We start from the raw sequence: 55,529 nt of genomic DNA, 5'->3' as shown, positions 1-55,529 counted from the left end.
CCGAGCCAGACGAATTTCCTTTTCCTGCCGGGAAACGCGGCCGACCTGCTGTCCCGTTTGGAGGCTCGCGGCGTGCTCGCGCGGCCGTTCCCGAAGGCGGGCGGGGCGCGCGTGACGATCGGGCTGCCCGAGGAAAACGACGCGGTGCTCGCCGCCCTGATCTGATCAGCGGTTTCCTCCGACACCGTGTCGGAGGAAACCGGAAGGACTTCGGAGAGCCGCTCGATGAGCCGCCGCACCCGAGTTCTTACGCTAACCGGCAGGACGGACGGAGCGGTTCGTCCCCGCGGCGGGCAACCGGCCGCTCGCAGGAAGGAACGACTGCAGTGACGGAGCGCCTTTTCGAGCACGACCGGCGAGCGTCGATGCGCCGCTCGGTGACCGGCGGTGTGCTCAAAGCAACCCTGCTCGCCGGGCTCACGCTGATTTTCGTCTATCCGGTCGCGATGATCGTGCTCGGCGCCTTCCGCGACGGGCTGCCCTCGGACAACATGCCGTTCACCATGGGCGGCCTGCTCGCCGCGTTCGAGGCCCCGGAAACGTGGCACACGCTGTGGAACTCGATCGTGCTGGTCGTCGTGTGCGGCACCATCTCGGTGGCCGGCGGCGGGCTGTTCGCCTGGATCGCGGCCAACACGAACGTGCCCGGCCGCAAGCTGCTCACGCCGATCATGGTGATCAACCTGTTCGTCCCGCCGCTGTTTCACACCCTCGGCTGGATCATGCTCGGCAACGCGCAGAACGGCCTGCTCAACCAGTTCGGCCGGGAGCTCGGCACGCACGGCCCGCTGATCAACATCCAGGGCTGGGGCGGGCTGATCCTGCTGACGTCGCTCGGCTACATGCCGTTCGCGTACCTGCTGCTGCTCGGCGCGTTCAAGAACCGCGACCAGTCGCTCGACGAGGCCGCGGCGATCAGCGGCGCGGGCACGGTGCGGACCTTCTTCACCATCACGATCCCGTCGGTCGGCCCGGCGATCACCGGCGCGGCCCTGCTGATCGCGGTGCTGGTGTTCCAGTCGTTCGACGGACCGCAGTTGATCGGCCGCCAGGCGGGCATCTACGTCTTCTCGACGCAGATATATCACTACGTCCGGGATGAGGCGCCAGCCGAGTACACCAAGGCGTTCGCGCTGTCGCTCGTGCTGATCCTGCTGGTGCTGCTGTTGTTCCTGGCGCAGCGCTGGATGCTGCGCGGCCGCAGCTTCACCACGCTCACCGGCAAGACGTCGCGGCGCGATCCGCAGGAGCTGGGCCCGATCCGCTGGGTGCTGTCCGCGCTGATCGTCGTGGTGGTGCTGCTGAACTTCCTGCTGCCGCTGTTCGCGATGGTGCTCGGCAGCCTGCAGCCGATCTTCGGGGTGATGAGCACCGGGCTGACCCTGGACAACTACGTCACGATGCTCACCGACCCGCAGTTCAGCTCGAGCCTCGCGCTCACCGCGTGGCTCGCGGTCATCGGCGGCTTCGGCTCGATCTCGATCGCGCTGCTCACGACGTACGTCACCGCGCGGCGCCGGGGATTCCTGCGCAGCTACACCTCGTTCGCCGTCTGGATTCCGTGGGCGCTGCCCGGCGTCGTGCTCGGCCTCGCCTACATGTTCGCCGTGCTTTACCTCCCGGCGTTCCGCGGGCTCTACGGTTCGGCGTTCCTGATGACGCTCGTGCTGGTCGTCGCCACGATCCCGGTGTCCAGCCGGATCGCCGAGGGCGCGCTCGCCCAGCTGTCGCCCGAACTGGAGGAGGCCGGGCGGATGTCCGGCGCGAGCGCGGGCCGGGTGCTGGTGACCATCGTGCTGCGCCTGGTCATCCCGAGCTTCCTGGCCGGCTGGTTCCTCTCCGCGCTGTTCATCTCGGGCAACCTCGCCGTGCCGATGCTGCTGGCTCCGCCCGGGCTGGAACCCGTTTCATTGACCGCCTTCCAGCAGTTCCTCACCGGCGAGATGTCCCGCGGCGCGGCGCTGTTCATGATCATCCTGCTCGCCGCGTTCGCCGTCCTCGCGCTCGCCGCGGTGTCCGTCAAGCTCGGCGGCCGGATCCTCGGCCGCCGCACCGACCAGTTGTCCGGCTCGTTCTCCCGCATCACCCACTGACCCGAGAGGAAGAACAATGAAGTTCTCCCGCACGAAACTGCGCGCGCCAGCGCTGGCGCTCACCGCCGGGCTGCTCGTCTCGCTCACCGCCTGCGCGTCGGCGGGCGCGACCAAGTCGAGCACCCCGGTCGAGGTCCCCGGTGCGTCCGCGGCGGCCAACAAGTACATGAACGAGCTGTACGACAAGGCGTTCGCGGCCAACCACACCCAGCTCGTGCTGTACGGGCCCGGGGTGACCGCGAACCAGGCGATGAACGACGTGTTCACCAAGCGCTTCCCCGGGATCAAGCTGCTCCCGCAGGACCAGGCGGACGCGCAGATCCTCACCAAGCTCGACACCGAGGCGCAGAGCGGGAACCGGATCGCGGACATCTACGTCGGCGGCGAATCCCCGCAGGCGGCGGCGAAGCCGAACATCTGCACCACCGCGGACGTGCGCACCGCCGACCCCGGGTTCAAGATCCCGACCGACAACGACGGCCGGCTCACCTATTTCGCCTTGCGCTACTTCGGTTTCGTCTACAACACCGACCAGGTGCAGAAGCAGGACGCGCCGAAGAACTGGCACGACCTGCTCGACCCGAAGTGGAAGGGCAAGATCGCGGTCGGCGACATGACCGTGCCCGGCGGCATCCGGTACATCCTCGAATCGCTGATGCTGCCGGAAAACGAGAAGAAGTGGGGCCGCTCCTACCTGGAGAAGCTGGCCGCGCAGGACCTGCAGATATCTCAATCCGAGCCGATGGTGCCCACAGACGTCGCCAGCGGCCGGTTCCCGGTCGGCATCGCCGTGTACCAGGGCTACTTCGAGGCGCAGAAGAAGAAGGGCGCGCCGATCGACATGGTGTTCCCGCTGGAGGACGGCGGAAACTACATGGCGCGCTCGGCACTGTGCCTGATCAAGAACGCGCCGCACGCCGAGGCCGCGCAGCTGTACGTCAACTGGCTGTACTCGCCGGAAGGCCAGAAAGCGCTGGCGGAGAAGGACAATTCCTACGGCCGCACGCCGACCGCGCCCGGCCCGCCGGGACTGCCGTCGCTCGACAAGCTGCCGCGGCTGCCGTTCTCGAACCCCGACCCCGCGTTCAACAAGCCGTACTTCGACTTCATCACCCAGGCGTTCAAGAAGTAGCACCTCGCCTCCCGGCCGAAGAGAAAGCGCAGGTCACGATGACCGAGGTCCAGGTATCCGGACTCACCAAGAAGTACGGCGCGAAGGCGGCGCTGCACGAACTGGATCTGACGATCGAGTCGGGGCAGTTCGTGACGCTGCTCGGCCCCTCGGGCTGCGGCAAGACCACGACGTTGCGCTGCCTGGCCGGGCTGGAACGGCCGACCTCGGGCCGGATCGTCATGGGCGACCGGGTCGTGGTCGACACCGCGCGGCGCACGTTCGTGCCCGCGGACAAACGCCAGGTCGGCATGGTGTTCCAGAGCTATGCGCTGTGGCCGCACCTGAGCGTCACGGACAACGTCGCGTACCCGCTGAAGGTCGCGCGGATGCCCGGCCGGGAGCGTGCGCAGCGGGTGCAGGAAATGCTGGACGCGGTCGGTCTGTCCGACCTCGGGAAGCGTTCGGTCACCGCCCTGTCGGGCGGTCAGCAGCAGCGCGTGGCCCTTGCCCGTGCGCTGGCCGCCCGGCCGGGGATCATTTTCTACGACGAGCCGCTGTCCAATTTGGACAGCAAACTGCGGTACCAGATGGGCCAGCAGGTGCGCTCGCTGCACAACCGGTTCGAGACGACGTCGGTCTACGTGACGCACGACCAGGAGGAAGCGATCACGCTGTCCGACCGGATCATCGTGATGAGCGAGGGCGTGATCGTCCAGTCCGGCACGCCGAGCGACCTGTACGACCGCCCGAATTCCGCGTATGTCGCGGATTTCATGGGCTTTCAGAACATTCTGCCCGGGACGGTCACCGGCGTGCACGGGAAGACTGCCGACGTGCGGGTCGACGACACTTCGCTGGTCTTCTCCGGGATCGCGACCGGCGAGGTTTCGATCGGGGACCGGGCCGACATCGCGTTTCGCGCCGCGCATGCGCGGCTGTCCCCGCAGGGTTCCGGGCCCGGTGCGTTCGGCGGAACTGTCGAGCGCACGACCTACCTCGGCAGTGCCGTCAACCTTCTCGTCCGCGCGGAAGGGCTCCCCATGCGCGTGCGCACCGAAACGGCCGAACTGTCCGCGGAATCCGTCCCGACCGCCGGCGAGGAACACACTTTCGCGGTCAGCCCCGACCGTGCCGTCGTCATTCCGCACGAGAACGCGGCCCCCGCCGACGACGATTACCTGACCACGATGACCGATGCCGCCGTCGCGCCCCGCTGACGCCGGACGAAGGGAAGAATCCGTGCCCGATTTCTCCAGTCCTCGCTCCGACGGGCCGCGGATCCGGGAACTCGCCGAGATCGGCGGGCGCACCGACACCCGCGACGTTCTCGCCCACGCGACCAAACAGGCCGAGCGGGAGTACGACGACTACTTCATCGTCGATATCGACGCGCACGTCTCGGAAGACCATTTCTGGGGCGAGGTGCTGGAACTCATCGACAACGATGTGTGGCGCCAGATCGGCATGGACCAGTTCGGCAAGTTCGCGGGCAACAACGCGCTGCTGAACATTCAGCCGGGGATGTCGCACCAGAGTGTCGGCGGGCGGATCGGGCATCAGGGCCGCAAGGAGCCGCTCGACGGGGTGTCCGGGCATCCGTTCGTCGCCGCCGCCCGGCGCGGGATGGACGCGATGGGGCTGGATTATCAGGTGGTGTTCCCCAGCGCGATGTTGTTGCTGGGCATGCATCCGCAGGACGAGATCGAGGTCGTGCTCGGGCGCGCGTTCAACCGATGGCTGACCGAAGTCGTTCTGCCGCACGACGATCGGCTCAAGGGGATGTTGTATCTGCCGTACAACACGCCGGAGGTCTGCGAGGAACTGGTCGAGAAGTATTCCGGTGATGACGGGATCATCGGGTACACAGTGTGTTCTACGCGCAACAATCCGGTGCATTCGGATGTTTACACGCGGTTGTACAAGCTCATCGAGGACAGCGGGAAGCCGCTCGCGTTCCACTCCGGGTATCACTGGGGTGATCCGTCGTTCGCCCAGTTGAACCGGTTCCTGTCGATGCATGCGTTGTCGTTCACGCATTACAACCAGATTCATGTGACCAACTGGATCATCAACGCGATGCCGGAGCGGTTTCCGCGGCTGAAGATGGTGTGGGTGGAGAGCGGGCTGGCCTGGATTCCGTTCCTCATGCAGCGGCTTGACCACGAGGTGCTGATGCGGCCCAGTGAGGCTCCTGGGTTGACTCGGTTGCCCAGTGAGTACATGAAGGAGATGTGGTATACGAGTCAGCCGATGGAGCGGACCAGCATGGAGTTGCTGGAGGCGGGGATGAAGGCGTTCAACGCGGAAACTCAGTTGTTGTATTCTTCGGACTGGCCGCATTGGGATTGGGACGCGCCGTCCACGATTACGCGATTGCCGTTTTTGTCTGAACAGGCTAAGCGGAATATTCTGGGGTTGAATGCCGCTCGGGTGTTCAATCTTCCTACTGATCGGCGGAAGCCTGCTGCGAAGAGCGTGCTTCATGAGCGGCCTGGGGTTTCGTGATGACATCTGAACTTGCTTCACTGGTATCTCGGCTGGGCTCGCTGACATCTGAGATCGCCTCGGGGGACAGGGCCGCGGCGGTCGCCGACGAAGAGATCGCTGAGTTGTTGTACGCGGCGGCTCGGTTGTTCTCTGCCAAGACGGATCGGGTGGGGAAGATTTCCTGGCCGGTTCGCGAGGACGCGTTGACGGCTACTGAGACCGTGGTTTTGGTTACTGCGTTGCTGGATGCCGCGGATGTGAATATTTTCGATATGGCGATCTGGTATCGGAGGGCCGAATGAGCTCGGTGCGGCGGGACGTTGTTGTTGCTGGGTTGGCGGATCTTCGGGTCCGGGGGCGGGTCGTGGTGGACGTCGACGGCCTGGAGGTGGGGGTTTACTTTCATGCTGGGGAGGTGCGGGTTTGGCATAATGTGTGTCCGCATCAGGGCGGGCCGGTTTGCCAGGGGAAGATGATGCCGCGGACTGTTCAGCCGGTTCGGGAGGATCGGAAGAGTGCTGGGCCTGCGTTTCATCCGGCTGATCGGAATATTGTTTGTCCTTGGCATGGGTTTGAGTTTGATGTTCTTACTGGGCGGCATCCGGCGGATGGTTCTGTGCGGTTGAGGGCGGTTCCGGTTCGGGTGGTGGGGGATGAGGTTGTGGTTCGTATCTGATGTCTGCTTGGTGGGCGGCTCGTCGCCTGGGGGCGACATTGCGCCTGGCGGGGAGGCTTGGCACCCCGATTTTTTAGTGTCACTACGGCGCGGGGGTGCTTGTCAAGGCGGGAAAGATGCCTTGACAAGCACCCCCCGCGCCGTGTTTTTGGCTTCGTATCGGGGGTGGGGGAGGTGTGGCTGCCTTGCTTTGGGTGCATCGGCTGCGGGGGCGTGAGGGGGCACTGAGTGAATTTCGGGCGGCGAGGGTGCCCCCACGCGCTTCGCGTGCGTTAGATCGTGGTGGGGTCTACGTCTACTGCGGCGAAAAGGGTTCGCGCGCAAAGGTCTCGTAGCTCTTCGGTGCTGATCTTCGGTTCGTCCAGCCAGTCCAGGATTAGTGTTGCCACGAAAGAAAGCCATCCCCGCACTGCGAGTTGTGTCGTGGGGGTGACTGGGCGCAGTTGGCTCACGGCGGACAGGATGCGGTCCGCGTTCGCTGCCATTCCTGCTTCGCAGATTTCCCGGATTTCGCGGTCCGCGTCGCCTGCGCTGCGGTGCACGATGCGGTAGCCGTCGGGGTGGGTGCGGGCGAATTCCAGGTATACCTCCAGCCCGGCGCGCAGTTGTTCGGCTACCGGCAGTGCTGGGTCGGGTTCGCTCATGGCCAGGAGCTGGTCTCGCTGGCCGCGCACGATTGCGGCGAAGAAGTCCTTTTTGGTGGGGAAGTAGTGGTACAGCAAACCGCGGGAGACGCCCGCGATTTCGGCTACCTCTTCGATCCACACCTCGTCGTACGGGCGGCCCGCGAACAGGCCTGCTCCGATGGTCAGCAGCTGTTCGCGGCGCTGTTCGGTGCTCAGGCGCGTCCGCATCTCCCCAGCTTACTTGACACCGGTTCAGTAGCGGGGGATGGTGACCCTATTGGATGTGGGTTCAGTAGGGAGCGAAACTGTGGACACCACCGCGATTCCGCATCGGCCGGGCCGGTTGCCGGTGCTCGGGGACCTGCTCGGGACCAATGTGCGCACGCCGTTGCAGAGCACCATGCGGGCCGGTGCGGGGCTCGGGCCGATTTTCACCCGGAAGTTCTTCGGTCTCGAGATCGTGTTCGCCTGCGGGATCGACCTGGTCACCGAGCTGAACGACGAGACAAGGTTCGGCAAGCACGTCGGGCTTGGCGTCGAGCGGTTGCGCGGGGTCGTCGGCGACGGGCTGTTCACCGCGCACACGCGCGAGCCCAACTGGCGGCTGGCGCACGACATCCTGCAGCCCGCGTTCTCCGCCGAGGCGATGCGCCGCTACCACGCGATGATGCTCGACGTCGCCCGCGAGCTGACCGCGGCGTGGGACCGCGCGGACGGTCCGGTCGACGTCGCTGCCGACATGACCCGGCTGACGCTCGAGACGATCGGGCTCGCTGGGTTCGGGTACCGGTTCGGGTCGTTCGAGCGGGCCGAACCGCATCCGTTCGTCACCGCGATGATCCGTGCGTTGCGGTTCGCGCAGCTGGACAACGTCAAGCTTCCGTTCGTGCGGCGGGCGCTGGCCGGGTCGGCCGCGCAGAACCAGGCTGACATCGCGACCATGACGAACCTGGTCGACGAGGTCATCGAGAGCCGCCGCCGGGAAGGCGGCGAAGCACGCGACCTGCTCGGTCTGATGCTCACCGACGGGCACCCGATGACCGGGGAGCGGCTCGACCCGGTGAACATTCGCAACCAGGCCATCACTTTCGTCGTCGCGGGGCACGAGACGACGTCGGGCGCGCTGTCGTTCGCGCTCTACTACCTGACGCGTCATCCGGAACTGCTGGCGAAGGCGCGCGCTGAAGTCGACGCGGTGTGGGGTGGTCGCGAACCGGCCTTCGGGGACGTCGCGAAGCTTCGGTACGTCCGCCGCGTGCTCGACGAGGCGATGCGGCTGTGGCCGACCGCGCCCGGTTATACCCGGGAAGCCCGCGAAGATCTGGTGCTGGGCGGGAAATACCCGATGCGCAAGGGCGATTCAGTCATCGTGCCGCTGCCGATGCTCCACCGCGATCCGGCCGTGTGGGGGCCGGATCCGGAGAAGTTCGATCCGGACCGCTTCGAGCCGGCGGCGGTGCGGAAGCGTCCGGCTCAGGCGTACAAACCGTTCGGCACCGGGGAACGCGCGTGCATCGGCCGCCAGTTCGCGCTGCACGAAGCGGTGCTGGCGCTGGGGGTCATGCTGCAGCGCTACGACTTCGAGGCAGACCCGGCGTACGAGCTGAAGATCGTGGAATCGCTGACGCTGAAGCCGAGCGGATTCACCCTCCGGCCGCGGATCCGGGAGCGAGCGGTCGGGCTGACCTCAGCTGCTGCCCGCTAGTTCTCCGGACAGGGTCTCGTGCATCGCCGCGCTGTGTTTGTTCAGGCCGACGATCTCGACGGTTTTCCCGCGGGCCTCGTACTTCGTCGTGATGGCGTCGAGCGCGGCGACGGTCGAGGCGTCCCAGATGTGCGCGGCGGATAGGTCGACGACCACGCGTTCCGGGTCGTCGGCGTAGTCGAACTGGTAGACCAAGTCGTTGCTGGACGCGAAGAACAGCGCCCCGGTCACGGTGTACCGGACGCTGCCGGGCTCGCGCACCGCGGTCACCTCGACCAGGTGCGCGACCCGGCGCGCGAAGATCACCATCGCGGTGATCGACCCGACCACGACCCCGATCGCGAGGTTGCTGGTCGCCACCACGATGCCCACGGTCACCGCCATCACCGCGACCTCGCCGACCGGCATCCGCTTCAGCGTCTTGGGCGCGATCGAATGCCAGTCGAAGGTGCCGAACGCGACCAGCACCATCACCGCGACCAGCGCGGCCATCGGGATCCGCGACACGACCGGCCCGAACACCAGGCACAGCACCATCAGGAACGCCCCGGCGAGGAACGTCGACAGCCGCGTCCGGCTGCCCGCGACCTTGACGTTGATCATGGTCTGGCCGATCATCGCGCAGCCGCCCATGCCGCCGAAAATCCCGGTGACGACGTTGGCGACGCCCTGCCCGACCGCCTCGCGGGTCTTGTTCGAATGCGAGTCCGTGATGTCGTCGACCAGTTTGGCGGTCATCAGCGATTCCATCAGCCCGACCAGGGCGAACGCCAGTGCGTACGGCGCGATCAGGCCGAGCGTGCCGAAGGTGAACGGCACGTCCGGGATCCCCGGCACCGGCAGCGCCGAGGGCAGCGCGCCCTTGTCGCCGACGGTCGGCACCGCGATTCCGGCCGCGATCGTCAGCGCGGTGAGCACCGCGATCGACACCAGCGGCGCGGGCACGGCCTTGGTGAGCCGCGGGAAGAACACCATGACCGCGAGACCGCCGGCGAACAGCGGATACACCGGCCACGGCACGTCGATCAGCTCCGGAACCTGCGCCAGGAAGATCAGGATCGCCAGCGCGTTCACGAAGCCGACCATCACGCTGCGCGGAACGAAGCGCATCAGCCGCGCGACGCCGAGCGAGCCGAGCACGATCTGGAACAGCCCGCCCAGCACCACCGTCGCGACGAGGTAGCCGAACCCGTGTTCCCTCGCCAGCGGCGCGACCACCAGGGCGATCGCTCCGGTCGCCGCGGAGATCATCGCCGGACGGCCGCCGACGAACGAGATCACCACCGCCATGGTGAACGACGCGCACAGGCCCACGCGCGGATCGACCCCGGCGATCACCGAGAACGAGATCGCCTCCGGGATCAGCGCGAGCGCGACGACCAGCCCGCCGAGGATTTCGGTGCGCGCGACCCGCGGCGACAGCCATGCCGGACGTCGAATGGACACAGTGGACAGTGACGAGGGCACGGTGGATTACCTGTCGGTTTCGGGGGCGGGCAGAAAGAGCCGTTTCCGACGGTAGCGGACCGATCGGACAGCGCCGCCGTCTCCCGCCTTCAGGTGAGTTGTGGGTCACCTCGCTTTCCCGTCGCGGGAGACCGCGCTACGATCAGGGCAGTCGTACAGGACGATCGCCCTGAACGACTGCCCAGGACGACCGACCAGGAGAAAAGCGGATGACTTCACCGGCAGCGGCACGGGGGCGTGACGTGCGGCAACGGTTGCTGGCTGCGGCGACGGAGCTGGTGCCCGAACGCGGCTGGGCAGCGGTGAGCACCCGCGTGCTGGCGGACCGGGCGGGGGTGACGCCGAGCGTGGTGCACTACCACTTCCCGTCGCTGCAGGCGTTGCTCCGCGAGGCGGTCCTGGACGCGATGCGCGAGGTGCTGGAGAGCGTCGGGCCTGCGCTGGCCGCGACGCAGAACCCGGCTGACCTGGTGTCCGCGCTGTTCGGGTCGGTCGAGCCGTACAGCGGGGTGGACCCGCTGTCGGTGCTGTTCATCGAGGCGTATCTGGCGGCGCGGCGCGACGACGAACTGCGGGACCAGATCGGGGGACTGCTCCTGGCGTTCCGCGCGCAGGTCAGCAGCTGGCTGGCCGAACGCGGCGTCCCCGATCCGGAGGCGACCACGGAGGTGCTGGTGGCGACCGTCGACGGCTTGCTGCTGCACCGCGGGCTCGCCCCCGGTGGGGATCCGGCGGCGGTCACCGCCGTCCTGCGCGGGCTGGTCACGCAACCTCAGGGAGGGGAAATGCGATGAGAATCCTGGTCTGCGGCGCCGGTATCACCGGGCTGGCCGCGGCGAACCGGCTGTCGGAGCTGGGCAACGAGGTCACGCTGGTGGAGCGGGCGCCCGGGCCGCGTCCGCAGGGCTACATGATCGACTTCTTCGGTCCCGGCTACGACGCGGCCGAAGCGATGGGAGCGTTGCCCGCCATCAAGGAGGCGGCGTATCCGATTTCCGAAGCGATTCTCCTTGACGCACAAGGAAAGCGCCGGTCCGATATTCAATTCGGCCAGTTCGCGCGCACCGTCGGCGGCCGGTTGCTGAGCGTCCTGCGGCCGGATCTGGAGCAGGCCTTGCGCACGTCGCTGCCCGCGGCGGTCGAGCTTCGGTACGACAGCGGGGTGGTCGCTGTCGAGGGCGACGGCGACCGGGTCGCCGCGACGCTCTCGGATGGTTCCGTGCTCGAAGCCGACCTGCTGGTGGGCGCTGACGGGATCCATTCGACGGTCCGGCGGCTGGTGTTCGGCGAGGAATCGCGGTTCCTGCGCTACCTCGGCTTTCACACCGTGGCGTTCCTGTTCAAGTCCCCCGAGATCCACGCCGTGGCAAACGGACGGTTCTGCCTCACCGACACCGTCGGCAGGCAGATGGGTTTCTACGGCTTGCGCGCGGGAACGGTCGCCGCCTTCGCGGTCCACCGCACGCCCGATCCCGCCCTGCCCGGCGACGTCCGGGAGTCGCTGCTGGACACCTACGGCTCGCTGGGCTGGATGGTGCCGGAAGCGTTGCGGCACTGCCCGCCGTCCGAGGAAATCTATTACGACCAGGTCGCCCAAATTGAGATGCCAACGTGGCGCAAGGGCCGCGTCACGCTGGTCGGGGACGCGGCGTACGCGGTGTCGCTGCTGGCCGGACAGGGTGCGTCGCTCGGGATCGCGGGCGCGTACGTGCTGGCCGATCAGCTGCACCGGGCGTCGTCGATCGCCGAAGGGCTGGCGGAATACGAGCGGCTGTGGCGTCCCGTCGCGGCCGACAAACAGCACTTGGCCCGCAACGGCGCACGATGGTTCCTCCCGGACAGCAAACCGCAGCTCTACCTGCGTCGGCTCGCGCTCAAACTGGCCCGGTTGCCGGGAATTGACCGAGTCGTGGCCGGGAGTTTGACCGGGAAGTCCACCGCGCTCATCACGAACCTGCACCATTCGGCAAGGGAAGGAGTCCGACCGTGAAACCGATCGCGCGCACGGTCTTCAAGGCGCCGGCGAAGCTGTACGACCGCGACCTGGGATGGTTGCTGGGCAAGCGGTTCCTGTGCCTGACCCACGTCGGCCGCAAGTCCGGCCGCGAGTACCGGACGGTCCTGGAGGTGATCGGCCTCCGTCCCCGATCCGACGAGGTGCTGGCCATCGCGGGATTGGGCCCGTCCTCGGACTGGTACCGCAACATCCAGGCGGCCCCCGCGGCGGAGGTCGCGATCGGCCGCCGGAAGTTCGTCCCCGCGTACCGCGTCCTCGACGAAGCCGAAGCCGCCGACGCGATCGCCGACTACGAACGCCGAAACCTGCTGCTGCGCCCGGTTTTGCACCCCGTGCTGAGCAAACTGCTGGGCTGGCGCTACGACGGCTCCGACGCGGCGCGGCACCGGATGGTCCGGCAATTGCCGATCGTCGCCTTCCGTCCCCGGGACGGAGCTGAACCCGACCAAGAAGGTACTGACCGCTGATGAACTACATCGCCGAACTGCGCGAACTAGTCGGCACGCGCCCGCTGATCCTGCCCGGCACGTCCGTGCTGATCGCCGACGAGCGCGGCAGGCTGCTGCTGGTGTTCCGCGAGGAAAGCCAGGACTGGGGGCTGCCCGGCGGATTCCTCGACCCCGGCGAGTCCTACGAGGACGCGGGCCGCCGCGAGGTGCGCGAGGAAATCGGCCTGGCGGTGCGGGACCTCGAACTGTTCGGCGTCTACTCCGGACCGGAGTACTTCTACCGGTACCCGCACGGCGACGAGGTCCACAACGTCACCGCCGCGTTCACCGCGACCGTCGAGAACACCGAGGTCACTGTGGACGGCACGGAGATCACCGGCTACGAGTTCTTCGAGCTGGACCGGCTTCCGGACGACATCATCGCGCCGGAGAGGCCGATCGTCGAGGATTACGTGAAGCGGTTCGGCGGGTAAGGGTTCGCGGCCGTCCGGGGGCGAGGCGCGCCGCCTCCTAGCGGGTTGACGGACAGTGTCGTCTGGACTGGTCAGACGGTTTTCGTCATCCCGCCGTCGAGCACGAGATCCGCACCGCTCATGTTCGCGACCTTCCCCGAAGCCAGGAACACCACCAAGGCCGCGACCTCCTCCGGATCAGCGAACTCGCCCGTCGAAAGCCCCACCGCGGCGGGAAGCCGGTCCTTGAACTCCGCCAGCCCGCTCCCCGCGCGCCGGGCGAGCTGGTCCCCTGGGCCGCCGGGCGAGGTCCACAGGTCGGTCCACACCGGGCCGGGCGAGATCGTGTTCACGCGCAGGCCGCGTCCGCCGAACTCCTCCGCCAGCGCCTTGCCGAGGTTCGTCACCGCGGCCTTGACCGCCGACTGCGCGACCAGCCGCGGCTGCGGCACCTTGGCGTTCACCGAGCTGATGTTGACCACCGCGCCCCGGCGTTCGAGCAGGCTCGCCAAGGCGGCTCGCGTGGCGCGGACGTTCGACAGGAACGTGACGTTGAACGTGTGCAGCCACGCCTCGTCGTCGAGTTCGAGGAACCCGCCGGGCGGATTCGAGGTGCCCGCGACGTTGTTGACCAGCAGATCGATCCCGCCGTGCTGATCGAGCGCGTGCTGCACGACCCGCGCCGGCTCGTCCGGGTCGCCCAGATCGGCCCCGAGAGCGTCCGGGGTCAGCTCCTTCAGCGAGGGGGTGACTGTCCGGCTCGCCGCGACGACGGCGTACCCGTCCTCGACCAGTGCCCGGACGATCGCCAGCCCGATTCCCCGTCCGGCTCCGGTCACCACGGCAACCCGCTTCGGTTCAGTCACCAGGAAAGTCCCCTCCGTTAGGTCGAGCAGGAAACCGCACCGGAACTCGGCTGCGGGTACGAATTTCGTTGCAGCGCAGGGTATTTCGGGTCCGGGCGGCGCATTGTCCAGCCAGCGTATCCCGAAATGTCCCTGTCGTGGCGGCTCGCCGCTTACTTGCCGAGCGCGTCCACCCCGGCCTGGGCGAAGGTCTCGTCCTGCGCACCCGACGGCGCGCCTGCCACGCCGACCGCCGCGATCGGGGCGTTGTTCGCGTCCACCGGGACCGCTCCGGCGAGGAACAGGGTGCCCTTGATGTCCTTCAGGGTCGGGGCCTGCTGCAGCCGGCCGGTCAGTTCCGAGGTCTTGGCGTTCCACGCGACCGCGGTGAACGCCTTCTCCTCCGCCGACGAGTACGACTGCGGGCCGGCGCCGTCGCCGCGCAGGGTCACGATGGTGTTGCCGTCGCGGTCGACCACCGCGACCGACACCTTCTGGCCCGCCTTCTCGGCGGCGTCGAGCGCGGCCTGCGCGGCCTTCTGCGCGGCGGCGATTGAGAGGTGCGTGGTCTGGACCAGCCCCTTCGGCGCGGCCTGGGCGGGAGCGGCGGCGGCCGCGGCGGTGGCGGCCGGGGCGGCCGGGGTGGCGGCGTTGGCGGCCAGCGCGCCGGTCGTGGCGGCTCCGATCACGGCGAGCCCGCCGACGACGGTGGCGACGCGGGTCTTGGCGGTGAAGTTCTTCATCGGGTGCTCCTTGGCTTGTCCGGCTTGATGGATTCATCGTGCGTCCGGGACCGCCTTCACCGGATCGGAGTCTCGGCTCGCCTCGCGGCGCGGAACGGCCGACACTCGGGTCATCCGATCGGCTGATGCCGACCGGGTTGGCACAGGTCAGGCTCGATGTGGGACCGGAAAAACGGAGGGCGGCGATGACCGATCGGGACGCGCGGTGGCTCGCCGCGACCATGCACACGGCGTTCTTCCTGCTGCTGGTCGCGTCGATCGTGCGCTTCCTCGACCACCACCACGGCGAACCGGCCGCGCCCTGGGTGATCGCGCTGACCGGTTGCCTGGCGGCGGTCTACGCGGTCGGCCTGGTGCTGCGGGTCACCGGGCCCGAGCAGGTCACCGTGCCGTATCTCGGCTGGCTGACCGTCGTGACCGTGCTGTGGGTGGTGCTGGTGCTGCTCGCGCCGAGCTTCGCGTGGTGCGCGGTCCCGCTGTTCGTCACCGGCCTGCGCACGCTGCCGACCGGACCGGCGTTAGTACTGGTCACGCTGGTAACGGCGCTCGTGGTGATCTCGCAGAACCGGCTCTCGACCGGCTTCGACCCGAACCTGACGATCGTGCCGGTGGCCGTCGCCGCGGTGACTGCCGCGGTGATCACGTACCTGCGTCGGCAGGCGGTGCGGTTGCGGGAAACCGAGCGCCGCGCGGGGATGCTGGACGAACGCCAACGGCTGTCGCGCGAGATCCACGACGCGCTCGCGCAAGGTCTGTCCAGTCAGGCGATGCTGCTGCAGGCGGCCGACCGCGCGTGGGCCGATCCGGACCTGGCGCGCGAGCATTTGCATGCGGCACAACAGATCGGCACGCGAAACCTGGCCGAAGCCCGCGGTCTCGTCCAGGACCTGGCTCCCGCCGACCTCGACGGGCACTCGGTCGAGGAAGCCCTCCGGAACGTCGCCGAACGCGAACCGCAGCCGGTGCGCGTACAGGTCGACGGGCCCGCTCGGCCGCTGCCCAGCCGGGTGCAGTCCACTTTGGTGCGGATCGCGCAGGGCGCGCTGGCCAACGCCCGCGAACACGCCGACGCGTCGGGAGTGGCGATCACTCTCACCTACCTAGACGATGAGGTCGTGCTGGACATCACCGACGACGGCCGCGGTTTCGACCCGTCCGCCCCGAGCGCCGACGGCCGCGGTCATGGCCTGCCCGCCATGCGCGCGCGGGCAACGCAGCTCGGCGGCCGGTTGACTGTCGAATCCGCGCCCGGGCAGGGCACCGCCATCTCAGCCGCGATTCCGTTGGGACCAAGCCATGTCTGACGACCAGCTCATCCGCGTCGTGCTGTGCGACGACCACGCCATGGTCCGCGCCGGTCTGCGTGCGCTGCTGGCCGGCGCGGGCGGGATCGAGGTCATCGGCGAGGCCGCGACTGGGCAGGAGGCGATCAATCTCGCTGCTGCGTTGCGGCCGGATGTCGTGTTGATGGATTTGCAGCTGGGTGACGGAATGGACGGGGTGGAGGCTATTCGACGCATTCGTGCTGTTGCTGAGCCGCCTCGGGTTTTGGTGTTGACTACTTATGACACTGACGCTGATATCACTCGTTCTATTGCGGCCGGGGCTACGGGGTATTTGCTGAAGGCTGAGTCGGCGGATGAGCTGTATGCGGCTATTCGGGCGGCTGCGGCTGGGCGGACTGCGTTGTCGGCACCGGTGGCGGACCGGATGATGGCGCAGTTGCGGGCGCCTCGGCCTGCGTTGACTGATCGGGAGCGGGATATTCTCGAACAGTTGGCGCAGGGGGTGGGGAATCGGGAGATCGCTCGGCGGTTGTTTATCAGCGAGGCTACGGTTAAGACGCATTTGGGGCGGATTTATGAGAAGTTGGGGGTGGATACTCGGGCTGGGGCTGTTGCTGTGGCTAAGGAGCAGCGGTTGTTGCCGTGATCGCCGTTGGCTTGCGGGCCGTGGTTGCGTGGGGCACCCCGAAGCCCGATTGTGCTGACGGGCGGCGGGTGCTTGTCAAGGCGGGAAAGATGCCTTGACAAGCACCCGCCGCCCGCAGGGAGGCTTCGTATCGGGGTGCGGGGGAGGGGCTGGGTGCCTCGATGGTTGGGTGCATCGGCTGCGGGGGCGGGCTGGGTGCCTCTATCGCGGGTGCATCGGCTGCGGGGGCGGGCTGGGTGCCTCTATCGCGGGTGCATCGGCTGCGGGGGCGGGCTGGGTGCCTCTATCGCGGGTGCATCGGCTGCGGGGGCGGGCTGGGTGCCTCTATCGCGGGTGCATCGGCTGCGGGGGCGGGCTGGGTGCCTCTATCGCGGGTGCATCGGCTGCGGGGGCGGGCTGGGTGCCTCTATCGCGGGTGCATCGGCTGCGGTTTGGGTGGTGGCTAGCGCCCCAATGTGGCATTGGGTGCGTCGGATGCACCCAATGTGGCGTTCGGTGCGTGGGATGCACCCAATGCCGCATTGGGGCGGCAATCCCGATGGCGAGCCGGGCGGGGGTGGTCCGTGAAGGGCTCCTTGAGGGAATCTAAGTCCGTGAAGGAGCCCTTCACGGCGCGCGGGGAGGTGCGTGAGGGGAACCCTGAGGGAATCAGAGTCAATGAGGGTGGCCCTCACGTACTGGCTGGCTCGGGGAGTGTGACGTGGGGTGACGTGCACACCGCGCACTGCTAGCGTGGTTTCGCGCGTACCAGGAACTAGGGGTGGGGCTTGATCGACGCGGTTGCGGTGTTTTCCAGTGAGGCGGCAAAACTGCTGGCCACCGCCTTGGTCGGGCGGGTCGACAAGGGGCTGGGGCAGCTGGCGGGCATCGCCAGGGCCAAGTTCGGGGCGAAGTTCGGGTCCGGGCCGGTTTCTGTGGCGGAGCTTCGCGGGCAGGTGTTGGCTGCTTGTCAGGACGATCCTGGGTTTTGTGCGGAGCTGATGGAAGCCGTCGCGGTGTTGAATGCCGCGGGGCAGCGGCCGCCCGTCGTCGAGGGTGTTGAGCGGTTTTTCAATCATGCCGAGCATCTTCGGGAGCCGCGCCAATCCGGGGTTTGTCTTATTTACGGGGCGGTCGGGTCCGGGAAGACCGAGCTTGCCCGGCAGATCGCCGGGCTCGTGCGGGATCGGTTCCCTGGCGGCTGGATCGAGATCGACGTCGCGGAATCGCGTACTGGCGCGGTCGTCGATCTGGCGCTCGTCAAACGGCAGGCGCTGCTGAAGCTGGGCATTCCCAGCGGCGAGATCGCGGCCGACGACGCTGGTCTGGACCAGCAGTTCGGCTCCGTGCTGGCGACCCGGTTGTTCACCGTCATTCTCGACAACGTCGGTTCGGCGCGCGAGGTCGAGCTGTTCCGTCCGTTCCGGATGAACCTCGTGCTCGCGACCTCCTCCGCTCGCACCCGCGACCTCGACGCGCTCGATCCGGCGCCGATTCTGTTGGGCGGCCTCGAGAACGAGGGTGCGCGGGAAATGCTTGCCTACTTTTGCGGCGCGGTCCGGCTTGACGCGGAACCCGGCGCGACCGACGCGCTGCTGGAGATGTCCGGCCGGATGCCGTCCGCGATTCGTGAAGTGGGCTTGAGCCTTGCGCGGCACAGTGGCGAGCCGTATCCGGTCAGCGGGCTGCTCGCGCGCTACCAGGCGAACGGGATCGTGGACGCTGAGGGCGTCATCAACGACTCGCTGGAACAGGCTTTCGCGAGGCTCGCGCCGGAAACGGCCGAGGCGGTCGCGTTGTTGTCCGGGTTTCCCGGGCACTGGTTCACCCGGGAAACCGCGGTCGCCTATCTCGGGATGCCGGACGAAGTCTTCGAGGATGTTCGCAGTGCGATGCTGACCGAGCAGGTCGGTGGCTGGCATCGGCTCACCGCACTGGTATCTCAGTACGCGGCGAAGCTTCCCGCGGATCGTCACGCGGCGTTTCTCCGGCTGTTGAGCCATGTCCGGGATCGAACGGTCGCCGCGGATCTCGCGGGGGATGCCGGGCGGTTGCGCGAATACGTCGTTCCGCCCGGTCTGTCGTGGACGCTCCCCGAGGACCGGCTCGACTGGCTGCACCGGCATCTGGGGCTCATCACCGAGGTGGTGCGCGCCGCGGCCCGGCGGGGGAAGCACGTGGAGGTGTGCCAGCTCGCCGGTGCGCTGGAAGTGCTGATCACCCGGCGCTGGCTGTGGCGCGAGTACGCCGAGATCAGCGACCTCGCGGTCCGCGCGGCGGCGGCCTTGGCCGGTGGCGAGCCACAGGCGCTTTACGCGCGGACCTTGTCCATGCGGGCCAAAACCTGTTTCCTGGCAAGGGCTTTCGACACCGCAGACGCCGATCTCCGTCTGGCGTGGGAGTTGGCTGAGGCCGTCAACATCCGTCCGGCGCGGCGGGAGCGGCTGCAATCATCGGTGGCTGAGTTCCGGGCGCGGTTCTTCGAGGAACAGGCCGACGCGCGTCCGGCGGAGCGCGCCAGTTTGCTCGCTGAAGCCGAGGTCTGGCTCCGGAAGGCCATCGCGCTCGACCAGCATCTCGAACACGGCTACGCGCTCGGCATTCACCATCGGATGCTCGCTTCGGTCCTGGTCAAGGCCGGACGCCCGGCGGAAGCGATGGCCGAGATCGAGAGCGGCCGTCAGCACGCGACCGGTGCCAACCTCAGCCGGCTGGACATGGTGGCTGCGCGGGCGTTCCTCGCGCTGGGCGACCTGGTGCGCGCCCGGGAGTGCTGGAGCCGTGCCCGCGCGGAGCTGAAATCCACTGGTGCGGACCAATACCAGTGGGAAGTCCGGGAAATCGAGGCGCGCATCCTTGCCGCGGAAGGCCGGCCGGAGGCTGCGCGGACGGCGTGGGGACAGTTGATCGGCGACGCCTGGAAGCTCGGTCATCCCCGGACGAACGAGTACATCACCGAATTCGAATCGCTACGTTGACCCGGTTCCGGCCGAAGTCGAGTTCGGTCCGTCCTAAGTAGAGCATCGACACTGCCGCCAGCGGGTCGACCTGCCGGGAGTCCGGGACCAGTTCGTAACGGCGGCCGCTGCGATCCGCGGCGAGGCAACGGTCTTCGAGTCGGGCGGCAGCGAATTGTGCGTCCGGCCACTGCTTGAGGACGGCGGCAGCCCAGTCGGGGAAGTCGACTTCGGCGTCGTCGGTGAACACGATGGCGGCTGCCGACAGTTCGCGCAGCGACGCGCGGGTGTGGTGCGCGATCACGTGCAGATGGTGCAGTTGCTGCGGCACTTCGGTCGCGGGCAGCCGGACCAGCACATCTGTCGACCCGTGCTCGCGGATGCCGGCGATGAACGCGACCGGTTCCGTTCGGGTCGGTGAGGTGACCGGGTAGCTGGTGAATTCCGCGGGGCCGCTCGGCTCCGGCAGCTTCATCAAGCGGTAGCACGCGGCACGCAACAGCTCAGCCGACCGTCCGGGGACCGCGACCGCTTGCTTGGCAACAGGTTCGTAGCTGCCCGGGACATGCCGGTCGATCGCGTCGTCGATCTGCGCGGCCAGCGGACCGTCGGCGGCAAGCGGGTCCGTGCGCGCGGCCAGCATCGCGGCGGGAGAACCGGGAACTGTTGCCGGAGAAGGACTTCCGGCCATCAGCATCGGCCGATCCAGCGCGGCGGCGTAGAGCGACACAGAACTTTCGTCCCCGATCACGCACGAGGACGCGGTCACCGCGGCCTGCCAGCCGGTTTCGGACGGGATCACCAGCAGCCCAGCCTGTTTCGCCTCGGCGAGCCACGCGTCAAGCTGCCACGAGCTGTGCGCCGCCGCGATGCCGGGATGCAGGATCGCGCACACCGTGGTGGTGTCGACCGGCAGTTCGGCGACGAGCCGGAGCGGAAGGTCGGGACGCTGTCCGAGAACCGACGACGGACCCCAGGTGGACGCGATCGTCACGAGCCGCTTGCCCCGTCCGGCCAGCGCCGCGCGGTACTCGGCCGCCCGGTGCGCCCCGGCCACGAGCCGGTCGAGACACGGATCGCCGACGACCTCCGCGCGCTCGGCCGCCTCCGGGCTCGCCGCGCGGAGCTGGTCGCGCTGCTCGGCGTGCGCGACGGCGATCAGCGCCGGGACGACCCTGCCGTCGTGCACGAGCCGTTCCGGGTTGAGCCCGGCGACGACCGAACTGCCGGGGTAGTACTTCTGGTGGCCGATCCCGTGCGGCAGCAGGACGACCGGGGCGCGCAGCAGGTGAAGATCGTCGTTTTCGCTGGCCGCGATCGCGAGGTCGAACTCGGTCGTGATCGCCTGCTGCCACGGGACCACCGCGGCGCCCAGCTGTTCCAGCAGCCGGGGCACGCCTGCCCCGAGGATGGCCGGACGCTCGCGGTCGAAGGTGAAAACGGTCTGGACGCGGTGGTCGCCGCTGAAGAGCGTGAGCACGTCGAGCAACCGGTTGAGCGTCGTCACGGTCCGCACCACCACCAGGACCCGGCGCTCGAAACCGACGGTCAACCAGTGGTCAAACCCAGGATCCACGGGCACTCTCCGTGAAAAAAGTCCGGGGGGGGGGTAGGTATTTGCCATCAGACCGCGCACATCACCTGGCGAAACACTGGTGAAGCCTACCTGCCGCGCCCGGCCGCTCGCGGGAGTGCCCGCGACCACCGGCCGTGGTCGCGGGCGCCGCGCTCACTCCTTGCGGGCCACCCCGGCGAGCAGCAGCGACTCGTTCGCCGCGTCGAGCGGGATGGTCCGGTCGTCCGGGCCGGCTTCCTCCGGATGCCACAGCGGGGTCCAGGTGACGCCGGGCTCGAGCAGGGTGAAGTCCCCGAACAGCGCGGTGATCTCGGCGCGGTCGCGGTAGATGAGGTCGGTGCCCGCGGCGGCGTAACGCTGTTTGGCGTCGGCCAGCAGTTGCTCGCAGTGCGGCGGGACGCCCTCGTCGGTGACGTGCGACAGCGCCAGATACGACCCCGGGACGAGGAGTTCGCGGTACTCGGCGGCGACGCTGGGGCCGAGGTCCGCGGTGCTTTCGCTGCCGGGCACGGGTGGCTGCTCGATGTGCAGGACGCAGATGAGCAGCAGAGCGATCGGCTGGTCGAGGTCGATGACGCCCGATCCGGCGAGCAGGGACCACAGCCGTCGCGGGTCGCGCAGGTCCGCGTGCAGGGCGACGTGCCGGGCCGGGTCGCCCTTTTCGCGCAGCAGGCTGGTGGAATGCGCGACGGCGACCGGTTCGCAGTCGACGTACGCGACCTTCACCTCGCCCGGCGCGATCTGCTCGGCGATTTCGTGCGCGTGCCCCATCGTGGGGACGCCGGATCCGAGGTCGACGATCTGCCGGATTCCGGCGCGCACCAGATGCCGGACCACGCGGTGCAGAAATCGGCGGTTGGCCTGGGCGATCGGGCGCACCGTCGGATAATCGCGCAGCATCCGCCCGGCGAACTGCCGGTCGATTTCCCAATTCGCGGTTCCGCCGAGGTAATAGTCGTAGACCCGCGCCACGCTGGGACGGCTGAGATCGATCCCCGGCGGCGGAAAGGACTCGTGCTCCAGGCCAGTCACCAGTTTCTCCTCGTGGTCGACGGCGCGGGATCAGCGTAGCGTCTCTCCGGCCCGGCGGGGAGAGGGCGGCCGGACGCTGAGCAGATCCGCCTCGGCTTCTTCGAGCAGAATTGCCGATTCCTCCGCCGAAAGGGCGACACTCGAAAGGGATTCCCATGATTGCAGATCGGTGTCGTACGTTTCGGTGTCGTTGAGGAAAGACTGGACGCCGTTCGACGTTTCGGCGAAAGAACGGTCGAGTTTGCTGTTGACGAACTGCAAAATGGTGAAATCGGGGCCGACGTGCAACGGGCCTTTGTCGAACGGCACGAACCGGATGGTCGCCCAGGGGCGGGTGCGGGCGAGGGCGAGCAGATGCCGGACCTGGCCGAGCGCGACGTACGGATTGTCCGTGCGCGCCCGGGTCAGCCGGTGGACCGCGCTTTCGCTGAGGAGGAACTTGTACGTCCGGTCCGGGTGGTCGTCGAGCAGCTTGGCCCGCAGTTTGCGCTCGTGCACGGCGTCGGTGACGTCCGTGCGGCCGTAGGCCTGGAACTGCTCCATCATGTAGTCCTCGGTCTGCAGCATCCCGCTGATGCGCTCGCCGGTCCACTTCAGGATGATCGCGGCCTCCTGCTCGGCCTCGAACACCGGATGGAACCAGGCCGGGCTGGCCGCGAGGCGCCGCGCGTTCCACACCCGGTCGGCGCGGGCGGCCAGGTTGTAGTGCCGCATCCGCTCCGCCTCGGCGGAATCGATCTCCAGGACGTCGATCCATTTGTCGAGCAAATGCGGATGGATCCGCGTCTTGCCGCGCTCCATCTTGCTGATGTTCGGCTGCGTGTAGCCGAGGGCGTCGCCGAGTTCGCCCTGGGTCAGCCCGCGTTCGACGCGGGCGGCGACGAGAATTTTGCCCAGTTCGACAAGCTGGGCCTCGACGGAAAGCCGGCTCACGAGGCGCGAGCCGTCCGATCGGGGGAGAAAACCACACCTTTTCCGGGCACGAAATCATGATAGTCCCTCGCATTACCGACGGCCAGGACGGACGGGTTCGCCCGGTTGTCCGGAGGCGGCGCCGAATGGGGGACCGGGGCGGGCGATCTGTGCGCGATCAGCGGTCGAACTGCCCCTCGCGCAGCGCGCCGGCGAATGCGGCCCATTCCCGATTGTCGAAAACCAGGGCGGGAGAACGGCCGATCTTGGAATCCCGCACCGCGACGACGTCGGGATCGCTGAGATTGATCTCGACGCAGTCGCCGCCGTTGCCGCCGCACGCCGACGGCCGCTGCCAGGCCGCGTCGTCGAGCGAAGAACTCACGGTGTTCGGATCGTAGGAACTCATGGTTTCGTCCTTGTCAAGCCGATGACCTTCTTCGGAATATTCGAACCTCAGGATCGAGGAGGGAATAGGGCGAAGCAAGGCGCGGACTTGCACCGTGCCGAAATGGCCCGATAGGTTCACCTGTTTGGCGTCGGGACAGTTTTCTCGCGGTGATCGCAGTGATGGGCGATGTCCTTTTCCTGGCTGGGATCTGTCCGATGCCGCGGTGTTAGCGGCCGGTCGGGAGCTTTCCGGCGGACCGTCGCCGGGGCGCCGGAAGTCGGTGGGCAAGGCATGTCAGAATATTCTGCCTAGGCGGGGCAGGTATGCATATTCCAGTCGGCAGATGCCGTGCGGTCTGCGATAAACGGAGAACGCGGCGACGGGTTGGCTGAATGCCAATATTCTTGGCCGGTCCGGATTTTTTCGGGAAAATCACTGGTCAGAGCTCCCTGTGGCATCCGGTGGCGCTGCGGTCGCAGTTCTCGGTGATCGGTTCCCGTCGAGCACAGGTTACCACTCTTGTGAGTGATGAAAAATTGTTCTCGCTGCGCTAGGAATCGCCGCCGTCTTCCGGTCCGACGAGGGTTTCGCTCGCTGCCGGGGCTTCGCGTGCAGTGCTGTGCCGTGCCTGTTAACGCAGGTCGGACCCGGTTGGGACGGTTGCGAGCCGGAGTTCGGCCGGGGAGTTCGTTGTCGCCGAAGTTACCGGCGCCGTCCGGCAGAACCGGCGGACGATATTGCGCACGGTAGTTCGTCGTGTCTCTTTGCCGTTAACCGACAGCTGGATGCCGCTGGGCGAGACGACCGTCAGTGGGTATCGAGTTCTGTGTGCGCTCGTGGTCAAGATGAGAAGTATCGAACCGGGCCGCGCGCCCGGAGAGATGGATGTGGCCCCCTGCTGGAACAGGGGGCCACGGAGTTGTCTGAAACCAGCTTCTAGGCAAAGGAACAGACGCGATGACTGTACCGCCGGAGAACACCGATCCGCTAGACGACGACCACGCCGGAAGGGTGGAACGCGTCGAATTCGGGGCTGCCGTCGCCCCGGCCCGCGGCGGGAAACGGATCGCCACCCGCGACGAGATGCTCGCCGCCGCCACGAAAGTCTTCGCCCGCCGCGGCCCGGGGCGGCACCGCAAGCCGGTCGCCAGGGGCCGGTGGGTGTGCGCGGCGTCGGAAACGCTGTCGTGGCTGGCACCGGTGTTGTGGGGGTGCCTGCAACTGTCCTTCGCCGCGAGCGTGATCAGCGCGGTGGCGCTGCTGATCAGCCCGGTGGTCGGGGTCGCGGTCGCCGGGCTGGTGCTGATCTGCAGCGTCGTGCTGTTCAACCCGGCCCGGCCGAGTCATCGCCGGTAGGTGTCGTATTCGGCCGTTTCCGGAAGGCCCGCCGGGGCGCTGACCTGCCGAAGCAACGTCAACGCCTCCTCCGAGGCCGACCCCTGCGGAGTGGTGCACACGATCAGCACCTGCTCCGGCGACCGCGCCACCGACAGCGTCTGCTGGGTCACCGTCACCCGGCCGACCACCGGGTGTCGCAGTTCGTACGAATCGGCGTCACAGGGTCCGACCCGGTGGTCCTGCCACAGCGAGACGAACTCCGGGCTCTTCATCGTCAGCTCGCCGATCAGCTCGGCCAGCAGCGGGTCGTCCGGGTGTTTCCCGACGGTGATGCGCAGGTTGCCGACCACCGCGCGGGCCTTGCGTTTCCAATCCGCGTACAGCTCGCGGCAGTGCGGGTCCAGGAACAGCATCCGGCTCAGGTTGGGGCGTTGGCCTAGGTCCAAGTGCCCGGCCAGCAGGGCGTGCCCGAGCAGGTTCCACGCCAGGACGTCCGTCCGGCGGCCGAGCACCAGCGCCGGGACGCCGTCGAGCGCGCGGAGGAGGTCGCGGGTTTCGTCGGCCAGCTTCTCCGGGCGGGGACGGCGCGGCTGGGGCGTGCGGCGCGCCGCCTCGGCGAGGCGGTCCAGGTGGGCTCGCTCGTGGGTGTCGAGTTGCAGGGCGCGCGCGATCGCGTCGAGCACCTCGGCGGACGCGCCGCGCGAGAGGCCCTGCTCCAGCCGCGTGTAGTACGAGACGCTGACGCCGGCCAGGTGCGCCAGCTCTTCCCGGCGCAGTCCGGCGACCCGGCGGCGGGGTCCGACGTCCTGCAGTCCGACGTCGGAGGGGCGCAGCCGGGCGCGTCGTGCGTGCAGGAAGTCTCCGAGCGGGCCAGCGGTCATGGGTTCCACTATCCGCCGCGGTGAGATATCACTGCCACCCCCTGCGCGGGGTAGGAAAACGCGGGAGTGGTCCGGGCGCACCGGTCCGCGCAGGCTCGGTCGCATGGACGAGATCATGCTGGGCGACGTCACGGTCACCCGCGTCAAAGAGTTCTCCGGGTCGGTCGAGATGACCCCGGACCAGTTCTTCCCGGACAGTCCGGCGGGCTCGTGGGACGAGCATCGCGGCTGGCTGGCCCCCGATTTCTGGGATCCGGAGACCGGCGAATGCCAGTCGGCGATCCAGTCGTGGCTGCTGCGCAGCGAGGGCCGCACGATCCTCGTCGACACCGGCGTCGGCAACCACAAGGACCGGCCGTACGCGCCGGTGTGGAACCGCCTCGACACCAGCTACCTCGATCACCTCGCCGCCGCCGGTGTGTCGCCCGAGGACGTCGATGTCGTGATCAACACCCACCTGCATATCGACCACGTCGGCTGGAACACCCGGCTCGACGGCCGCGCCTGGGTGCCGACCTTCCCGAACGCCACGTACCTGATGCCGTTGCGGGACTTCGATTTCTGGGATCCGGCCAACGAAAACGAGACCGTCCTCGGGCGCGGGAACCAGAACGTCTTCGAGGACAGCGTCGCCCCGGTGCGGCAGGCGGGGCAGGTCCAGCTGTGGGACGGAACGCACCGGATCGACCGGAATCTGCGGCTCGACCTCGCGCCCGGGCACACTCCCGGCTCCTCCGTGCTGACGCTGGACTCCGGCGGCGACCGGGCGCTGTTCGTCGGCGATCTGGTGCACACCCCGCTGCAGATCGCGGAGCCGGAGACCAACTCCTGCTTCTGCGAGGACCCGGCGGAGGCGCGGGCGACCCGGCGCACCCTGCTCGGCCGCGCCGCGGACGACAACGCGCTGCTGTTCCCGGCGCACTTTGCCGGTTCCGGCGCGGCGGAGGTCGAGCGGGACGGGGCGAAGTTCGCGATCAAGAAGTGGGCCGGGTTCTCCCGGATCTCCTGAAGGGATTCTCGTGTCTCAGCAAGAACATCCGGTCGTCGAGACCGCGGCGGGCGCGGTGCGCGGCCTTCGCGACGCGGCGGGCGAGCTGTACCGGTCCATTCCCTACGCCGCGGCCCCGATCGGGCCGAGCAGGTTCGCTTCGACGGAACCGCATCCGGGCTGGTCCGGAGTCCGCGACGGTACCCAGCCGTCGCCGACCGCTCCGCAACCCACGCGCGACTTCGGGCTACTCGACATGACCCCGTACTTCGGCCCGGGCTGGGTTCCCGGCGAGGAATATCTGACGGTCGACGTGCGTACCCCAGCGGCGGACGCTGGTAACCGTCCAGTCATGGTCTTCGTGCACGGCGGCGGGTTTGTCACCGGTTCGACCCGCGCCGCACTCTACGACGGCAGCGCCTTCGCCCGCGACGGGATCGTCCTCGTGACGGTCAACTACCGGCTCGGCATCCCCGGTTTCCTTGCGCTGGAAGGAGCTCCGGACAATCGCGGGCTGCTCGACGTCCTCGCCGCACTCCGGTGGGTGCGCGATTCGATCGCCGCGTTCGGCGGGGATCCGGGGAACGTCACGGTGTTCGGGCAATCGGCGGGGGCGACGCTCACTTGCGCGCTGCTCGCTACCCCGGAGGCGGTCGGACTGTTCCGGCGCGCGATTGTCCAAAGTGGAAGCGGCACGGGTGCGTTCACTCCGGAGCAGGCGCAACGGGTTACCACGGCTGCGGCTGCCGCATTGGGCGTCGAACCGACCGCGGCGGCGTTCGGGGAGATTCCCGACGAACGGTTCCTGGAGATGTTGCCCGCGCTCGCCGGGCTGGACCTGCACACCGCGACCGCTGCGGATCCGCTCGCCGGGCTCAGTCCGTTCAGCCTGGTTCTGCCGGTGCAGCCCGCCGACAGCCTGGTCGGCGATGTCGATCTGCTGATCGGCACGAACACCGAGGAGGGACGGCTTTACCTGGTGCCGCAAGGAAAGCCGGACGCCACCGCCGACCAGCTGGGCGAGTTGCTGTTCGGGGCTGGCACCGCTCGGATGGCACAGGCGCACGCTGAGACCTCAACCGGCGGCCGCACGTATGTCTACTCGTTCGGCTACCGTTCCACAGCGCTGGATGGACGGCTCGGCGCGGCGCATACCGTCGAGCTGCCGTTTGTCTTCGATCTCGCGGATGAACCGTGGCTGCACGGCGATACCGGGCTGCTGGGCCCATCCGCTGCTCCGGCTGGTTTGGCGGCGGAGGTGCACGCGGCGTGGGTCGCGTTCGCGCGGACCGGGGAGCCGGGCTGGGCGGAGGGTGAACTGCGTCGGTTCGGCTGATTCTCACCGAGTCATGGCGGTCTGGCGTCGGAGTTCGGTTTGGTAGCTGCCTGGTGTCTGGCCGAGGATGGCGGAGAAAGTCTCGATGAAGCTGGTCGGGTTGGCCCATCCGCAGCGCAGCGCGGTGTCGGTCACCGAACGGCCCTGTCCGAGGTACACCAGCGCGTGCTGGATCCGCAGCTGCGCGCGCCACTGCGAGAAGCTCATCCCCAGTTCCGTGCGGAACAGCCGGCTGAGTGTCCGCTCGCTGGCCCCGACCGCCCGGCCGAGTTCGCCGAGCGTGGCGGTTTCGGCTGGGTTCCCGCGCAGGAGATCGGTGACCGCGCGGAGCCGGTCGTCGGCGGGTTCGGGCAGGTAGACCGCCTGCTCCGGGAGTGCGGTCAGCTCGTCGACCAGCACCCGGAGCAGCCGGTCGCCGACGTCCGGCCGCAGGGGCGCGCCGCCGGTCAGTTTCAGGACCGCGGCGCGCAGCAGCGCCGAGACGGTGAAGACGGTCGGCGTGGCGGGGAGTGCGGAACACAGTTCGGCGGGCACTTCGAGAATGCTGATCTCGGTCTCGCCGTACGCGCGGTGGCCGTGCTCGAAGGAGGGCGGCGTCCACGAGATGCGATCCGCGGGCGCGACCCACGTGCCCCGCTCGGTGGTGGTGGCCAGCAGCCCGCTCGCCGCGTACAGCAGCTGTCCCCGCGCGTGCCGATGCGCGGCGACCCCTTCCCCGTGGGCCAGCGACCAGCGGCCCTGGATGGGATCGTCGCCCGACCAGCAGAGGTGGCGGCGTTTCGGCATCGGCTCCCAGGATACCGCCGAACGGCCTGCCGGTGATCTTGGCGGGATCCCGGTATCGGCTGTCCGACGGGCGGTGGTGGCGGGTTTTCCGCCGGGCGAAGCTGGTGAGGCAGGGGTGTGTATTCCGTTCGAGATCAGGAGAATCGCTATGCCGGAAGAAGTGCCCGCCGCCGACCGGCAGGCGATCGCCGACTTGACGACCGGCTGGATCCATCGCGACCGGGAGGACTGGGACGCACTGGCGAAGCTTTTCCACGACGACGCGACCCTGACGATCCTGTGGTTTTCCGGACCGGCCAAGGATTTTGTCGAGGGATCACGGCGGATGAGCGGCGGGCCGTTGCGCAGCAAGCACTTCATCGGCACTCCGGTCATCGATGCCGCCGGCGACCGTGCCTTCGTGGAGACCAATGCGATGCTCGTCGCCGATCACCTCGAACTGGGAATCGGCGTGACCGTCCACAACAGATTCCTCGACCGGATCGACCGCCGGGACGGCGTCTGGCGCATCGCGCGCCGCGATTCCGTCTACGACATGGGCGGCTTCACCTATCCCTACGGGATTCGACCTACCGACGATCTTGATCCGCTTCGGCATCCGCGCGAGTACGCCGCGTTGGCGTATCTGCTGGAGCGCAGCGGACATCAAGTGCCCGATACCTGCCCGACTCGTTTCAGCAAGCGGGAACAAGAAATCATCGAAGAAGGCCGCACCTGGTTGCGGGGAGTCCGCGCATGACTGGCAGCCGGACCGCGTTCGGCCGCATCGGCGAGCGCGAGGCTCGACGTGTCCGGCGGCGTCGGCCGGTAGCGGTCACGAGTCCGCGGGGCTGATCTCCAACGGCGCGGCCGAACCGCCGCCGAGTTGCTGCCGCCGGGTGACCGCGTGGTCGAGCTGCCGCGCCAGATGCGGGACGTTCGCCGAGGTCAGGTAGGTCTCCGCGCCGGCGTCGAGCAGCCGCCGGACCGGTCCGTGGTAGCTGACGCCCAGTTCCGGGTCGTCGACCTCGGCGAGGACGACCCGCGCCTTCGGGAACTGCGCCCGCAGGCCGCCGATCAGCTGCGGGCTGACCGGCGGCACGAGCAGCACGTCGGCGGTCGCCGGCGCCGAGTGCAGGTCCAGCACGAGGTAGTCGGAGCCGAGTTCGGCGGACAGCGACATCCGGGCCGAGGCCGACAGCTTCATCGCGGTGGCGACCACTGTCACGTCGTCGTAGTCCGTCCGCGGCGGTTCAGGCCGGGCACCGGTGCTGGAGACCGTCGCGACTGGGTTGCCGTCCCTGGTGAGGACTAGATTCTCGCCCGGTCTGAGCGACTCGATGAGGTCTGCGACGTCCTCGGGCAGACGGCCGACGTCGATCTGCCGCGCCCGCTCGCCGGTCATGATCGGACCGGTCGGCTCGGCAACTTTCCGGAGCGCGGCGACCGCGGTGGTGTCGTCATGGAACTCGATCATCCCACAAACCGCGGCGCCTTGTCCGGTCCTTCGGGTGATGGCGGATTTTCGCCAGCGTTCGCGTCCGGTCCTTTCTACGCTCGGCCCGTGCATTCGGAGAACATTCGCGGTCCTGTCGTCTGGTTCATTTCACTCGCCGCTGCGCTGGGCACCGCGGCCGTCTACCCGCTGCAGCCCGCGATCGCCGAGGTCGGCGGAGCGCTCGGCACGTCGCTCGGCTCGGTCGGCGTCGCGCTCGCCTGCGGACCGGTCGGCTACCTGTGCGGACTGGCGCTGCTGGTGCCGCTCGTCGACCAGTTTCCGCCGCGCTACGTGCTGTCGGCGCAGTTCGGCGCGCTTGCCGTCGCGTTGGGACTGAACGCGATCGTCGGCCAGGTGTGGCTGCTCGGCCTGGTGCTCGGCGTGCTCGGCGCGTTCTCGTCGGTAGGGGCCGGGCTGAGTTCGGTGACCGCCCGCCTGGCGAGCCCGGACCGGCGCGCTACCGCGCTGGGAATCGTCACCGCCGGAATCTCAGCGGGCATTCTCGCGGGCCGCATCGTCGGCGGCTGGCTGTCCGACCTGATCGGCTGGCGCGCGATGCTGGGCGTTTTCGCCGCCGGATGCGCGGTGGTCGCGGTGGCGGTGCTGCTCGTGCTTCCTACGGTGGCCGGTACGAACAATCGCGGCTACCTTGCCACGTTGCGCTCGATTCCGGGACTATACCGGCGATATCCGGTGCTTCGGCTCGCGGCGGTACGGGGAACGCTCTGGTTCTTCGCGTTCTGCGCGGTGTGGTCTGGGATCGCGGTTGCCCTGTCGAAGCCGCCCTTTTCGTACCCTGCCGAGCGGATTGGGCTGTACGCTTTCGCTGGCATATTAGGAATTCTCGCTACCCGAATCGCGGGAGCGTGGACCGATCGCGTGGGCGCGCGCCGAGTGATCCTTTGTGGACTGAGTCTCGCCGGAGCGGCCAGTGCGGTGCTGGCTCTCGCGTTGCCGAGTACTGTTTCAACGTTACTGTGCTTGGCGCTGTTTGACGCGGGGCTTTTCGCGGCGCAGGTGGCGAATCAGAGCACTGTGCTGGCGATTGAGCCAAGTGCGCCCGCGCGGTTCAACAGTGCTTACATGGTGGTGTATTTCGCTGGGGGAAGCCTCGGCACGGGGTTCGGCGCGACTGCGGCGGAGCGGCTCGGCTGGCCGTTGACCGCGTTGGTTACTACTGCGGTGATCGTGGCCGCGGGTGCCATCACGCTGCTCGCTCAGGGCGCGGAACATCCGGCGGCGGGCGTGGAATCGGTCGCGGCGCGGAACTAGGAACGCGCGCGGCACGTCGGAGAGCCGTATCCGCAGCGCCCTTCGAGAGGACCCATCGGTGAACGACGACTGGCCGGAGCAGGCCGACGGCTGGGAACTCGCCCGGCACGACCGGGTCGAGGACTATCGCAAACGCCTCGCCAACGACGTCACGGTCACCGCGACCTGGGACGACAGTGTCGGCACCGGCCGGGTGGAGGCTTACGTCGAACCGGCCGGGATCGGGCGGACGTTGAGCCGGAGCCGCAAGGATTTTCGCGACAAGGAAGCGCTCTGGACCGCCGCGCACTCCCTCCTCGAAATGGCCGCGAACCTGCCGTCGCTGGGCCAAGGACAGGAAAGCCCGGCTGAGCTGGTGCTGTTCGGAGACGTCGCGGGGACCGTCGAGGCCGAACCGGGCAGTGCCGGGATCCCCGAGGCGGAGCTGACGTTCACGCTGACTGACGGCCGCAGCGTCGCCCTGCGCCTGTCCGACGATCAGGCATTCGACCTGTGCCGCCGCATCGATCGGCTTGACGACCACGTGTGGTCTGCGGAACGAGAGGAATCGGCGGACTCCTTCGCGGAAACCGATGCCGAAGTCCCGGATGCGCGCGGGATCCAGTCGAGCCCCGACACCGGCCACGACGTGGTCGCGCTCCTGGGCACGCAGTTCGGGGTCGGCGAGGACCATCTCCTGGCGCACGTCGACTGGTCGGCGGTGATCGTGGTCGGCGAACCCGCAGTCAGCTCGCTGATCGCGCGGGGTGACGAACTGGCCGCGGCGGTCGGTCCGCGTTGGCAGCCCGCCGTCGTCGACCGGCCGGGGGAGCGATGGGTCGTGCTGAGCTGATGTCTTTCAGCTTGGACGCAGGTAGGTCAGCGTGTGGTGGGAGACCTGCCGTCCGGCGGCGTCGGTGACCGTCGCGGTGCCGTAGATCGTGCGGCGGCCGGTCCGGGTCAGGGACGACTCGCAGGTCAGATCGGACCGCGCGGCGCCGAGGAACGCGGTGGTCATGTTCACCGTGACGGCCGGTTCCTCGGGACCGAGCGCGGAGAGGATCGCGATCCAGCAGGTGACGTCGGCGAGCATCATGGCGCAGCCGCCCTGCAGGACGTTGCCGGGGCGGAAAAATTCCGGACGGGCGGGCAGGGAAAGAGTCGCGGCGCCCGGTTCGACCGACTTCACCACCAAACCCCACCACGGCCCGAACGGGCTGCTGTCGATGATCTCCTGAGCCCGCACCGTGTCCACGCTCAGAAACATAACATGATTAGGTAGATGGATGCGGCGAACGAACGAGGAACGGTCCCGGACCACCCGCCACGACCTGGTCGAGGCCGCGCGGCTGCGCTTCGCCGAGCAGGGCTACGCGGGCACTTCGCTGGCCCAGATCGCCGCCGCGGCCGGGATCACCACCGGCGCGGTCTACCACCACTGGGAGAACAAGCAGGAGCTGTTCCACGCCGTGGTCGAGCAGGTGCACGCCGACCTGCACCGGGTGCTGCGGTCCCGCTCCGGTGGCACGGCGACGCCGTCCGACCGGCTCAAAGCATCCGGTTCGCTCTTCCTGCGCCGGTGCGCGGACCCGGCGGTCGGGCGGATCCTGCTGGTCGACGGCCCGTCCGTGCTGGGCCAGGAACGGTGGCGAAACCTGGACGAACAGTGGTGGCGGGAGCCGACTGTCGCGTTGCTGCGCGAAGCGGGCGGTTCTGGCAGCGGTCTCGAAGAACTTGCCATCGCGTTGCTGGGATCGCTTACCGCGCTGGGGCAAGAGATCGCGCACGATCCGCGTCCGGTGCGGATTCGGCGGTGTCAGCAGGTGTATCGGACGCTGGTGGATGCGGTCTCAGTTCAGGTGAACTGAGATATTACGAAGCGGCAAGAAGAATCGCGGCCTGCACCGCTTCCTCGGTGCGCACCGCATCACCATGCCGCAGTGCGTCCTCGGCTAGTTTTTCCAGTCCTCCCAACAGGATCAGCGCGCGGGCCCGCGACAGCGGAGCGCCGCCGGACGCGCGGAATTCGTTGCCTGCCGAGATGGCGCGGGCGACGTCGATGTACGCGTCGTGGTTCAGGTCCGGAGCGTCCAGCAGCGGCACGTCGTGAAGGTAGCTCAGCATGAGCGCGGGCCGGGCCTCGACGACGCCGATCCACGCCGTGACGAGCTGGCGGAGTTGCGTCTGCCAGGGCGCGGTGCGGTCGACCGCCGCGGCTACCTGCGCGGATCCGGTCGCGACGGCTTCCTTGAGCAGGGCGGCCAGGCAGGCTTCCTTGGAATCGAAGTGCTCGTAGAAACCGCGGCGGGAGGTGTGCGCGCGGCCGACGAGGTCGCCGATCGTGATCTTCGGGAAGCGTTTTTCCGCGAGCAGCGACTCCAGCGCGCCGGTGAAGCGGCTCCGGTAGGCGCCGGGGCGTTCGACGGGCGGGTGCGGCTCTGCAGCGCGTGACACCGCGCGGGTCCTTCCTGTCCGCGGTTGTCCCGCGATTCTACCAGTCCGGCACCGGCCGGTATTCCGAAACGGGAGCGCGATATCCGCGGAATAGCAAGGGAGGAAAGCACGCGGCGGCATTCGGCGGCGCTGGCTCCTCCGGCTGGCAGTAACGCCGGCGACGCTCCGAGAGCGGTTACGCCATCTCAGTGACATGACGGGAAGACGTTTGGCCGATTGCGGGTACGTTCGGTAGTGTTTTGTTCCAGCGTCAGATTGGGGAGTCGAGCGCTAGGGGGATTCAGGTGTTTTCACCGTTTTTCTTCACGCCGCGCGCTAGACGCGGCACTCTGTGACGAAATAGCTGTTACCGCAGGTCAGCGGGTCTAGTGACGGGTGCGTGCGCGCCTGTCCTGATCGACCGCGCCTGCTCGCCGGAATGCTCCGGCGCATACGTCCCGCCGGCGTTGGGGGCCGGCGGGGACGACGCGGCTGTTCTCGTCCCGGCATTACCGTGCCGAGGACAAAACCTGAATGTTTTTCGTTCAGGCTGGGGGAACATCCGCTCAGGGGAAATCAGGAAAAAGAATGGGGAAATCATGACAATGGGGTCTGCGTCTCTGAAGATCGCCAGGGTGGCTTCGGTCGCTTCGCTCGCGGTCGTCATGTCCGCGGGGATCGTTTCGGCCGCGAACGCGTCGCCGTCCCGGGCGGCTGTCCCGGCGAGCTGCGGCAGCGCCGGCGGCGGCACCTGGTGCCACGGTTCCGGCAGCGACGGCATCTGGAAGGGCTGCTTCTCGAATTACAACCACCCGAGGAACTACCACAGCTCGACGGCGGCCATCGGCGGCGCCAACGACAAGCGGTACGCGTCGGCGGGTTCCTGGTCCAACGCGCACACCAGGGCGGGCTGGGCCTACACCTGCTACACGTACTACAACCCCAACGCGTGATCGTGGCCTGACGCTCCGGGCATGATCACCACGGCGCGGTGCCGGGCCAACGGGGTCCCGGCACCGCACCTCCACCGCAGCAAGCACGCAGCAGCGACGAGAGCGAGCTTTCCGTGCGACTGATCCTCTCTCTTCTTTTCGCGGGAATACTGTTCGCTGTTCCGGCGGTCGTCCTGATGGACGTGGTTCTCGAGCAGGAAGCGCGCAGCGAGACCGCGGCGGACCGGATCGGAGTGCCGTTCGTCTGGCCGGAACGCCCGCAGACCGCCGATCCGGAGACGACGCTGCGCATTCTCGCCGAAGCGGCGGAGAAGACCGGTGCCACGGTTGTGCGCACCACCGTGAGCACTCAAGCGGACCGCAAGCACATCAAGCATTACGTCTTGCTCGGCGGCGATCGGACGGCGCTGTTCGGCGAATTCGCTCTCGCACAAGGACGCTGGCTGAGCCCGGCGGAATCGCGGAGTGGTTCGGCGACCGTTTCAACGTCCGGCAAAGCGGGAAAAGTCGGGGTGCCAGCGGTTTTCGCGGACCGGTACGAGCTGACGTTCGCGCCGTTGCGCCAGGCGTTCGATTCCTTGCCCAGTTCCGGCCAGTACGTGGTGGACGCTGGGCCCGCCACGGACCGTTTTCTCGGACTCGTCCGCGAGCGGTTGGCGGAAGCGGGCGTCCCGGACGCTGAGCTGACGCCGCCGCAGCGCGGATCGCGGCCGACGACGGAAACCGGACCAGGGCTGCGAATCCTGGCGTATCTGCTGGCCGGTGCGTCCACTGTGGTCATTGCGTTCCGGTTGCTGCGCGAGGGAAAGCGGATCGGCGTGCTTCGCCTGGTCGGGCATCCGACGGCACGGATCTGGTACGAGGTCGTCGGGAGAACGCAGATCGGCGCCACTCTCGCGGGGCTGGGTGCGTGCGCGGCAGTCGTGCTCGTCTCGCCCAGCGTGGACTCGTCGTTCCTGTTCGCGGTGGCGCCGGTGACGGCCGCCGGGTTCGCGGCGACGCTGGGCATCGGGCTGCTCGTCGTCACCCGGGTGCGCATTTCGGATCTCGTCAAAGGAAGTCTGCAGTGAATCACAGGACGCGACACCGTTCGCCCTTCGGTTTGGCGATCGCCGCACCGGCCGTGGTCAAGGCGGTCTGCGGCGCGATTCTCGCGGTGCTGGCCGTGGTGGTCTGGCAGCAGTTCTCCGAACTGGCCAAGCAGCAGGATTTGCTGGCGCCGTGGGAGAAAGTCCAGGGCTACGCGGTCTTCTACCCGCGCATGATCGGAAACGACCAGCAGGAAATGGAAACCGGGGGCAACGCGTCGTCGGTCACGGAAGCCCGCGACCTCTATCCGGTGCTCGACCGGGCGGGCGCGCTCTTCGTCGACGCCGCCAACTACGAGCCGGGCACACCGCCGGACCCGACGTCGCGCTGGCCGGTGCCGCCGATCCGGGTCAACACGCATTACCTCGAGCAGTACCCGATTCTGGACGCCGCGCGGAAGCCGATCACGGTCGCCGCCGACGATCCGGAGTGGGTCGTGGCCGTTCCCGAGCAGTTCAAGCCGCGGGAAGCGCAGATCCGCCAGCTCCTTCAGGAAACCCGCACTGGCGGCCCGGGAATCACCGGGGCGACGCAAGCGGAACAACGCATCACCGGCGATCAGCCGCGGTTCACGAGCCAGCGCGTCCGGATCGTCTGGACCGCTTCGGGGCAAGGCGTGTTCAGCTACGATCCGCAGGTCAATCCCGGGCACGGGAACCTGATCACCGACCCGATCGTCGAGATCATGACCCCGGCGAACAGCCTCGCCGTCGACCGGCTCAACGCGATCACCGGCGGTCTGGACACCGGGCTCAAGGTCCGCGTCGGCGACGATCCGGCCGGCACGCTGGCCGCGCTCGGCCCGAAGCTGAAGCAGCTCAAACTCGACGACAACCTCCAGCACCTCGTCACCGTGCACCAGGCCATGGCCGCGCAGCTCGACCAGGTGCGCGGCGGGATCACGCAGATCGCCGTGTTCGCGGGTGCGGCGCTGTTCGTCCTGGTCGCCCTGACCGCGGTGATCGTGCTCATCGGTTCCGACCGGCTGCGCCGCCGGCTCACTGTGCGCAGACTCCACGGCATCGGCTTCGCCCGGTCGTACCGGGAACTGCTGATCGCCCTCGGCACCACGTGGCTGGGCCAGACCGTGCTGGCTGGGATCGGACTGGCGGTGCTGGCGATGAACACGCTGTCTCCCGCGGATACCACGGCAGGCCCGCTGGACCGGTTACCGGAGCTGGCTGCCATATCAGTGCTCTCGCTGGCGATCGAGGCGATGTTCGTGGTCGTGACCGCTCGCATCCTGGAGCGCCGCAACACAGTCAACCGCTTGAAGGAGCTGTGACCCATGGAATTCTCGTGCGAACTCCGCGGAGTCCGGAAACAGTACGCTGCTCACCTGGACGATTTCGCCCTCCGCGTCAGGCCAGGCGAGTTCATCGCGCTGACCGGCGCGAGCGGGGCCGGGAAGTCGACCGTCCTGAACCTGCTCGGCCTGCTGGAATCGCCGGACGGCGGCGAGGTCCGCCTGTTCGGCGAACGCGCGCCCCGGCCCCGCTCGCGGGCGGCGAATCTGCTGCGCCGCAACCGGTTGGGCTATCTGTTCCAGAACTTCGCGCTCATCGACAACGAGACGGTCGAGCACAATCTGGAGGTCGCGCTCACCTACGCCCAGCGTGGGACGCCGAAGCAGGACCGGATCAAGGAGGCGCTCGCGCAGGTCGGGCTGCGCCGGTCGGAACACCGGAAGATCCACTCGCTGTCCGGCGGCGAACAGCAACGCGTCGCCGTGGCGCGGCTGCTGCTGAAACCGTGCGACCTCGTCCTGGCCGACGAACCGACCGGCTCGCTCGACGCCAAGAACCGGGATCGGGTCCTGGACCTTCTGCAGAAGCTCAACGAGGCGGGCAAGACGATCATCGTGGCGACGCACGACGAAACGGTGGCCGGGCGGTGTTCGCGGGTGGTGGATCTGTCGGCCCGCGAGGCGGAATCAGTCGCCATCGGGCACTGACGCCGCAGGAGTTTTCGCGGGTCCGGCATCCGGTCCCGGCCGGAATACCTTCCGGTACGCGCCGGGTGTCACGCCGACCGCCTGGCCGAACTGGGAACGGAAATTGCTCGTCGTGGGGAATCCGGTCTGCGCGGCGATCCGGTCGACGGTGTGGTCGGTGGTTTCGAGCAGTTCCTGGGCGTGGCGGATGCGCACTCCGGCCACCCATTGCATGGGGCTTTGACCGGTTTCGTCCTTGAACCGCCTGGTGAGCGTGCGCACGCTCATCCCGGCCGCGTCCGCGAGATCCGCGAGCGCGAGGTCCCGGTACGCGTTTTCCTCGATCCACGGCAGGACCTGGTCGAGCGTGGTCGGACGGCTGGGCGCGCGGTTGCGGACGATGTATTGCGCCTGTCCGCCGGGCCGGTGCAACGGCGCGACAGCGAGGCGGGCGGCGTCGGCGGCGACCGCGGTTCCGTAATCGTTCTGGACGATGTGCAGGCACAGATCAATTCCGGCTACCGCACCCGCGGAAGTGAGGATTTTCCCGTTGTCCGTGTAAAGCACGTCGGGATTCACCTGGACTGCCGGGTACTTCCGCTTGAATTGGTCGGCGGCGAGCCAATGCGTGGTCGCGTCCAGGCCGTCGAGCAAACCTGCTTCGGCGAGGGTGAACGCCCCGACGCAGATCGACGCGATTCGGGTACCGCGATCCGCGGCGGCCCGCAACGCGTCGAGGACGGCTGGCGGGGTCGGTGCCAGCGGGTTCTCCCGTCCGGGCACCACGATGAGGTCGGCCCGCTGGAGAGCGTCCAGGCCCTCGTCGACCGCCAGCCGCAACGGACCCGCCGCGATGTCGCGCTCCGGACCGGCGACGAGCGTCCGGTACCCCGGGCGGCCGTCCGGGAGCCGGACGCGTCCGAAGGTCTCGATCGGGGTGGCCAGATCGAAGGGGATCGCGTCGGGGAGAGCGAGCACCGCAGTGGTGTACATCCCTGGATCGTAAGGCATCTCCGTTCTGGCCAGATACCGGTGGAAGCTGTCCAGATAGCCATTGCGGAGATCATCGCGGATGGCTTTCGATGGACGAAAGCGTCCATCGAAAGGAACCACCCATGCTGCGGGCCCAGTTCGTGCTCTTCGACGGGTTCGACCCGCTCGACGTCGTCGCTCCGTTCGAAGTGCTGTCGGCGAGCAGCAAACTCGCCGTCGAACTCGTGAGCGCGGACGGCCCCGGCGTCGTGCGTTCCGGCGTCACCGGGCTCACCCTCACCGCGACCGCCGCGTTCGACCCCGACGCGTCCGGCTACGTCCTCGTCCCCGGTGCCGCCGGCCCGGTGGACGAAGATCCCGACCCGAACGTCGAGACCATCCCCGTCCTGCTGTCGCGCTTCGCTTCGGGGGACGCGAAGCCGTTGCTGCGCCGCGCGTTCGCCAACCCGGACAGCACGGTCGTGACCATCTGCGGTGGTTCGCTCGCGCTGGCGATGGCGGGTTTGCTCGAAGGCCGCACCGCGACGACGCATGTGCTCGGCGTCGACCGGCTCGCGTCCATCGGAGTGAACGCGGTCCGCGCCCGCGTGGTCGACGACGGCGACCTCATCAGCGGCGGTGGCGTCACTTCCGGTCTGGATGTGGCGCTCTACGTGCTGGAGCGCGATTTCGGTTCGCACACCGCGCATGCCGTCGAGCAGCTTTTCGAATACGAACGCCGCGGCACCACCTGGGTCAGCGCGAGCGGTGTCGGTGAAGTCGCGTGAGCGCTTTCCTGCTGTCGATTCACGTCCTGGCGGCCATTCTCGCCATCGGTCCGGTCGCCGTCGCCGCGAGTATGTTCCCGAGCGCGGCGCGGCTCGCCGCTGATGACCCGAAGAAAGCCGCGACGCTGCAGGTTCTGCACCGGACGACCCGCGTCTACGCGGCGATCGGGGTGTTAGTCCCGGTTTTCGGCCTCGCGACCGGCGCGCGGATGGGAGTGCTCGGGGATACCTGGCTGATTATCTCGCTGCTTCTGACAGTCGCCGCCGCCGGGATTCTGGTCGCGCTCATCCTGCCCGGGCAGAAACGTGTTGTCGACGCACTCGGTGCCGATCAGCCGGTGACCGTTCGCCTGGGAATGACGACCGGCATTTTCAACCTGCTCTGGGCGGCGGTCGTCGTTTTGATGATCTACCGCCCCGGCTCAACGACAGGGGTGGGATTGTGAGCCCGAGGCGGATTCTGGAAATCATCGGCGCGGTGGAATTGACGACGCTTGTGCTGATGCTGGGAAACATCGTGACTGTGCACCAGCCGGAGGTCTCGCAGGTGCTGGGTCCAGTGCATGGATTGGCTTACACGGCAACGGTGATCGCCGCGGTGCTGGTGATGCGCGGCCGGCATCGGGTGTGGCTGCTGGCGCTGGTGCCGGGAATCGGCGGGCTTTTGGCGTCCCGGGCTACGCCTAGTCCCGAAGATCAGGCATGTCCCTGAGCTGTCTCCGCGAAGTAATCCCGAGCTTCCGGAAGATGTTCCGCAGATGCGCGTCCACCGTCCGAGGGCTGAGGAACAGCCGCGTAGCCACCTCCTTCGACGTGGCTCCCGCGGCAACCTCGCGCGCGATGTGCATCTCCTGCATGGTCAACCGGTCGTAGGTATGCGAGGAACGGTTGCGCGCCACCTCCCCGGTTGCGCGCAGCTCATCGGCAGCCCGTCGGGCGAACGCCTCCAACCCGATTTTCGACAGTTGCTCATGCGCCGCACGCAATTGCTCGCGCGCATCTCGACGGCGTCCCGCGCGGCGCAGCCATTCCCCGTATCGCAGGTGCGCCCGCGCGACCTGCACGGAAAGCGGGCTGTCTGTGAGATATGACAGCGCCGCGACGTACTCGCCCTCCGCGTCGTTGACCATCCCCCGTGCGCTCGCCGCGATGCCGAGCGCGAAGTTGGTGCCCGCGGGTTCCGTGCGCTCGACCAACGCGTCCAAGGCGGACCGGGCGACGGCGTCCTCCCCGCATCGCACGGCGGCTTCGATCTGCTCGGGCAGCGCGATGCCGGTGAGGAAGAGGTCGCCGCTCGCGATCGCGTGTGTCGCGGCCTCAAGAGCAGCCGGGTACTCGCCGAGGCCGTTGTGCAGTACGGCCATCGCCCAGTGCGCGTTCGCGGTCAGCTGGCCGGTGCGTCGGCTCGTGGCCTCGGCGAACAGGTCGAGGACCTCCTGCCGGCGGCCGCGCATCGCCGCCAGGTGCATTCGCGGGTAGAGCTGCGGCGGATCGCCGAGCGCGTCGGCGATGGCTTCTTCCTCGGCGATCGCGGCCATCGCCTGCCCGAAGTTCCCCGTGAACACCGCGTAGAGCGCGGCCTGCGACAGGCCGAGCCGGACGGTCATCGGCGATCCGGTCGACTCCCCGGTCCGCGCCAGCCAGTCGACGATCGTCCGGTGCAGGTCGAGGTCCCACAGTTCGCCCGCGAGCACGGTCGCCAGTGCGGGTGTGCGGGTCCAGCCCTCGTCGTCGCCGGTGAGAGCCTGCCGGATCGCGGGCACCCCGGCGCGGTGGCCTTCGGTCGTCAGGCGCACGAGTGCGGTGAGAAGGTCCGGCGGCCCGGCCGGGGGAGCGGCGGCGAGCACCTGGTCCAGCACTCCGGCCGGCCTTCCGACGACGAGGCCCATTTCCAGGGCGGCCACCAGGAACTCGCGCGACCGTTCGGGATCGCTCGCGGCGAGCTGCTGCGCGGCCCGCAGGATGATCTCCGGACCGCGAACCGCCCCGTCCGGGCCCTGGACGAAGGCGATCTGCCCGCGCAGCAGATCGACGGAGGCGCGCTGGGGGAGAGCCAACGTCGAGGTGTCGATGCTGGTCAGAAGGTCGGCGGCGGCGTCGGTCCGGCCTGCCGCGAGCGTTGCCCGCGCGGCGGCGAGCGTGCGTTCGACCTGTTTGCCGTGGTCGAGCGACAGCGCGGCGGCCCGTTCGAGGAACGCCGCGGCGGCCGCTACGCCACCGCGGGCCTGCGCGCGCGACGCGGACACCTCCAGCTCTGCCGCGACCTCCTCGTCCGGCCCGGCGGTCGCCTGCGCGCGGTGCCACGCGCGGCGGTCGCCAGCGGTGTCCGGGTCGGTCGAGTCGGCTAGCGCCTGGTGCGCGGTTCGCCGCTGTTTTGGCTCAGCCGCGCGGTAAGCGGCCGAGCGCGCCAGCGGATGACAGAACCGTGCGCGGGTGTCGAACTGGATCAGCCCGGACGCCTCGGCCGCGGCGCTCGCGGCGGGCACGTCGAGGTCCAGCTGCCGGGCGGCCGCCCACAGCAGGCCCGGGTCGCCGGTGGGATCGGCACTGGCGAGGACCAGCAGCTCGCGCGCGTCCGGGGGAAGATCCGCCATCCGGGAGAGGAAACTCCGCTCGATCCGGCTCGCGATCGGCGACGGCGTCGGCAGCGCGAACCCGCCCGCTTTCGGCAGCTCGATCAGGGCCAGCGGGTTGCCGCGAGCCTCGGCGAGCAGGCGATCGCGCACCCGCTCGTCCAGGGTCACGGTCTTCTCCCCGGCCAGCAGCTCGCGGGCGTGCGCGTCGCTGAGCCCGCCGACGGTCAGCCCGGGAAGTTCGTCGAGCCCGGGGACCGGCTCCTGGTCGCGGGCGGCGAAAACCATCGCGATCGGCTCCGCCGAGATGCGCCTGGCCAGGAAAGTCAACGCGCGCGCCGAGGCGGGGTCCAGCCAGTGCGCGTCGTCGATCACGCACAGCAACGGACGTTCCGCCGCGGCCGTGGCCAGCAGTTCCAGGGCGGCGAGGCCGGCGCGGAATGGGTCCGGCGTGCCCTCGGCCAGGCCGAACGCGGTGAGGAGAGACTCGCGGTAAGGCGTCGAGAGGCTGTCGAGGTGGGCCAGCACCGGAACGCACAGCTGGTGCAGCGCCGCGAACGGCATCTCTCCCTCGAACTCCGACCCGGACGCGCGGATGCGCTGAAACCCTTCCGCGGCTTGCTCGACGTGGTCCAGCAGCGCGCTCTTGCCGATGCCCGCCTCGCCGCGCAGCACGAGCACCCCGCCCTCGCCCCGCTCCGCCGCGCGGACCAGCGCGAGAAGGCGGTCGATCTCGTCGTGCCGGCCGATGAGGGAGGGCGTCGTGGGCATAGGCGAAACCTTAGGGGTAGGCGAAGTAGGCGATTGTCACCGACGCGAGCGGCGGGGCGTCCGGACGAAAGTGGGGACAGGCCACCGGAGGAAAGGAAGTTCCACAATGGACACCGTGCTCGTCACCGGCGCGACCGGGACCGTCGGGTCCGCGCTGATTCCCGCTTTGCAAGCGCGCGGCAGCGCTGTCCGCGCCATGACCAGGGGACGTCCCGTCGACGGCGTCGAGACCGTCGTCGCCGACCTGCGCGACCCGGCCTCGCTTGCGGTGGCGCTGAAGGGGGTCGACGCGGTCTTCCTCAACAGCCCCTCCGCCCCCGACGCGGCTGAACTGCAGATTCAGTTCGCGAACCTGGCTCGCGACGCCGGCGTCAACCGGCTCGTGCTGCTCTCCCAGTACGCCGCCCGCCCCGATTCGCCAGTGCGTTTCCTGCGCTGGCATGCCGAGGTGGAGGCACACGTCGCGAAGCTCGGGCTCGACTACACCGTGCTCCGCCCCAACCTCTACTTGCAGGCGTTGCTCAACTTCTCCGCCACCATCGCGCAGGGCTTCATCGCCGCGCCCATCGGCGACGCGGCGGTCAGCGCGATCGACACCCGTGACATCTCAGCCGCCGCCGCTGCCGTATTGACCACTGACGGACACTCCGGCCGCACCTACACCCTCACCGGTCCGCGCGCGGTGACCCACGCCGAGATCGCCGACGCGCTCTCCGCCGTCGCCGGGCGGGACATCGCCTTCCACGACGCATCCGCCGACCAGTTCGCCGCCGCGCTCAACGGTTTGCTCCCGTCGTGGCAGATCGGCGGACTGGTCGAGGACTACGCCCACTACGCGCGCGGTGAGGCCGCCGAGGTGGACCCCGCGGTCGCCGACCTCACCGGGCGCCCCGCCCGCGATCTCACCGATTTCGCCCTCGACTACTCCGCCGCGTTCGCGGCCCGCTGAAAGGGAATTCCGATGATCTACCACAGCATTCGCTTCACCCTCAAGCCCGAGGTCACCGCGGTGGAGAAGACCGAACTCGCCGCGACGATGCGCGAACTGTTCGACCGGATCCCGGCGGTGAAGGCACGCGTCGTCGGCCCGGATTTCGGCGGGAAGTACGAACTGGGCGCCGTCCTGGTGATCGAGGACATCGCGGGATACGCGGAGTACATGAACCACCCCGCGCACCTCGAACTGGACCGGGTGGGGCTGCCGCTGGTCGAGGAGTTCATGTCGTCCGACATCACCGACGACCCGGACCCGGAGACCGGCGCGAAGATCGCCGAGGTCCACCGGAGCCGGTTCGCGAACGTGCCGGACATCGCGGAGCTCATCTCCGGGCTCGCCGAGTACACCGGCAGCGCGGCGCCGGGTAAGCACGGCCACTGACGCCACGCGGGTACGTGAGGGGAATCCGGAGGGAAGCTGATTCCCGCAGGGTTCCCTTCACACACCGCGGAGCGTGAGCCGCGTTAATTCGCTGGCGCGGGGCCCGGCCCGCTGGGTAAGCTGTCGCCAGTTGTCGCCGTTCATCGGAGAGGTGCATTGATCTTCTGAGGTGTAAAGACACCGCGATCCCGGGCTCTTCCGCCCGTCGCGCGTCTGGCCTCGGATGACGGCACCCTGAAATCGCCTCCCCTGCCCGCGCCGCGGTGTCTCCACGTTCTTGTGTCCGCTTGCGAACGGGGAGTTACGCCTATGTCTTTTTCCATCGTGTGCTCGGAGCTCAGTTTCGCCTGGCCGGACGGCGAGGTCGTCTTCGACGGCTTCTCCGTCGCCATCGCTGAGGGCCGCACCGGATTGATCGGCCTGAACGGGTCCGGGAAATCCACCCTCCTGCGGCTGGTCGCCGGCGAACTGCGGCCGACCGCAGGCTCGATCAGCGTGTCCGGCGACCTCGGCTACCTGCCGCAAAACCTGATCCTCGCCGCCGAACGCCGCGTCGACGACGTGCTCGGCGTGGCGGAGGTCCGGTCCGCACTGGCCGCGATCGAACGCGGGGACGCCGCCGAACGCCATTTCGCGACCGTCGGCGACCAGTGGGACGTCGAGGAACGCATCCGCGCGACGCTCGATCAGCTCGGCCTCTCGCACGTCGCCCTCGACGCGCGGGCGGGCGAGCTGTCCGGCGGCGAGCTGACCCTGCTCGGGCTTGCCGCGCAGTTCCTGCGCGAGCCGGACGTGCTCGTGCTCGACGAGCCGACCAACAACCTGGACCTGCGGGCCCGGCGGCTGGTCGGCGAGGCGGTCCGGGCGTGGAAAGGCGTGCTGGTGCTGGTATCTCACGATCGCGAGCTGCTGCGCCACGTCGACCGGATCGGGGATCTGCGGTCCGGGGAGGTGACCTTCTACGGCGGCAATCTGGAGGATTACGAAGCGGCGGTGGCTGTCCAGCAGGAGGCGGCTTCGCGGATGCTGCGGGCTGCGGAGTCGGACCTCAAACGGCAGCAGCGCGAGCTGATCGAGGCGCGGACGAAGCTGGACCGGCGGGCCCGGTACGGCCGGAAACAGTGGGAGAACAAGCGCGAGCCCAAAGTACGGATGCGCAAACGGCAGGAGGACGCGGAAATCGCCGCGGGCAAGCACCGCACGATGCATCTCGACAAGGTGGCGGAGGCCAAGGACCGGGTGACGGAAGCGGAGGAGGCGATCCGCGCCGACGACGAGATCCGGATCGATCTGCCGGAAACCTCGGTGCCGTCCGGGAAAGAAGTGCTCACTCTGTCCGATGTGGAGCTTCGGAACGGACTCGCGGTGAACCTCGCCGTGCGCGGGCCGGAGCGGATCGCGCTGGTCGGGCCGAACGGTTCCGGCAAGACCACGTTGCTGCAGACGATCACCGGGGCGATCGAGCCGCGGTCGGGGACTGTCAAGCTGCCGGTGCCGGTGCGCTGGCTGCCGCAACGGCTCGATCTGCTCGACGACACGCTGTCTGCCGCGCAGAACGTGGCGCGGGCGGCACCTTCCGCGTCGAACAACGAGATCCGCGCTCAGCTCGCACGGTTCCTGGTGCGCGGCAGCCGGGCGGATCAACCTGCCGGGAGCCTTTCCGGAGGGGAGCGTTTCCGGGCCACGCTGGCGACGTTGCTGCTGGCGGAACCTGCGCCGCAACTGCTGTTGCTGGACGAGCCCACGAACAATCTGGACCTGGCGAGCGTTCGGCAGCTGTCGCAGGCGCTGAAGTCGTACGCGGGCGCGTTGATCGTGGTCAGCCACGATCTCCCGTTCCTGCGCACCATCGGGGCGACGAGGTGGGTGGAGCTCGGGTCCACAGTGGAGGACACGGTGGTCAGCGGATCGCGGTGAGGAGCGTGACTGCTCCCGCCGCGATCAGCGCGGCGGCGAATCCCGTTCCGCCGCCGAGATTGGCGATGGTGCTGAACACCGCGACCCCGCCGCCCGCGCCGATGGCGAAACCCACCTCCTGCGTCGCCCCGGCCGCGCCCGCGTGCTCGGCGGTCGCGGCCTCGAACAGCGCGGTGGTCGCCAAGGTGCCGATCGCGCCATAGCCGAACCCGACCAGCGCGACCGGAAACACCGTGTGACTCAACGGGATCGCGGCGAGCCCGACAGCTTGGATCACCAGCGCAATGGACGTGGACGTCCGGCTGCGCAGCCAGTTCACACTGAACGGTGCGACCAAGCCGCCGATCGCGGTGGCCACGGCTTGCGGAGCGAGCGCGAAACCTGCCTCGATCGGCGTTTGCCCTTGCGTGTGCTGGAGTTCGAGGCTGACGAGGTAGAGACAGGCCGCGGCGGTCGCAGCGGAAACGACGATCCGCGCGAACGCCGACGCGAAACCCGGTCGCAGGAACAGCCGGACCTGCAACAACGGTTGCCGAAGCCGAAGTTGCCTGCGCACGAACACCATCCCGGCAACCACGCCAGCCGCAATGAACACCATCCCGCGCAGTGGTGCGACGGTGATTTCCTGCAGCCCGTACACAATCCCGCCGATAGCCGCCACCGACCACAGCAGGCTCGGAAGCTCCCACCCGGCAGCCGACTGTCCGACCGATTCGGGCAGCAACCACACCGCCAACGCGATCGTGAGCACCGCGAGCGGCACCAGCGCAAGGAAAACCCAGCGCCAGCCCGGCCCTTCCGTCAGCAATCCGCCGACGACCGGTCCCAGGGCGTTGCCCGCTCCCAGCACCGTGACCCACATCCCGTTGGCGAACGCGAGATCCCGCCCGGAAAAGAGCGACCCGATCGTGCCGACGACCCCGGCCAGAATCAACGCGCTGGCCACCCCGAGCAACCCGCGGCACACAATGAGCAACACCGAACTGGTGGCGGCCGCGGCCACCGCGTTCAGCACCGCCAACGCGCTCACCCCGAGCAGCAGCACGCGTTTCCGCCCGTAGCGGTCGCCTGTCCGAGCTGCCCCGACCATCGCGACTGCCAGCGCGAGCGGGTACACGTCGACGATCCACGCCCGCGCCGACGCCGACACTTGCAGTTCGTCCGCGATCCGCGGCAGCGCCGTGTTGACCATGCCGAGGGCGAGACTCCCGCCGAGAATCCCAGCCAGCAACGGAATCAGCACGAGCCCGCGCCGCGGCTCCACCCGGGTCAACGCCATGCGACGATCCTGTCCGGACACCCCCGCGATCGACAAGTACGGACTTTGCCGTCCAGTACTGACCGAATGGATAGTGAGGAGGCCGGATGCGCCCGCAAACGGAAAAGGCCGTACGAGCGTGGCGAACGAGCTGCGCCGCCGAGATCACGACGATGGTGCTGGGCGGCGCGTGGAAGCCGAGCATCCTGCACGCACTGGCCGAACACGGCGTGCTGCGCTTCGGGGAACTCTCGCGCCTGCTGTCAGATCTCACCGACCGCGTCCTGACGCGCCAACTCCGCGAACTGGAAGCCGACGGTCTGCTTCGCCGCGTCGTGTACCCGCAGGTGCCGCCGAAGGTGGAATACAGCCTGACGGACCTGGGCGAGAACGCGCAGGAGGTGCTGAACGCAATGGCGGCGTGGGGCCGTTCCTACGCCTCGTACGCGGTCGAGCAGCAGTAGTTTCTCCGTACGATCACGACCATGAGCGAGCGGAACGACCTGCCGAGCAACTGGGGCCGCTGGGGAGCCGACGACGAACTCGGCACGCTGAACCTGATCACCGACGAGGTCCGCGAACGAGCCGCGCGCGAGGTGCGCACCGGCCGCTCGGTGTCCCTGGCGGTGCCGATCCGGCCGGCCCCGGTGCTGAGCGGTCCCTTCCCGCCGCGGACCGCCGAGGAATCCCCGGTCCAGCAGATGATGCTGTACACCGGAAGCCCCGCGATCGCGTACGCGGACGCCCTGACCGTGACGAACCACCACACGCTGTCCACGCATCTGGACGCGCTGGCGCACATCCCGCAGGACGGCCAGGTGTATCCGGGCCGCCCGGCGAACGAGAGCGTCACGATGGGCGGCGTCGTGCACGGATCGACCACGGCGTTCGCCGAAGGCATCGTGACCAGGGGAATCCTGCTCGATTTCGGCGCCGACGGTCCGGTTCCCGCCGACCGCGCGCTCACCGCACAGGACCTCGAGGCCGCGGAGGAACGGTTCAACGTCCACGTCGAACCGGGTGACGCCCTCGTCGCGCGGTTCGGCTGGGTGCGGACCCGGTACCGCGGCAACCCCATGCCTGGCATGAGCCTCGACGCGGCGCGGTGGATGCACGACCGCGGGGTGTCTCTGTACGCCGGGGACCTCTCGGACGCCTACCCGCCGGTGTGCTCGCCTCCCGCGATGCACGGGGTCGCTCTCCCGCGGCTGGGGATGCCGTTGATCGACGCGGTGGACGCCGACGAACTGGCCGCGGTGTGCGCGGAGCTGGGGCGGTACAGCTTCCTGTTCGTCGCGGCTCCGCCCCGGATCCTCGGGCTGACGGGGGTGCCGGTCAATCCGGTCGCGGTGTTCTGAGCGGCTGTGCGGTGTCCTGACGGCCGGGGTTGAGTGGCTGGAAGGGCAGTCTTACGCGCACGGCCTGCTTTGCTCCGCACCTGCGGGCAGAAGGGTTTTCTCGGCCGGGGTGAAGTCCCGGTCGTTGATGCCGCACAGGTGCCGCATCCAGGCGGCGCCGTCGAGCGGGACCGACGGCCGCGGGCCCGGCCTGGTGTCGAGCACCAGGTTTCCGTTCTCGACGGCCCGGTTGAGCGATCCGTCGCCGAGTTGGATGTCGGTGACCAGCTTGTGGTCGGGCCAGTGCCACACCTGGAAGTCCAGGGTGGCTTCGCCGAAGAGGTAGTCGCCGTCGATGCCGTACAGGGTGTTCATCGACGCGGGCATCGTCGGCAGCATCCGGTTCGCGTTGAGGTCGAGCAGGACCACGCCGCTGACCACCCCGTTGACCATGGCCGCGAACGAGCCGGTGGGGTCGATGGCCGGGGCGCCCGGGAAGAAGTCCGAGCGGAACGTCTCGATCGCTTTCCGTCCCGGGAGATCCCACACCGCGGCCGTGTGCCCGCCGTAGACGAAGATCTGCCCGGGATGTCCTGGTCTCGCCTTCGCCTTGGCGACATCGGCTTGCGTGGTCAGCGGCAGCGGCGCCGCGGTCTGCTGCCCGGTGGCCGGGTCCCAGAACGTGACCGTTTTCGCGTGCAGGACGACCACGCTCTGTCCTGGGACGGCGATGATCGTGCCGTCGTCGTTCGGGTCCGGGTCGCCGGGAAGCGGCGCTTCGTGTTCGAGGACGAGGTCGTCCGCCCGGTAGGTCCGCAGCGTGCCGTCCTCGCTGACGGCAAGGACGTGTTTTCCGCTCGGGTCAAAGGAAAGCGCGGTCGGCGCGGGCACTGAGACCTGCTTCAGCACCTGCTGATGCGCGTCCAGGAGAGCGAGTTCTCCGGCCTCGGTGCGGGCTGCCCAGCGCCGGCCGTCCGGCGACCGGGCGGACGGGTTCCACGAGGTGGCGTTGGCGGGTTTGGCGTCCGTCGTGGGCACGGTGCTGAGCTGCATCGACCCGTTCCGCACGGTCAGCGCGGTCAACCGGCCGTCCGGGGCGGGGAGGAGGACCGGGGCCGGCGAGGTGTGCGCGGTTGCCCAGTTGACCGTCACCGAGGGATCGGCGAACAAGTACCGCTTTCCGTCCGCCCAGTGCACGGCCTCGAGCGGTCCTGCTCCGGATTTGTTCAGCAGAAGGAATTGTCCGGTGACGTCGAGGTCCATTCCGGAGCAGTCGACGCCGCTCGCCAGCTGTCCCGGCCGGGCGCTGGAAACGTCCAGGAGGGTGACTGTTTCGCCGTCGCAGGCGGCGAGCTTCCGGCCGTGGCCGACGAGAACGCCCTGGCCGAGCGAGCGGATCAGCGCGCCGGTCGCGGCGTCGCGCACCACTGCCTGGTTCTTGGTGCGGGGGTCGCTCGGCTGCTCGAACAGGACGACCTGGCGTCCGTCGTCGGTCGGGTACACCGTGTTCACCATGCCCGTCGCCAGGCTGGCTGGCAGCGGGGTCGAGGTCGCGTGGCGGGTCTGGAGATCCCAGACCTGGAGGAGGCGGGGCCGGGCGGTCTCGTTGGGCACTCCCACGAGGTACCGGCCGTTCGCGCTGAACGCCACGGATTCGAACGCTGTCGCGTCGCCGGCCCGGAGGACGACCGGCGGGGCGGAGCCGTCCAGGTCCCAGATCTTGACCCCGGGCTCGTTCCCGGACTCGGCGAGCAGCCTGCCGTCCGGGCTCAGTTCCAGGGAGGAGGTCGGGTTGACGGCGAGTGCGCGCGACTGGGGCGCGGGTCCGGGCAGCCCTTGCCAGAGCGTGACCGGCGTTGTGGGATCGGCGGATTTGATGATCATGCGCTGACCGTCCGCAGTGGACACGATCCGGTCCGTCGCCGCGATGTGCCGCGGCGGAAGGATCCGGTCGATCCCCCGCCAATAAAGCTCCTGCTGCAACAGCGCGCCATAAGCCTCGCTGCTGTGCGGGTTTTCCCGCCACGCCGCCTGTGCCATCTGCAATGCCGACGTGTCCTGCCCGTTCGCGTCGCGCAGGGATTCCTGAGCCAGCAGGATCGCGTTGGCGGTGTGCAGATTGTCGTTGATGGTCGCCTGATTGCGCAGTACCACGACGGTGAGCACGCTCGCGGCCAGTGCCAAGGTGAGTGCGACGGCGGTGACGATGCGCCAGCGCCGGATGCCGCGTCGTTCGGCGGCGTAGCTGCGCTCGATGTATTCCTTGTGCGGCGCGGCGATATCCGACCCGCGCTGGGCGAGCCATTGCCGGGCAGTGGCGAGCGCCGCGCCGCGCAGCAGGCCGCCGTGGTCCCGGTCGGACTGCTCCCACTGGTCGATGTCCTGCCGCAGGTCTGCTTGCCAGAACAGGAAATCCCGGTCTTCGGCGAGCCAGTCCCGCAATTGGGGCCAGTAGTCGATCAACGCCTGGTGGACGAGGTCCGCGCGCTGGTCGTCGTCGAGCACCACGAGGCGGCGGGCGGCGAGTTCGTGCGCGATGTCCCGCAGGTCCGGGCCGAGTTCGCCGAGCCGGACCGAACGCCGGGCGAATCCCGCGTCGCCGTCCGGTCTCGCGAGCTGCACGAGCAGCCTGCGCGCAGCGTCCTTTTCGGACGGACGAAGGGCTTCGAGCGCTTCGTCGGCGGCCTGGCCCAGCGCGCCGGGCACCCGGCCGAGCTTTTCGTAAGCCGCGTGGGTGAGCCAGCCGCCGTGCCGTTGCTGCCAAAGCCGTTCCAGCACCAGGGAAACCAGCGGCAGCGTGCCGGGCTGGTCCATCGCGTCGTCGAGGATGCGCGGCACCAGGCCGGATTCGAAGGCGAGGCCGCCGACCTCGGCGGCCGGTCCGGTGATCGCCTCGGACAACTCGTCGCGGGACATCGGCTGCAGGAAGCGGACAGCCTTGTTGAGCCGGTCCGCGGTTTCGCGGGTGATGAGCGAGTCGAGCGACCGGGCGCGCAAGGTGAGCACGACCCGCAGCGGGGCCGGTTCGCCCGGTTCCCGTCGTTGCGACGCGATCATCCGGGTGAGCAGTTCGAGCAACCGGCGCGCGCCCTCGCGGTCCGCGACGACGATCTCCTCGAACTGGTCCACGAAAACCACCGCGGCACCGTCGGAGACGAGCGCGTTCGCCGCTGCCGCCGGGTCTTCGACCGGCTGCCCGATCGCGGCGGCGAACATGGTGACCGGTTCGATCCCGGTGTCCGGGCGGATGTCGAGCACCCGCGCGCCCGCGGCGCGGAGGCGGGGCAGCAGACCGGCGCGGACCAGCGACGACTTGCCCGAACCGGACGGTCCGGCCACGACGACGAGGTCTTGCCGGGCGGCTTGTTCGGTCAGCTCGGCCAGTTCGGCGTCGCGGCCGTGGAACAGCGCGGCGTCTCGTTCTTCGAGGGGTTTCAGTCCGCGGTAAGGGTTTTCCGCCGCGACGGTCCAGGTGTCGCCGAGCGCGGTGGTGGGGATGAGGTGCGCGGTGGTGTCGTGGCGGTTGGCCCGGGTGACGACCATGCCGACGACGCCGTTCGCGGCGTCGTCCCACACCGGCGCACCGCTGAACCCGGGCTCGATGCGCCACTGCCGCGCGTCGGTCTCGATCTGGATCCGGCCGGTGCCCTGCGCGCCGAGCAGCCTGCCCTCGATCCAGATGCCGGCGTCCTGGTCGAACGGGAACCCGAACGTGCGGAACGAATGCCCGCGGACGTCGTCGGTGATCCGCGAAGGAGCGGGCAGCGCGCCGAGCGGGGCGGGCTCTTCCAGCTGGAGCACCGCGACGTCGCCCGCCCCGTCGCCGCTGTCCGGCTGCCAGTCGACCACGCGCGCGGGAATCGGGGAACCCGTCGCCAGCAGGGGAAACTCGACCTGAACGAGCCCGTCCGGGCGCTCGGTGTCCCCGAGTTCGCCGAGCGCCGCGGCCACCACGTGCGCACACGTGGCGACCCGGCCGGGAGCCACCAGGAACCCGGCCCCGGCGACCCCGGCCGCCCCGCTGATCCGGACGACGGCCGCGGCGAGCGGATCAGCGCTCATGACGACGGCGCGGTCCACTCCATGCTGACCGTGAAATTCGCTTCGCCCGCGGTTTTGGCGATCGCGAGGTTCGCCTCGCCGGTGACCTTGATGCCGAACTGCAGGCTGATCTTGGACGGCCGCTGCTCCATCGCCCGGAACTCGGCGAGCACGGCCTCGGCCGCGGGCCGGATCCGCTGGAGCGCTTCCTGGACCGACTCGGACGCCTGCTCGATCGACGGACCCCGGCCGACCGGCTGGTTCCCCCTGGCGGCCCGGCTCACGCCGGCATCGGCATCGGTTTCGAAAAGAATGGCGTCGCCGCCGCCGACCGGCATGCTGACCCACTGCGTCATGGCCTCGGTACCCCTTCGGACCCGCGATCGCTTCCTGCCGGTCAGTCAATCACAACGGCCGGGGCGGGGAGGGCGGAATCGCGGAATCCGGAGCAGCCGCGCGGGAATTCCGGTCGAAACGATGAAGCAGGACGCCGAATCCGAAGGTGACGACTACCGGTGTGGCGTAAAGGACGAGCGGCAGAACCGCGTAAACGTCCAGGTATCCGAGCACCCGCGCCACGACCGGTACCACGACAAGCGGCGCAAGAAGGACCAAAGCGGCACGACGCCCGCTGCGGGTGCGGAGGTGGCAAGAGGCGAAGACACCGACCACGAGCACCACTAGTTGCACCAGTTGGGCGAGCGGCAGATGCATGCCGCGAGCGGTTGTCGTGAGCGCAAGCAGCACAACGACCGTGCCGACGAGGATGGACAGTCGCAGGCGGCCCAGTAAAGCCAAGCCATGGCGCGGCCCCGGTGACGCAGTCATCGCGAGGGCTGCGAAAACGCTGAGCAGCACCCAGCCCGCAGTCACGTCCACCGACCAATGCCGGGCGGGGTCGAGGATTGTGACGGTGATCAAGGCGGCATTAGCCACCCACGCGAGGATCACCGAGGCACGACGCATTCCCCACACACCGAGCGCGACGGCGGCGAGCCAAGCCGACCACACCGGGACGTCGGCGAGCGCTCCCAGCCACATCCGCAGCGGCCACCCGTCCAGCTGGGCCACGCTCCGGATCTCGCGCACGGTGGAGGCGGCTCCGGTCAGCAACAGCACCGGTGCCAGCAGGCTGACTATCGCCAACGTGTCCCGCCGGGAGTGCCCGCGCAAAGCATGTCGCCAGTGGACCTGGACGGCGCCCCAGACGAGGTCAACCGTTTCGGCAACCCCTGGCGTGCTTCGGTTTTCGGCACCGTCGAGCAGTACTCCCAGCATTTCTTCGCCGTGCGCGGCTCGGTGCGCGCGCGGGTACAAAGCCAGCAGGCACCGGTAGCGTCGCTCCAAGTCGCTCACGCCAGTCCTCCTGCGCTGCGGAGCTGAAGCCGTTGTTCGGCAGCAGTCGTGTGACGTTGCCGTCGCTGGACTTCCGCGGCCAGCCGCGCGGCGCCCGGTTCGGTCAGGCGGTAGTAGCGGCGCAGCCTGCTGTCCACGACTTCCTCGCGATCCACTTCCACCCAGCCCTCCGCGTGAAGCCGGTCCAGTGCGGCGTACAACGTGCCAGCCCGCAGCTTGACCTGGCCGTCGGAGATCGTTTCGACATCGCGCAGCACGCCGTAGCCATGCTGCGGCTGGGCGGCTAGCGCGGTGAGGACCAGGAAGGTCGGCTCGCGCAGGGCTGAGTCGCTCATGACGCGAGCATATACCGATGATCTGCATATGGCGAGCAGGTCAGGCGAACAGTGTTCGGCGAACGAACGCTCCGGGATAAGGTGCACCCGTGGACCCCAAGGAACGGCGCGCGGCACGGCATCAGCCACCGAAACCCGGAACCAGCACGAAACCCCGGCGGCGCACGGTGCCGATCACTGTCGAGCAGGTTGTCGACGCCGCGTTGGAGATCATCGCCACCGAGGGGTACGAGGCGTTGTCCATGCGCCGCGTGGCCGACGCGCTGAACACCGGTCCCGCCTCGCTTTACGCGCACGTCGTCAACAAGACCGACCTCGACGAGCTGCTCATCGCGCGGCTGTGCACGAGAATTGTCCTGCCGGAGCCGGAAGCCGCGAACTGGCGTGAGCATATCCGCGACGTGTGCGTCCAGCTGCGCGATCTCTACCTGGCCTATCCCGGGATCTCCGGTGCTGCGTTCGCGGTGGCACCCACCGACCTCGACACCGCGCGGCTCAATGAAGGGATGCTGGCGATCCTTCTGAACGGGGGCGTCCCAGCGCAGGCCGCGGCGTGGGGCGTGGATTCCCTGCTGCTCTACGTGGCCGCCTACTGCCTCGAGACCTCGATCGTGCGCCGGCGGGTGGCGGAGAAGGACGCCGTGTGGGTCGTCGGACGGGACGAGATGCAGCGGCGGCTCGCTTCGCTGCCCGCGGAGGATTTTCCTTACACCGCAAGCCATGCCGTCGAGTTGACGGCGGGTGAGGGCCATGACCGGTTCGACTTCACGCTCGAAGTGATGATCGACGGTTTGGCGCGTCGCTAGGCGATTGGTCGCGGGCCGGGTTTGTCGTCCGTGAAGGACTCCTTGAGGGAATCAGACCTGGATCCACCGAGTCTCTGTT

The 55,529-nt window shown here is 68.6% G+C and carries 55 protein-coding genes (1 of these 55 running past the window's edge); 35 read left to right on the top strand and 20 right to left on the bottom strand.

What is annotated here, in order from left to right:
* The 7 genes from EIZ44_RS13110 to EIZ44_RS13080 all read left to right on the top strand — a co-directional run.
* A protein-coding gene (locus tag EIZ44_RS13110; protein ID WP_037817914.1) for a pyridoxal phosphate-dependent aminotransferase crosses the window boundary here: on the top strand, positions 1 to 165 show its 3' end. The gene continues 885 nt to the left of window position 1, outside the view; the window shows 165 of its 1,050 coding nt (coding positions 886-1,050); its start codon lies beyond the left edge, outside the window; the stop codon is at positions 163 to 165.
* A 161-nt stretch (positions 166 to 326) separates the two neighbouring features.
* Entirely contained in the window at positions 327 to 2,093 is a 1,767-nt protein-coding gene (locus EIZ44_RS13105) for an ABC transporter permease (protein WP_037817915.1), read from the top strand.
* A gap of 16 nt (positions 2,094 to 2,109) precedes the next feature.
* Positions 2,110 to 3,225: an ABC transporter substrate-binding protein gene (locus EIZ44_RS13100; protein ID WP_037817917.1), complete on the top strand. Its 1,116-nt coding sequence runs from the start codon at positions 2,110 to 2,112 to the stop codon at positions 3,223 to 3,225.
* Positions 3,226 to 3,263: 38 nt separating this feature from the next.
* Entirely contained in the window at positions 3,264 to 4,424 is a 1,161-nt protein-coding gene (locus EIZ44_RS13095; RefSeq protein ID WP_134728783.1) for an ABC transporter ATP-binding protein, read from the top strand.
* Between the two features lie 22 nt (positions 4,425 to 4,446).
* A complete protein-coding gene (locus tag EIZ44_RS13090) occupies positions 4,447 to 5,712 on the top strand; it encodes an amidohydrolase family protein (RefSeq protein ID WP_240691284.1) in 1,266 nt (421 codons plus the stop codon).
* Positions 5,712 to 5,996, top strand: a complete 285-nt coding sequence (locus tag EIZ44_RS13085) for a hypothetical protein (RefSeq protein WP_167754109.1) — start codon at positions 5,712 to 5,714, stop codon at positions 5,994 to 5,996. The genes EIZ44_RS13090 and EIZ44_RS13085 overlap by 1 nt, the downstream gene beginning before the upstream one ends.
* Entirely contained in the window at positions 5,993 to 6,370 is a 378-nt protein-coding gene (locus EIZ44_RS13080) for a Rieske (2Fe-2S) protein (protein WP_134728778.1), read from the top strand. Before EIZ44_RS13085 ends, EIZ44_RS13080 begins: the two co-directional genes overlap by 4 nt.
* Before the next feature lie 272 nt (positions 6,371 to 6,642).
* Here EIZ44_RS13080 and EIZ44_RS13075 read toward each other — a convergent pair whose 3' ends face one another.
* Positions 6,643 to 7,224 carry a TetR/AcrR family transcriptional regulator gene (locus tag EIZ44_RS13075; protein WP_037817921.1) on the bottom strand — a complete coding sequence of 194 codons (582 nt, stop codon included), beginning with the start codon at positions 7,222 to 7,224 and terminating at the stop codon, positions 6,643 to 6,645.
* Positions 7,225 to 7,303: 79 nt separating this feature from the next.
* Here EIZ44_RS13075 and EIZ44_RS13070 point away from each other — a divergent pair, with 79 nt between their 5' ends.
* A complete protein-coding gene (locus EIZ44_RS13070; protein WP_205673131.1) occupies positions 7,304 to 8,701 on the top strand; it encodes a cytochrome P450 in 1,398 nt (465 codons plus the stop codon).
* Here EIZ44_RS13070 and EIZ44_RS13065 read toward each other — a convergent pair.
* Positions 8,684 to 10,168, bottom strand: a complete 1,485-nt coding sequence (locus EIZ44_RS13065) for a SulP family inorganic anion transporter (RefSeq protein WP_037817924.1) — start codon at positions 10,166 to 10,168, stop codon at positions 8,684 to 8,686. The two genes, EIZ44_RS13070 and EIZ44_RS13065, sit on opposite strands and share 18 nt — an antisense overlap.
* A 209-nt stretch (positions 10,169 to 10,377) precedes the next feature.
* On the opposite strand from EIZ44_RS13065, the gene EIZ44_RS13060 reads away from it, so the two are divergent.
* The 4 genes from EIZ44_RS13060 to EIZ44_RS13045 are packed head-to-tail and all read left to right on the top strand — an operon-like array spanning position 10,378 to position 13,107.
* A complete protein-coding gene (locus EIZ44_RS13060) occupies positions 10,378 to 10,962 on the top strand; it encodes a TetR/AcrR family transcriptional regulator (RefSeq protein ID WP_037817925.1) in 585 nt (194 codons plus the stop codon).
* On the top strand, positions 10,959 to 12,158 hold the full coding sequence (locus EIZ44_RS13055) for an FAD-dependent monooxygenase (RefSeq protein ID WP_134728774.1): 1,200 nt from the start codon (positions 10,959 to 10,961) through the stop codon (positions 12,156 to 12,158). Before EIZ44_RS13060 ends, EIZ44_RS13055 begins: the two co-directional genes overlap by 4 nt.
* Positions 12,155 to 12,652: a nitroreductase family deazaflavin-dependent oxidoreductase gene (locus tag EIZ44_RS13050; protein WP_199818006.1), complete on the top strand. Its 498-nt coding sequence runs from the start codon at positions 12,155 to 12,157 to the stop codon at positions 12,650 to 12,652. Before EIZ44_RS13055 ends, EIZ44_RS13050 begins: the two co-directional genes overlap by 4 nt.
* Entirely contained in the window at positions 12,652 to 13,107 is a 456-nt protein-coding gene (locus EIZ44_RS13045; protein WP_037817932.1) for an NUDIX hydrolase, read from the top strand. The genes EIZ44_RS13050 and EIZ44_RS13045 overlap by 1 nt, the downstream gene beginning before the upstream one ends.
* Positions 13,108 to 13,178: 71 nt before the next feature.
* Here the strand turns inward: EIZ44_RS13045 and EIZ44_RS13040 are convergent, their stop codons facing one another.
* Positions 13,179 to 13,952 (bottom strand): SDR family NAD(P)-dependent oxidoreductase, encoded by a 774-nt coding sequence (locus tag EIZ44_RS13040; RefSeq protein WP_240691283.1) that lies wholly within the window; start codon positions 13,950 to 13,952, stop codon positions 13,179 to 13,181.
* A gap of 152 nt (positions 13,953 to 14,104) precedes the next feature.
* A complete protein-coding gene (locus EIZ44_RS13035) occupies positions 14,105 to 14,674 on the bottom strand; it encodes a GlcG/HbpS family heme-binding protein (RefSeq protein WP_037817934.1) in 570 nt (189 codons plus the stop codon).
* A 185-nt stretch (positions 14,675 to 14,859) separates the two neighbouring features.
* On the opposite strand from EIZ44_RS13035, the gene EIZ44_RS13030 reads away from it, so the two are divergent.
* The 3 genes from EIZ44_RS13030 to EIZ44_RS13015 all read left to right on the top strand — a co-directional run bounded on the left by EIZ44_RS13030 (position 14,860) and on the right by EIZ44_RS13015 (position 19,563).
* The gene (locus EIZ44_RS13030) at positions 14,860 to 15,978 is read left to right on the top strand and encodes a sensor histidine kinase (RefSeq protein ID WP_167754108.1); all 1,119 of its coding nucleotides are present in this window, start codon (positions 14,860 to 14,862) and stop codon (positions 15,976 to 15,978) included.
* Positions 15,971 to 16,606 (top strand): response regulator, encoded by a 636-nt coding sequence (locus EIZ44_RS13025; RefSeq protein WP_134728770.1) that lies wholly within the window; start codon positions 15,971 to 15,973, stop codon positions 16,604 to 16,606. Before EIZ44_RS13030 ends, EIZ44_RS13025 begins: the two co-directional genes overlap by 8 nt.
* 767 nt (positions 16,607 to 17,373) lie before the next feature.
* Positions 17,374 to 19,563: a hypothetical protein gene (locus EIZ44_RS13015; RefSeq protein ID WP_134728767.1), complete on the top strand. Its 2,190-nt coding sequence runs from the start codon at positions 17,374 to 17,376 to the stop codon at positions 19,561 to 19,563.
* On the opposite strand, the gene EIZ44_RS13010 is transcribed toward EIZ44_RS13015, so the two are convergent.
* The 4 genes from EIZ44_RS13010 to EIZ44_RS12995 all read right to left on the bottom strand — a co-directional run bounded on the left by EIZ44_RS13010 (position 19,538) and on the right by EIZ44_RS12995 (position 23,471).
* On the bottom strand, positions 19,538 to 21,118 hold the full coding sequence (locus EIZ44_RS13010) for a hypothetical protein (protein WP_238604732.1): 1,581 nt from the start codon (positions 21,116 to 21,118) through the stop codon (positions 19,538 to 19,540). The two genes, EIZ44_RS13015 and EIZ44_RS13010, sit on opposite strands and share 26 nt — an antisense overlap.
* 153 nt (positions 21,119 to 21,271) lie before the next feature.
* Positions 21,272 to 22,150, bottom strand: coding sequence for an SAM-dependent methyltransferase (locus EIZ44_RS13005; protein WP_336159317.1), 879 nt, complete (start codon positions 22,148 to 22,150; stop codon positions 21,272 to 21,274).
* Between the two features lie 30 nt (positions 22,151 to 22,180).
* Positions 22,181 to 23,083 carry a helix-turn-helix domain-containing protein gene (locus tag EIZ44_RS13000; RefSeq protein WP_037817938.1) on the bottom strand — a complete coding sequence of 301 codons (903 nt, stop codon included), beginning with the start codon at positions 23,081 to 23,083 and terminating at the stop codon, positions 22,181 to 22,183.
* A 157-nt stretch (positions 23,084 to 23,240) separates the two neighbouring features.
* Positions 23,241 to 23,471 (bottom strand): DUF397 domain-containing protein, encoded by a 231-nt coding sequence (locus EIZ44_RS12995; protein ID WP_009081852.1) that lies wholly within the window; start codon positions 23,469 to 23,471, stop codon positions 23,241 to 23,243.
* A gap of 939 nt (positions 23,472 to 24,410) precedes the next feature.
* Here EIZ44_RS12995 and EIZ44_RS12990 point away from each other — a divergent pair.
* Positions 24,411 to 24,809, top strand: a complete 399-nt coding sequence (locus EIZ44_RS12990) for a hypothetical protein (protein WP_134664774.1) — start codon at positions 24,411 to 24,413, stop codon at positions 24,807 to 24,809.
* On the opposite strand, the gene EIZ44_RS12985 is transcribed toward EIZ44_RS12990, so the two are convergent.
* The gene (locus tag EIZ44_RS12985; RefSeq protein WP_134664772.1) at positions 24,797 to 25,672 is read right to left on the bottom strand and encodes a helix-turn-helix domain-containing protein; all 876 of its coding nucleotides are present in this window, start codon (positions 25,670 to 25,672) and stop codon (positions 24,797 to 24,799) included. The genes EIZ44_RS12990 and EIZ44_RS12985 overlap by 13 nt on opposite strands.
* A gap of 103 nt (positions 25,673 to 25,775) precedes the next feature.
* Between EIZ44_RS12985 and EIZ44_RS12980 the strand changes: the two genes are divergently transcribed.
* Together EIZ44_RS12980 and EIZ44_RS12975 are read left to right on the top strand one after the other, a co-directional pair.
* Entirely contained in the window at positions 25,776 to 26,681 is a 906-nt protein-coding gene (locus EIZ44_RS12980) for an MBL fold metallo-hydrolase (protein ID WP_134728763.1), read from the top strand.
* Positions 26,682 to 26,691: 10 nt separating this feature from the next.
* Entirely contained in the window at positions 26,692 to 27,996 is a 1,305-nt protein-coding gene (locus EIZ44_RS12975; RefSeq protein WP_134728761.1) for a carboxylesterase/lipase family protein, read from the top strand.
* 3 nt (positions 27,997 to 27,999) lie between these two features.
* Here the strand turns inward: EIZ44_RS12975 and EIZ44_RS12970 are convergent, their stop codons facing one another.
* Positions 28,000 to 28,782 (bottom strand): AraC family transcriptional regulator, encoded by a 783-nt coding sequence (locus EIZ44_RS12970; RefSeq protein ID WP_134728759.1) that lies wholly within the window; start codon positions 28,780 to 28,782, stop codon positions 28,000 to 28,002.
* A gap of 76 nt (positions 28,783 to 28,858) precedes the next feature.
* Between EIZ44_RS12970 and EIZ44_RS12965 the strand changes: the two genes are divergently transcribed.
* The gene (locus EIZ44_RS12965; protein ID WP_205673130.1) at positions 28,859 to 29,521 is read left to right on the top strand and encodes a nuclear transport factor 2 family protein; all 663 of its coding nucleotides are present in this window, start codon (positions 28,859 to 28,861) and stop codon (positions 29,519 to 29,521) included.
* A 75-nt stretch (positions 29,522 to 29,596) separates the two neighbouring features.
* Here the strand turns inward: EIZ44_RS12965 and EIZ44_RS12960 are convergent, their stop codons facing one another.
* Positions 29,597 to 30,238, bottom strand: a complete 642-nt coding sequence (locus tag EIZ44_RS12960) for a hypothetical protein (protein WP_338081062.1) — start codon at positions 30,236 to 30,238, stop codon at positions 29,597 to 29,599.
* Between the two features lie 87 nt (positions 30,239 to 30,325).
* On the opposite strand from EIZ44_RS12960, the gene EIZ44_RS12955 reads away from it, so the two are divergent.
* Positions 30,326 to 31,531 carry an MFS transporter gene (locus EIZ44_RS12955; protein WP_240691282.1) on the top strand — a complete coding sequence of 402 codons (1,206 nt, stop codon included), beginning with the start codon at positions 30,326 to 30,328 and terminating at the stop codon, positions 31,529 to 31,531.
* A 58-nt stretch (positions 31,532 to 31,589) separates the two neighbouring features.
* Complete coding sequence (locus EIZ44_RS12950) at positions 31,590 to 32,363, top strand: hypothetical protein (protein WP_134728757.1); 774 nt, start codon at positions 31,590 to 31,592, stop codon at positions 32,361 to 32,363.
* A gap of 6 nt (positions 32,364 to 32,369) precedes the next feature.
* On the opposite strand, the gene EIZ44_RS12945 is transcribed toward EIZ44_RS12950, so the two are convergent.
* Positions 32,370 to 32,765, bottom strand: a complete 396-nt coding sequence (locus EIZ44_RS12945; protein WP_205673129.1) for a PaaI family thioesterase — start codon at positions 32,763 to 32,765, stop codon at positions 32,370 to 32,372.
* A 31-nt stretch (positions 32,766 to 32,796) separates the two neighbouring features.
* Between EIZ44_RS12945 and EIZ44_RS12940 the strand changes: the two genes are divergently transcribed.
* On the top strand, positions 32,797 to 33,378 hold the full coding sequence (locus tag EIZ44_RS12940) for a TetR/AcrR family transcriptional regulator (protein ID WP_134728755.1): 582 nt from the start codon (positions 32,797 to 32,799) through the stop codon (positions 33,376 to 33,378).
* 4 nt (positions 33,379 to 33,382) lie between these two features.
* Here the strand turns inward: EIZ44_RS12940 and EIZ44_RS12935 are convergent, their stop codons facing one another.
* Positions 33,383 to 33,964 (bottom strand): TetR/AcrR family transcriptional regulator, encoded by a 582-nt coding sequence (locus EIZ44_RS12935; RefSeq protein WP_051729444.1) that lies wholly within the window; start codon positions 33,962 to 33,964, stop codon positions 33,383 to 33,385.
* A gap of 584 nt (positions 33,965 to 34,548) precedes the next feature.
* Between EIZ44_RS12935 and EIZ44_RS12930 the strand changes: the two genes are divergently transcribed.
* The 4 genes from EIZ44_RS12930 to EIZ44_RS12915 all read left to right on the top strand — a co-directional run bounded on the left by EIZ44_RS12930 (position 34,549) and on the right by EIZ44_RS12915 (position 37,939).
* Positions 34,549 to 34,896 (top strand): lactococcin 972 family bacteriocin, encoded by a 348-nt coding sequence (locus tag EIZ44_RS12930; protein WP_167754107.1) that lies wholly within the window; start codon positions 34,549 to 34,551, stop codon positions 34,894 to 34,896.
* A 176-nt stretch (positions 34,897 to 35,072) separates the two neighbouring features.
* Positions 35,073 to 35,966: a bacteriocin-associated integral membrane family protein gene (locus EIZ44_RS12925; protein ID WP_134728749.1), complete on the top strand. Its 894-nt coding sequence runs from the start codon at positions 35,073 to 35,075 to the stop codon at positions 35,964 to 35,966.
* Positions 35,963 to 37,270: a bacteriocin-associated integral membrane family protein gene (locus tag EIZ44_RS12920; RefSeq protein ID WP_134728746.1), complete on the top strand. Its 1,308-nt coding sequence runs from the start codon at positions 35,963 to 35,965 to the stop codon at positions 37,268 to 37,270. The genes EIZ44_RS12925 and EIZ44_RS12920 overlap by 4 nt, the downstream gene beginning before the upstream one ends.
* 3 nt (positions 37,271 to 37,273) lie before the next feature.
* The gene (locus EIZ44_RS12915) at positions 37,274 to 37,939 is read left to right on the top strand and encodes an ABC transporter ATP-binding protein (protein ID WP_134728744.1); all 666 of its coding nucleotides are present in this window, start codon (positions 37,274 to 37,276) and stop codon (positions 37,937 to 37,939) included.
* Here EIZ44_RS12915 and EIZ44_RS12910 read toward each other — a convergent pair.
* Positions 37,919 to 38,911: a GlxA family transcriptional regulator gene (locus EIZ44_RS12910; protein WP_134728742.1), complete on the bottom strand. Its 993-nt coding sequence runs from the start codon at positions 38,909 to 38,911 to the stop codon at positions 37,919 to 37,921. The two genes, EIZ44_RS12915 and EIZ44_RS12910, sit on opposite strands and share 21 nt — an antisense overlap.
* Before the next feature lie 122 nt (positions 38,912 to 39,033).
* Here EIZ44_RS12910 and EIZ44_RS12905 point away from each other — a divergent pair, with 122 nt between their 5' ends.
* The 3 genes from EIZ44_RS12905 to EIZ44_RS12895 are packed head-to-tail and all read left to right on the top strand — an operon-like array spanning position 39,034 to position 40,390.
* A complete protein-coding gene (locus EIZ44_RS12905) occupies positions 39,034 to 39,678 on the top strand; it encodes a DJ-1/PfpI family protein (RefSeq protein ID WP_134728740.1) in 645 nt (214 codons plus the stop codon).
* Complete coding sequence (locus EIZ44_RS12900; RefSeq protein ID WP_134728738.1) at positions 39,675 to 40,124, top strand: hypothetical protein; 450 nt, start codon at positions 39,675 to 39,677, stop codon at positions 40,122 to 40,124. Before EIZ44_RS12905 ends, EIZ44_RS12900 begins: the two co-directional genes overlap by 4 nt.
* Positions 40,121 to 40,390 carry a hypothetical protein gene (locus EIZ44_RS12895; protein WP_134728736.1) on the top strand — a complete coding sequence of 90 codons (270 nt, stop codon included), beginning with the start codon at positions 40,121 to 40,123 and terminating at the stop codon, positions 40,388 to 40,390. The genes EIZ44_RS12900 and EIZ44_RS12895 overlap by 4 nt, the downstream gene beginning before the upstream one ends.
* On the opposite strand, the gene EIZ44_RS12890 is transcribed toward EIZ44_RS12895, so the two are convergent.
* Entirely contained in the window at positions 40,362 to 43,022 is a 2,661-nt protein-coding gene (locus EIZ44_RS12890) for an AAA family ATPase (protein WP_134728734.1), read from the bottom strand. The two genes, EIZ44_RS12895 and EIZ44_RS12890, sit on opposite strands and share 29 nt — an antisense overlap.
* Positions 43,023 to 43,128: 106 nt before the next feature.
* Here EIZ44_RS12890 and EIZ44_RS12885 point away from each other — a divergent pair, with 106 nt between their 5' ends.
* The 3 genes from EIZ44_RS12885 to EIZ44_RS12875 all read left to right on the top strand — a co-directional run bounded on the left by EIZ44_RS12885 (position 43,129) and on the right by EIZ44_RS12875 (position 46,317).
* Positions 43,129 to 43,971 carry an SDR family oxidoreductase gene (locus EIZ44_RS12885; RefSeq protein ID WP_037817959.1) on the top strand — a complete coding sequence of 281 codons (843 nt, stop codon included), beginning with the start codon at positions 43,129 to 43,131 and terminating at the stop codon, positions 43,969 to 43,971.
* 12 nt (positions 43,972 to 43,983) lie between these two features.
* The gene (locus EIZ44_RS12880) at positions 43,984 to 44,400 is read left to right on the top strand and encodes a Dabb family protein (protein ID WP_134728732.1); all 417 of its coding nucleotides are present in this window, start codon (positions 43,984 to 43,986) and stop codon (positions 44,398 to 44,400) included.
* Positions 44,401 to 44,709: 309 nt separating this feature from the next.
* Positions 44,710 to 46,317 (top strand): ABC-F family ATP-binding cassette domain-containing protein, encoded by a 1,608-nt coding sequence (locus EIZ44_RS12875; protein ID WP_134728730.1) that lies wholly within the window; start codon positions 44,710 to 44,712, stop codon positions 46,315 to 46,317.
* Here EIZ44_RS12875 and EIZ44_RS12870 read toward each other — a convergent pair.
* Positions 46,301 to 47,596, bottom strand: a complete 1,296-nt coding sequence (locus tag EIZ44_RS12870) for an MFS transporter (protein ID WP_134728728.1) — start codon at positions 47,594 to 47,596, stop codon at positions 46,301 to 46,303. The two genes, EIZ44_RS12875 and EIZ44_RS12870, sit on opposite strands and share 17 nt — an antisense overlap.
* Positions 47,597 to 47,682: 86 nt before the next feature.
* Here EIZ44_RS12870 and EIZ44_RS12865 point away from each other — a divergent pair, with 86 nt between their 5' ends.
* Positions 47,683 to 48,039, top strand: coding sequence for a winged helix-turn-helix transcriptional regulator (locus EIZ44_RS12865; protein WP_037817963.1), 357 nt, complete (start codon positions 47,683 to 47,685; stop codon positions 48,037 to 48,039).
* 21 nt (positions 48,040 to 48,060) lie between these two features.
* Positions 48,061 to 48,933 (top strand): cyclase family protein, encoded by an 873-nt coding sequence (locus EIZ44_RS12860; RefSeq protein ID WP_037817965.1) that lies wholly within the window; start codon positions 48,061 to 48,063, stop codon positions 48,931 to 48,933.
* A gap of 51 nt (positions 48,934 to 48,984) precedes the next feature.
* Here the strand turns inward: EIZ44_RS12860 and EIZ44_RS45115 are convergent, their stop codons facing one another.
* The 4 genes from EIZ44_RS45115 to EIZ44_RS12840 are packed head-to-tail and all read right to left on the bottom strand — an operon-like array spanning position 48,985 to position 54,644.
* Entirely contained in the window at positions 48,985 to 52,974 is a 3,990-nt protein-coding gene (locus EIZ44_RS45115; protein WP_134728726.1) for an nSTAND1 domain-containing NTPase, read from the bottom strand.
* Positions 52,971 to 53,309, bottom strand: a complete 339-nt coding sequence (locus EIZ44_RS12850; RefSeq protein ID WP_037817969.1) for a CU044_2847 family protein — start codon at positions 53,307 to 53,309, stop codon at positions 52,971 to 52,973. The genes EIZ44_RS45115 and EIZ44_RS12850 overlap by 4 nt, the downstream gene beginning before the upstream one ends.
* Positions 53,310 to 53,358: 49 nt before the next feature.
* Positions 53,359 to 54,309 carry a hypothetical protein gene (locus EIZ44_RS12845; protein ID WP_037817970.1) on the bottom strand — a complete coding sequence of 317 codons (951 nt, stop codon included), beginning with the start codon at positions 54,307 to 54,309 and terminating at the stop codon, positions 53,359 to 53,361.
* Complete coding sequence (locus EIZ44_RS12840; RefSeq protein ID WP_037817971.1) at positions 54,306 to 54,644, bottom strand: PadR family transcriptional regulator; 339 nt, start codon at positions 54,642 to 54,644, stop codon at positions 54,306 to 54,308. Before EIZ44_RS12840 ends, EIZ44_RS12845 begins: the two co-directional genes overlap by 4 nt.
* Positions 54,645 to 54,733: 89 nt before the next feature.
* Here EIZ44_RS12840 and EIZ44_RS12835 point away from each other — a divergent pair, with 89 nt between their 5' ends.
* Positions 54,734 to 55,450: a TetR/AcrR family transcriptional regulator gene (locus tag EIZ44_RS12835; protein WP_134728724.1), complete on the top strand. Its 717-nt coding sequence runs from the start codon at positions 54,734 to 54,736 to the stop codon at positions 55,448 to 55,450.
* Positions 55,451 to 55,529: the final 79 nt, after the last annotated feature.

The sequence above is a fragment of the Amycolatopsis nivea genome (genome assembly GCF_004522235.1).
In the GTDB taxonomy this organism is placed as follows: domain Bacteria; phylum Actinomycetota; class Actinomycetes; order Mycobacteriales; family Pseudonocardiaceae; genus Amycolatopsis; species Amycolatopsis nivea.
This window is presented reverse-complemented; position numbering and strand designations above follow the sequence as displayed.

Bases quoted from the DNA above. Each gene is read 5' to 3' on its own strand.
- EIZ44_RS13080 (WP_134728778.1), top strand. From the start codon at position 5,993: ATGAGCTCGGTGCGGCGGGACGTTGTTGTTGCTGGGTTGGCGGATCTT.
- EIZ44_RS13025 (WP_134728770.1), top strand. From the start codon at position 15,971: ATGTCTGACGACCAGCTCATCCGCGTCGTGCTGTGCGACGACCACGCC.
- EIZ44_RS12910 (WP_134728742.1), bottom strand. From the start codon at position 38,911: ATGTACACCACTGCGGTGCTCGCTCTCCCCGACGCGATCCCCTTCGAT.
- EIZ44_RS12940 (WP_134728755.1), top strand. From the start codon at position 32,797: ATGCGGCGAACGAACGAGGAACGGTCCCGGACCACCCGCCACGACCTG.
- EIZ44_RS45115 (WP_134728726.1), bottom strand. From the start codon at position 52,974: ATGAGCGCTGATCCGCTCGCCGCGGCCGTCGTCCGGATCAGCGGGGCG.
- EIZ44_RS13095 (WP_134728783.1), top strand. From the start codon at position 3,264: ATGACCGAGGTCCAGGTATCCGGACTCACCAAGAAGTACGGCGCGAAG.
- EIZ44_RS12870 (WP_134728728.1), bottom strand. From the start codon at position 47,596: ATGGCGTTGACCCGGGTGGAGCCGCGGCGCGGGCTCGTGCTGATTCCG.
- EIZ44_RS12985 (WP_134664772.1), bottom strand. From the start codon at position 25,672: ATGACCGCTGGCCCGCTCGGAGACTTCCTGCACGCACGACGCGCCCGG.
- EIZ44_RS13035 (WP_037817934.1), bottom strand. From the start codon at position 14,674: ATGAAGAACTTCACCGCCAAGACCCGCGTCGCCACCGTCGTCGGCGGG.
- EIZ44_RS12925 (WP_134728749.1), top strand. From the start codon at position 35,073: ATGGACGTGGTTCTCGAGCAGGAAGCGCGCAGCGAGACCGCGGCGGAC.
- EIZ44_RS12850 (WP_037817969.1), bottom strand. From the start codon at position 53,309: ATGACGCAGTGGGTCAGCATGCCGGTCGGCGGCGGCGACGCCATTCTT.
- EIZ44_RS12875 (WP_134728730.1), top strand. From the start codon at position 44,710: ATGTCTTTTTCCATCGTGTGCTCGGAGCTCAGTTTCGCCTGGCCGGAC.
- EIZ44_RS12930 (WP_167754107.1), top strand. From the start codon at position 34,549: ATGGGGTCTGCGTCTCTGAAGATCGCCAGGGTGGCTTCGGTCGCTTCG.
- EIZ44_RS12840 (WP_037817971.1), bottom strand. From the start codon at position 54,644: ATGAGCGACTCAGCCCTGCGCGAGCCGACCTTCCTGGTCCTCACCGCG.
- EIZ44_RS13075 (WP_037817921.1), bottom strand. From the start codon at position 7,224: ATGCGGACGCGCCTGAGCACCGAACAGCGCCGCGAACAGCTGCTGACC.
- EIZ44_RS12880 (WP_134728732.1), top strand. From the start codon at position 43,984: ATGATCTACCACAGCATTCGCTTCACCCTCAAGCCCGAGGTCACCGCG.
- EIZ44_RS12970 (WP_134728759.1), bottom strand. From the start codon at position 28,782: ATGCCGAAACGCCGCCACCTCTGCTGGTCGGGCGACGATCCCATCCAG.
- EIZ44_RS12995 (WP_009081852.1), bottom strand. From the start codon at position 23,471: ATGAGTTCCTACGATCCGAACACCGTGAGTTCTTCGCTCGACGACGCG.
- EIZ44_RS13100 (WP_037817917.1), top strand. From the start codon at position 2,110: ATGAAGTTCTCCCGCACGAAACTGCGCGCGCCAGCGCTGGCGCTCACC.
- EIZ44_RS12980 (WP_134728763.1), top strand. From the start codon at position 25,776: ATGGACGAGATCATGCTGGGCGACGTCACGGTCACCCGCGTCAAAGAG.
- EIZ44_RS12915 (WP_134728744.1), top strand. From the start codon at position 37,274: ATGGAATTCTCGTGCGAACTCCGCGGAGTCCGGAAACAGTACGCTGCT.
- EIZ44_RS12865 (WP_037817963.1), top strand. From the start codon at position 47,683: ATGCGCCCGCAAACGGAAAAGGCCGTACGAGCGTGGCGAACGAGCTGC.
- EIZ44_RS12860 (WP_037817965.1), top strand. From the start codon at position 48,061: ATGAGCGAGCGGAACGACCTGCCGAGCAACTGGGGCCGCTGGGGAGCC.
- EIZ44_RS12990 (WP_134664774.1), top strand. From the start codon at position 24,411: ATGACTGTACCGCCGGAGAACACCGATCCGCTAGACGACGACCACGCC.
- EIZ44_RS13045 (WP_037817932.1), top strand. From the start codon at position 12,652: ATGAACTACATCGCCGAACTGCGCGAACTAGTCGGCACGCGCCCGCTG.
- EIZ44_RS12960 (WP_338081062.1), bottom strand. From the start codon at position 30,238: ATGATCGAGTTCCATGACGACACCACCGCGGTCGCCGCGCTCCGGAAA.
- EIZ44_RS12890 (WP_134728734.1), bottom strand. From the start codon at position 43,022: ATGCCCACGACGCCCTCCCTCATCGGCCGGCACGACGAGATCGACCGC.
- EIZ44_RS13055 (WP_134728774.1), top strand. From the start codon at position 10,959: ATGAGAATCCTGGTCTGCGGCGCCGGTATCACCGGGCTGGCCGCGGCG.
- EIZ44_RS12885 (WP_037817959.1), top strand. From the start codon at position 43,129: ATGGACACCGTGCTCGTCACCGGCGCGACCGGGACCGTCGGGTCCGCG.
- EIZ44_RS13085 (WP_167754109.1), top strand. From the start codon at position 5,712: ATGACATCTGAACTTGCTTCACTGGTATCTCGGCTGGGCTCGCTGACA.
- EIZ44_RS13060 (WP_037817925.1), top strand. From the start codon at position 10,378: ATGACTTCACCGGCAGCGGCACGGGGGCGTGACGTGCGGCAACGGTTG.
- EIZ44_RS13030 (WP_167754108.1), top strand. From the start codon at position 14,860: ATGACCGATCGGGACGCGCGGTGGCTCGCCGCGACCATGCACACGGCG.
- EIZ44_RS12905 (WP_134728740.1), top strand. From the start codon at position 39,034: ATGCTGCGGGCCCAGTTCGTGCTCTTCGACGGGTTCGACCCGCTCGAC.